At 71.3% G+C, this 43,052-nt stretch carries 39 protein-coding genes; 30 read left to right on the top strand and 9 right to left on the bottom strand.

The features are described from left to right. The first annotated feature begins 297 nt into the window (after positions 1 to 297). From BIV24_RS24195 to BIV24_RS24205, 3 genes are all read left to right on the top strand, one after another. Positions 298 to 594 carry a Rieske (2Fe-2S) protein gene (locus tag BIV24_RS24195; RefSeq protein WP_071368572.1) on the top strand — a complete coding sequence of 99 codons (297 nt, stop codon included), beginning with the start codon at positions 298 to 300 and terminating at the stop codon, positions 592 to 594. Between the two features lie 576 nt (positions 595 to 1,170). Further along, entirely contained in the window at positions 1,171 to 3,804 is a 2,634-nt protein-coding gene (gene clpB / locus BIV24_RS24200) for an ATP-dependent chaperone ClpB (protein WP_071368541.1), read from the top strand. Positions 3,805 to 4,063: 259 nt separating this feature from the next. Next, positions 4,064 to 4,594 carry a YbjN domain-containing protein gene (locus BIV24_RS24205; protein WP_071368542.1) on the top strand — a complete coding sequence of 177 codons (531 nt, stop codon included), beginning with the start codon at positions 4,064 to 4,066 and terminating at the stop codon, positions 4,592 to 4,594. 276 nt (positions 4,595 to 4,870) lie between these two features. Here BIV24_RS24205 and BIV24_RS24210 read toward each other — a convergent pair whose 3' ends face one another. Next, positions 4,871 to 6,070: a pyridoxal phosphate-dependent aminotransferase gene (locus BIV24_RS24210; protein WP_071368543.1), complete on the bottom strand. Its 1,200-nt coding sequence runs from the start codon at positions 6,068 to 6,070 to the stop codon at positions 4,871 to 4,873. A 1,073-nt stretch (positions 6,071 to 7,143) separates the two neighbouring features. Here BIV24_RS24210 and BIV24_RS24215 point away from each other — a divergent pair. From BIV24_RS24215 to BIV24_RS24305, 19 genes are all read left to right on the top strand, one after another. Then, positions 7,144 to 7,701 (top strand): DUF2617 family protein, encoded by a 558-nt coding sequence (locus tag BIV24_RS24215; protein ID WP_071368544.1) that lies wholly within the window; start codon positions 7,144 to 7,146, stop codon positions 7,699 to 7,701. A gap of 148 nt (positions 7,702 to 7,849) precedes the next feature. Next, positions 7,850 to 9,490, top strand: coding sequence for a polyamine aminopropyltransferase (locus BIV24_RS24220; protein WP_071368573.1), 1,641 nt, complete (start codon positions 7,850 to 7,852; stop codon positions 9,488 to 9,490). A gap of 150 nt (positions 9,491 to 9,640) precedes the next feature. Then, entirely contained in the window at positions 9,641 to 10,519 is an 879-nt protein-coding gene (locus BIV24_RS24225) for an SRPBCC family protein (RefSeq protein WP_079168492.1), read from the top strand. A 64-nt stretch (positions 10,520 to 10,583) separates the two neighbouring features. Continuing rightward, a complete protein-coding gene (locus BIV24_RS24230; protein WP_071368546.1) occupies positions 10,584 to 11,372 on the top strand; it encodes an aldose epimerase family protein in 789 nt (262 codons plus the stop codon). 46 nt (positions 11,373 to 11,418) lie between these two features. Further along, positions 11,419 to 11,967: an orotate phosphoribosyltransferase gene (gene pyrE, locus BIV24_RS24235; protein ID WP_071368547.1), complete on the top strand. Its 549-nt coding sequence runs from the start codon at positions 11,419 to 11,421 to the stop codon at positions 11,965 to 11,967. Positions 11,968 to 12,124: 157 nt separating this feature from the next. Continuing rightward, entirely contained in the window at positions 12,125 to 13,156 is a 1,032-nt protein-coding gene (gene fbaA, locus BIV24_RS24240; RefSeq protein WP_071368548.1) for a class II fructose-bisphosphate aldolase, read from the top strand. A gap of 105 nt (positions 13,157 to 13,261) precedes the next feature. Then, on the top strand, positions 13,262 to 14,764 hold the full coding sequence (locus BIV24_RS24245; protein WP_071368549.1) for an MFS transporter: 1,503 nt from the start codon (positions 13,262 to 13,264) through the stop codon (positions 14,762 to 14,764). A gap of 50 nt (positions 14,765 to 14,814) precedes the next feature. Continuing rightward, positions 14,815 to 15,228 carry a DUF3151 domain-containing protein gene (locus tag BIV24_RS24250; protein ID WP_071368550.1) on the top strand — a complete coding sequence of 138 codons (414 nt, stop codon included), beginning with the start codon at positions 14,815 to 14,817 and terminating at the stop codon, positions 15,226 to 15,228. 147 nt (positions 15,229 to 15,375) lie between these two features. Further along, positions 15,376 to 16,224, top strand: a complete 849-nt coding sequence (locus BIV24_RS24255; RefSeq protein ID WP_071368551.1) for a tryptophan 2,3-dioxygenase family protein — start codon at positions 15,376 to 15,378, stop codon at positions 16,222 to 16,224. Next, the gene (gene kynU / locus BIV24_RS24260) at positions 16,217 to 17,410 is read left to right on the top strand and encodes a kynureninase (protein ID WP_071368552.1); all 1,194 of its coding nucleotides are present in this window, start codon (positions 16,217 to 16,219) and stop codon (positions 17,408 to 17,410) included. The genes BIV24_RS24255 and kynU overlap by 8 nt, the downstream gene beginning before the upstream one ends. A 245-nt stretch (positions 17,411 to 17,655) precedes the next feature. Next, complete coding sequence (locus BIV24_RS24265) at positions 17,656 to 18,597, top strand: alpha/beta hydrolase family protein (RefSeq protein ID WP_071368553.1); 942 nt, start codon at positions 17,656 to 17,658, stop codon at positions 18,595 to 18,597. A 198-nt stretch (positions 18,598 to 18,795) separates the two neighbouring features. Then, complete coding sequence (locus BIV24_RS24270; RefSeq protein WP_079168493.1) at positions 18,796 to 19,890, top strand: alpha/beta hydrolase; 1,095 nt, start codon at positions 18,796 to 18,798, stop codon at positions 19,888 to 19,890. Positions 19,891 to 20,032: 142 nt separating this feature from the next. Further along, on the top strand, positions 20,033 to 21,166 hold the full coding sequence (locus BIV24_RS24275) for an acyltransferase family protein (protein ID WP_245766924.1): 1,134 nt from the start codon (positions 20,033 to 20,035) through the stop codon (positions 21,164 to 21,166). A gap of 39 nt (positions 21,167 to 21,205) precedes the next feature. Further along, positions 21,206 to 22,648 (top strand): sensor histidine kinase, encoded by a 1,443-nt coding sequence (locus BIV24_RS24280; protein WP_079168494.1) that lies wholly within the window; start codon positions 21,206 to 21,208, stop codon positions 22,646 to 22,648. Further along, complete coding sequence (locus BIV24_RS24285; RefSeq protein ID WP_071368555.1) at positions 22,645 to 23,319, top strand: response regulator; 675 nt, start codon at positions 22,645 to 22,647, stop codon at positions 23,317 to 23,319. Before BIV24_RS24280 ends, BIV24_RS24285 begins: the two co-directional genes overlap by 4 nt. 112 nt (positions 23,320 to 23,431) lie before the next feature. Then, the gene (locus BIV24_RS24290) at positions 23,432 to 24,772 is read left to right on the top strand and encodes a sensor histidine kinase (protein WP_245766920.1); all 1,341 of its coding nucleotides are present in this window, start codon (positions 23,432 to 23,434) and stop codon (positions 24,770 to 24,772) included. Further along, the gene (locus tag BIV24_RS24295; RefSeq protein ID WP_079168495.1) at positions 24,769 to 25,437 is read left to right on the top strand and encodes a response regulator; all 669 of its coding nucleotides are present in this window, start codon (positions 24,769 to 24,771) and stop codon (positions 25,435 to 25,437) included. The genes BIV24_RS24290 and BIV24_RS24295 overlap by 4 nt, the downstream gene beginning before the upstream one ends. Before the next feature lie 67 nt (positions 25,438 to 25,504). Next, complete coding sequence (locus BIV24_RS24300) at positions 25,505 to 26,725, top strand: cytochrome P450 (RefSeq protein ID WP_071368557.1); 1,221 nt, start codon at positions 25,505 to 25,507, stop codon at positions 26,723 to 26,725. Positions 26,726 to 26,812: 87 nt separating this feature from the next. Next, positions 26,813 to 27,409, top strand: coding sequence for a Uma2 family endonuclease (locus BIV24_RS24305; protein WP_071368577.1), 597 nt, complete (start codon positions 26,813 to 26,815; stop codon positions 27,407 to 27,409). Positions 27,410 to 27,420: 11 nt separating this feature from the next. Here the strand turns inward: BIV24_RS24305 and BIV24_RS24310 are convergent, their stop codons facing one another. Further along, positions 27,421 to 29,031, bottom strand: coding sequence for an ABC transporter permease (locus BIV24_RS24310; RefSeq protein WP_071368558.1), 1,611 nt, complete (start codon positions 29,029 to 29,031; stop codon positions 27,421 to 27,423). After that, entirely contained in the window at positions 29,028 to 29,945 is a 918-nt protein-coding gene (locus BIV24_RS24315) for an ABC transporter ATP-binding protein (protein WP_071368559.1), read from the bottom strand. Before BIV24_RS24315 ends, BIV24_RS24310 begins: the two co-directional genes overlap by 4 nt. A 105-nt stretch (positions 29,946 to 30,050) precedes the next feature. Between BIV24_RS24315 and BIV24_RS24320 the strand changes: the two genes are divergently transcribed. Further along, on the top strand, positions 30,051 to 30,548 hold the full coding sequence (locus tag BIV24_RS24320; protein ID WP_071368560.1) for a GbsR/MarR family transcriptional regulator: 498 nt from the start codon (positions 30,051 to 30,053) through the stop codon (positions 30,546 to 30,548). A 67-nt stretch (positions 30,549 to 30,615) separates the two neighbouring features. Here BIV24_RS24320 and BIV24_RS24325 read toward each other — a convergent pair whose 3' ends face one another. Next, positions 30,616 to 31,488: a diacylglycerol kinase catalytic domain-containing protein gene (locus BIV24_RS24325; protein ID WP_071368561.1), complete on the bottom strand. Its 873-nt coding sequence runs from the start codon at positions 31,486 to 31,488 to the stop codon at positions 30,616 to 30,618. Between the two features lie 195 nt (positions 31,489 to 31,683). Here BIV24_RS24325 and BIV24_RS24330 point away from each other — a divergent pair, with 195 nt between their 5' ends. Together BIV24_RS24330 and BIV24_RS24335 are read left to right on the top strand one after the other, a co-directional pair. Beyond that, on the top strand, positions 31,684 to 32,967 hold the full coding sequence (locus tag BIV24_RS24330) for an adenylosuccinate synthase (protein WP_071368562.1): 1,284 nt from the start codon (positions 31,684 to 31,686) through the stop codon (positions 32,965 to 32,967). A 213-nt stretch (positions 32,968 to 33,180) separates the two neighbouring features. Continuing rightward, the gene (locus tag BIV24_RS24335; protein WP_071368563.1) at positions 33,181 to 35,049 is read left to right on the top strand and encodes a hypothetical protein; all 1,869 of its coding nucleotides are present in this window, start codon (positions 33,181 to 33,183) and stop codon (positions 35,047 to 35,049) included. A gap of 142 nt (positions 35,050 to 35,191) precedes the next feature. Here the strand turns inward: BIV24_RS24335 and BIV24_RS24340 are convergent, their stop codons facing one another. Both BIV24_RS24340 and BIV24_RS24345 read right to left on the bottom strand, forming a co-directional pair. Beyond that, positions 35,192 to 35,464 (bottom strand): DUF397 domain-containing protein, encoded by a 273-nt coding sequence (locus BIV24_RS24340; RefSeq protein ID WP_071368564.1) that lies wholly within the window; start codon positions 35,462 to 35,464, stop codon positions 35,192 to 35,194. After that, complete coding sequence (locus tag BIV24_RS24345; protein ID WP_071368565.1) at positions 35,461 to 36,297, bottom strand: helix-turn-helix domain-containing protein; 837 nt, start codon at positions 36,295 to 36,297, stop codon at positions 35,461 to 35,463. The genes BIV24_RS24340 and BIV24_RS24345 overlap by 4 nt, the downstream gene beginning before the upstream one ends. 124 nt (positions 36,298 to 36,421) lie before the next feature. On the opposite strand from BIV24_RS24345, the gene BIV24_RS24350 reads away from it, so the two are divergent. The 4 genes from BIV24_RS24350 (at position 36,422) to BIV24_RS24365 (ending at position 38,556) form a co-directional block, all read left to right on the top strand. Further along, positions 36,422 to 36,817 carry a hypothetical protein gene (locus BIV24_RS24350; protein WP_245766921.1) on the top strand — a complete coding sequence of 132 codons (396 nt, stop codon included), beginning with the start codon at positions 36,422 to 36,424 and terminating at the stop codon, positions 36,815 to 36,817. A 147-nt stretch (positions 36,818 to 36,964) separates the two neighbouring features. Next, complete coding sequence (locus tag BIV24_RS24355) at positions 36,965 to 37,768, top strand: hypothetical protein (protein WP_071368567.1); 804 nt, start codon at positions 36,965 to 36,967, stop codon at positions 37,766 to 37,768. A 114-nt stretch (positions 37,769 to 37,882) separates the two neighbouring features. After that, the gene (locus BIV24_RS24360) at positions 37,883 to 38,146 is read left to right on the top strand and encodes a hypothetical protein (protein ID WP_245766922.1); all 264 of its coding nucleotides are present in this window, start codon (positions 37,883 to 37,885) and stop codon (positions 38,144 to 38,146) included. After that, a complete protein-coding gene (locus BIV24_RS24365; RefSeq protein WP_071368569.1) occupies positions 38,143 to 38,556 on the top strand; it encodes a PIN domain-containing protein in 414 nt (137 codons plus the stop codon). Before BIV24_RS24360 ends, BIV24_RS24365 begins: the two co-directional genes overlap by 4 nt. A gap of 62 nt (positions 38,557 to 38,618) precedes the next feature. Here the strand turns inward: BIV24_RS24365 and BIV24_RS24370 are convergent, their stop codons facing one another. From BIV24_RS24370 to BIV24_RS24380, 3 genes are all read right to left on the bottom strand, one after another. After that, entirely contained in the window at positions 38,619 to 39,269 is a 651-nt protein-coding gene (locus BIV24_RS24370; RefSeq protein WP_071368570.1) for a hypothetical protein, read from the bottom strand. Positions 39,270 to 39,425: 156 nt separating this feature from the next. Beyond that, on the bottom strand, positions 39,426 to 40,115 hold the full coding sequence (locus tag BIV24_RS24375) for a GntR family transcriptional regulator (RefSeq protein WP_071368578.1): 690 nt from the start codon (positions 40,113 to 40,115) through the stop codon (positions 39,426 to 39,428). 133 nt (positions 40,116 to 40,248) lie between these two features. Further along, the gene (locus BIV24_RS24380) at positions 40,249 to 41,604 is read right to left on the bottom strand and encodes an aspartate aminotransferase family protein (RefSeq protein ID WP_071368571.1); all 1,356 of its coding nucleotides are present in this window, start codon (positions 41,602 to 41,604) and stop codon (positions 40,249 to 40,251) included. A gap of 229 nt (positions 41,605 to 41,833) precedes the next feature. Between BIV24_RS24380 and BIV24_RS24385 the strand changes: the two genes are divergently transcribed. Further along, a partial coding sequence (locus BIV24_RS24385; RefSeq protein ID WP_245766923.1) for a serine/threonine-protein kinase occupies positions 41,834 to 43,052 on the top strand: 1,219 nt, incomplete at its 3' end.

Genomic DNA, 43,052 nt, shown 5'->3' on the forward strand with positions numbered 1-43,052 from the left:
CTGTTCTTCCGGTGGACACCAAGTGGCCTGTTTCTCCGGCGGACAGCAAGTGGGCGGTTCAGGCGGACACCAAGTGGCCTGTCTCTCCGGTGGACACCAAGTGGCCTGTTCTTCCGGCGGACACCAAGTGGCCTGTTTCTCCGGCGGACAGCAAGTGGGCGGTTCAGGCGGACACCAAGTGGCCTGTCTCTCCGGCGGACACCAAGTGGCCGACGGGGAACGCCTCCACGGCATCGGCAGACGAAGCCTGGAGCTGACGTGACCATTCCACCCGACGACCGCTCGTTCCGGCGCGAGATGGCCACTGCCTATCGCTCCGGCTGGCACTTCATCGACCTGGCCACCGCGGTACCCCACAGCGGTGACTCGTTGATGGTGACCGTGTTCGGGGAGCCCGTCGTGGTCACCCGTGACGAGGACGAGGACGTGCGGGCGTACCGGCTTCAGCGGCGGCCTCGGGGGGCGCCGCAGCCCGTACGGTGCGCCATACGGTACGGAATGATCTTTGTGAACCTGGACCAGCGCGACCACCGGCTGGCGCAACCGGACAGTCCGGAAGTGGGGACCGTTTCAGCTGCCCCCCGCAGTGCCTGACGCGATTCCCCCGTCGCAAAAGATCGCTCAGGTACTTCCCCCCGCAGCGGCGTCACCGTGACCTGAACACGGTGACGCCGCTGTCGTTTTGCCGGAGAGCTCCGGATATCGCCGGACGTGATGGTGGCTGGAATCAGTCGCTCTCCGTGCTCGGCCGAGGAGCTCGGTCACCGTCCGTGACCGGCCCGCCCCGACCCCCGCCTGCAGTGCCCGGCCTGGTGTCGTTCCGCCTCAGTGCCCCGGCCCGGGGCTGCGCGGACCCGTGTGCGTCCCCGGCATCGTCCGACGCCGTCACCGCATCCGGCGGATCGCGACCCGCGCCCGGCCAGGATGACGCGCGGGCCGCCGTCCGGATGGGAGGCCGTGCGCGCAGGTGCTGCTTCCTGCCGGATCCCGAGGTGCGAGGCGTCGGGTACGCCCGCGTCCATGGAGTACGTGGCCAGGGTGGGGAACCCGGCCGCCCTCCCTCCCGTTCGCTGCCTTGAGTGGAATAGACTCAACTTTGTGTACGTTGCTCTCGTCACAGTGTGGATGTAGACGGCTGAGTGCGGCCGAGACAAGGAGGAGAACGCGAACGTGGACGCCGAGCTGACCAACAGGAGCCGGGAAGCGATCAACGCGGCAAGCAATCGTGCCGTGTCCGAGGGCCACCCGGACCTCACCCCCGCCCACCTGCTCCTCGCGCTGCTCGAGGGGCAGGACAACGAGAACATCATCGACCTGCTGGCCGCCGTGGACGCTGACCAGGCCTCCGTGCGCGGCGGCACCGAACGCGTGCTGGCCGGTCTGCCGAGCGTGACCGGCTCGACCGTCGCGCCGCCCCAGCCCAACCGCGAGCTGCTCGCCGTGATCGCCGAAGCGAGCAAGCGCGCCAAGGAACTCGGCGACGACTACCTCTCCACCGAGCACCTGCTCATCGGCATCGCCGCGAAGGGCGGCGCCGCGGGCGACGTACTCTCCCAGCAGGGGGCCGACGCCAAGAAGCTGTCGGACGCATTTCAGAAGAACAGGGGAGGACGCCGGGTGACGACCCCGGATCCCGAGGGCCAGTACAAGGCGCTCGAGAAGTTCGGTACCGACTTCACCGCCGCCGCACGCGACGGCAAGCTCGACCCGGTCATCGGCCGGGACCACGAGATCCGCCGCGTCGTCCAGGTGCTGTCCCGCCGTACGAAGAACAACCCGGTCCTCATCGGTGAGCCCGGCGTCGGCAAGACCGCCGTCGTCGAGGGGCTCGCCCAGCGGATCGTGAAGGGCGACGTGCCCGAGTCCCTCAGGAACAAGCGGCTGGTCGCGCTCGACCTGGGCGCCATGGTCGCGGGCGCCAAGTATCGCGGTGAGTTCGAGGAGCGCCTGAAGACCGTCCTGGCTGAGATCAAGGACTCCGACGGCCAGATCATCACCTTCATCGACGAGCTGCACACCGTCGTGGGCGCCGGCGCCGGAGGCGACTCCGCCATGGACGCCGGCAACATGCTCAAGCCGATGCTGGCCCGCGGCGAGCTGCGCATGGTCGGTGCCACGACCCTCGACGAGTACCGCGAGCGGATCGAGAAGGACCCGGCCCTGGAGCGGCGCTTCCAGCAGGTGCTGGTCGCCGAGCCGACCGTCGAGGACACCATCGCGATCCTGCGCGGGCTCAAGGGCCGGTACGAGGCCCACCACAAGGTCCAGATCGCGGACAGCGCGTTGGTGGCCGCGGCCACCCTCTCAGACCGTTACATCACCTCCCGCTTCCTCCCCGACAAGGCCATCGACCTGGTCGACGAGGCGGCCTCGCGACTGCGGATGGAGATCGACTCGTCCCCGGTCGAGATCGACGAGCTCCAGCGCGCCGTCGACCGGCTGAAGATGGAGGAGCTGGCGCTCAGCAAGGAGACCGACCAGGCCTCCAAGGAGCGCCTGGAGAAGCTGCGCCGCGACCTCGCCGACAAGGAGGAGGAGCTGCGGGGTCTGACCGCCCGCTGGGAGAAGGAGAAGCAGTCCCTCAACCGCGTCGGTGAGCTGAAGGAGAGGCTCGACGACCTGCGCGGACAGGCCGAGCGTGCCCAGCGCGACGGGGACTTCGACACCGCGTCCAAGCTGCTGTACGGCGAGATCCCCTCCGTCGAGAAGGAGCTGGAGGCCGCCTCTCAGGCCGAGGAGGAGGCGTCCGAGGACACGATGGTCAAGGACGAGGTCGGCTCCGACGACATCGCGGACGTCGTCGGTTCCTGGACCGGCATCCCCGCCGGACGCCTCCTGGAGGGCGAGACGCAGAAGCTGCTGCGCATGGAGGAGGAGCTCGGCAAGCGGCTCATCGGCCAGGCCGAGGCCGTACGCGCGGTGTCGGACGCCGTGCGCCGCAGCCGCGCCGGGATCGCCGACCCGGACCGCCCGACCGGCTCGTTCCTCTTCCTCGGCCCCACCGGTGTCGGCAAGACCGAACTGGCCAAGGCGCTCGCCGACTTCCTCTTCGACGACGAGCGGGCGATGGTCCGCATCGACATGTCGGAGTACAGCGAGAAGCACAGCGTCGCCCGGCTGGTCGGCGCCCCGCCCGGATACGTCGGCTACGAGGAGGGCGGCCAGCTCACCGAGGCGGTGCGCCGGCGCCCCTACAGCGTGGTTCTGCTCGACGAGGTCGAGAAGGCGCATCCGGAGGTCTTCGACATCCTGCTCCAGGTGCTGGACGACGGCCGGCTGACGGACGGCCAGGGGCGGACGGTCGACTTCCGCAACACCATCCTGATCCTCACCTCGAACCTGGGCAGCCAGTTCCTGGTCGATCCGGTCACCAGCGCCGCGGAGAAGAAGGAGCAGGTGCTGGAGGTCGTACGGGCTTCCTTCAAGCCGGAGTTCCTCAACCGGCTCGACGACCTGGTGGTCTTCTCGGCACTGGAGAAGGACGAACTCCAGCGGATCGCCCGGCTCCAGATCGACCGGCTCGCACGGCGCCTGGCCGAGCGGCGACTGACCCTGGAGATCACGCCCGAGGCCCTGGCCTGGCTCGCGGACGAGGGCAACGACCCGGCATACGGCGCCCGCCCGCTGCGCCGTCTCGTCCAGACCGCCATCGGCGACCGCCTCGCCAAGGAGATCCTGGGCGGGGAGATCAAGGACGGCGACACGGTCCGGGTGGACGCTCCCCCGGTCTCGGCTTCGCTCGACCGGGGGCACGCCCATGGCGACGGTCTGATCGTGGGCCGGGCGACCGGCAAGACGCTGTAGGGAACACCGGTCACCGCTCCCGTACGGCCCCTTCCCCGGTCACCGGGGAAGGGGCCGGGGCTTTCCGGCCGGTTTTCGGCAGCGGGGCACCGGACACCGGCCCGAGTACGGTCCGAGTACGGACGCTGGGGTACCCGGAGCACGTCCGCCCAGGTGACCGGTTCGTGTCAGCCGAGGGCTGACACGAACCGGTCAGGGCTTGCCACCCCCCTCCCCGGATGAGGGAGGATGGCGGAATCCGTACGAAGGGAAGAACACGGTGAGCATCGACCCGTCCTCGATTCCGAATTTCGGGGGTCAGCCCGAACCGCAGCCGCAAGGACCGGCGGGCCCCGTGGTTCCGGATCAGGACCTCGTGAAGCAGCTCCTGGACCAGATGGAGCTCAAGCACCTCGTCGACGAAGAGGGTGACCTCGTCGCGCCGTGGGAGGAGTTCCGTACGTACTTCATGTTCCGCGGCGAGGGCGAGCAGCAGGTCTTCTCGGTGCGGACGTTCTACGACCGGCCGCACAAGATCGACGAGAAACCGCAGCTGCTGGAGTCCATCGACGACTGGAACCGGCGCACCCTGTGGCCCAAGGTCTACAGCCACACGCACGACGACGGCACCGTCCGCCTCATCGGCGAGGCGCAGATGCTGGTCGGCACCGGCGTCAGCCTGGAGCACTTCGTCTCGTCGACCGTCAGCTGGGTGCGGGCCGCCATCGAGTTCGACCGGTGGCTCGTCGAGCAGCTCGGCCTCGCGGAGGATGTCGACGACACGGACAAGCCCGAGGCCGACGGAGAGTAACGCCGGCCGGTGCCCCGGCGGGCGGCGTTCGCCGAACGGGCGACCGTTGCCTGCCGGGACACCAGAGGGGCGGACGGACCAGGACCACCAGATACGCCCCATAGATCAATGAGAGCCCGGTCAGGGAGCACGCCACCACGGCGGCGTGCCGCTGCCGGGCTCTCACACATAGCCGGCCCAGCCGAGCGCAGCGAGCGTGACGTTTGTCCACAGCCTGTGGGTGGCGTCGCGCCCTCGCCTGCGCCACACCTCGTGTGCGGCCGCGGTTCGCCTTCGTCAGCCCGCGGACGCCTTGAGCCGCCGGACGGCCTCCTCCAGGACCTCGGTGCGCTTGCAGAAGGCGAAGCGGACGAAGGGGGCGCCCGTCTCGCGGTGGTCGTAGAAGACCGCGTTCGGGATGGCGACGACGCCCGCGCGCTCCGGCAGGGCACGGCAGAAGGCGAAGCCGTCACTCTCGCCGAGGGGACGGATGTCGGTGGTGATGAAATACGTGCCCGCGGGCCGGAACACCTCGAAACCGGCCTCGGCGAGCCCCGACGCCAGCAGGTCCCGCTTGGCGCGCAGATCCGCCCGCAGCGCCTCGAAGTAGGTGTCCGGAAGCGCGAGCGCCTCGGCGACGGCGTACTGGAACGGCCCGGACGACACGTAGGTCAGGAACTGCTTGGCCGAGCGCACCGCGGCGACGAGCTCGGGCGCGGCCGTCACCCAGCCGACCTTCCATCCCGTGAACGAGAACGTCTTCCCGGCCGAGCCGATGGTGACCGTCCGCTCGCGCATCCCGGGGAAGGTCGCCAGCGGCAGGTGCTCGGCGTCGTCGAAGACCAGGTGCTCGTACACCTCGTCGGTGACGACGAGCAGATCGCGCTCGACGGCGAGGTCGGCGATCGCGCGCAGCTCATCCGGGGTGAGCACGGTTCCGGTCGGGTTGTGCGGGGTGTTGATCAGCAGCAGCCGGGTGCGGTCGGTGACGGCGTCCCGCAGCTCGTCGAGGTCCAGCCGGAAGCCGGCGTTCTCCCCGTGCTGCGGCCGCAGGGTGACCGGCACACGCCGGCCGCCGGCCATCGCGATGCAGGCGGCGTACGAGTCGTAGTACGGCTCCAGGGCGATCACCTCGTCGCCGGGTTCGACGAGAGCCAGCAGGGTCGCGGCGATCGCCTCGGTCGCGCCCGCGGTGACCAGCACCTCGGTGTCGGGGTCGTGGCGGAGCCCGTACCGCCGCTGCTGGTGCGCGGCGACGGCCGTGCGCAGCTCGGGGACGCCGGGGCCCGGCGGGTACTGGTTGCCGAGTCCGTCGCGGAGCGCCCGGACGGCGGCCTCGCGGATCTCTTCCGGGCCGTCGGTGTCGGGGAATCCCTGCCCGAGGTTGATGGACTTGGTGCTCAGGGCGAGGGCCGACATCTCGGCGAAGATCGTCGTCCCGAACTCGGCGAGCCGGCGGTTGAGGAGGGGGCGCGCGCTGGAGGTCATGACCGCCATCCTGCGCCCAAGCTCTGGACTTCCTCAACTCTGCTTTGGCGGTGGGGACACGGGGCATTCCCCGTGCACGCGAGAACAGCGGGAACGGCAAGAGCCAGCGACAGGCAAGAACAGCCAAGGACTGGAGAGCGGCCCGGTGGGCCGCTTCGGGGGAATGGAAAGGGGGGACGACGTCGTGATCATCGGTATCGGTCTGACGATCGTCGGCATCGTGGTGGTGGTGCTCCTGGTGGCCGCGGTCCGCAGGTCCAAGAAGGCGGCGAGGCGGCAGGTCGGCCTCAGGACGTCGGCGCGACGGCCCGCGCGGGGCGGGAGCAGCGTGCGCGGCGGCAGTAGTGGTGGCGGTGGCGCCAGCTGGTGGGCCGGGTCCGACAGCGGTTCGTCATCGGGCGATTCGTCATCGGGCGATTCGTCATCGGGCGGGCATCACCCGGGCGGGCACTCGGGTGGCCACCACTCCTGCGGCGGAGGCCACTCGTGCGGTGGGGGGCACTCGTGCGGTGGCGGGTCGTCCTGTGGTGGAGGGTCGTCCTGCGGCGGAGGCAGCTGACACGAGGAGCCCGTGCTCCACGGGGACACGAGCCCCGGGTGATGCCCGACGTCTGACACCGAGTGCCCGCCGGAGAGAGATTCCGGCGGGCACTCGGCGTATGAGCCGACCTCGGTACGCCGGTCATCGGCCCGACGAGTCCTTCGTTCGGCGGAGCGCCAGGGCGCTCGCCGACGGCGCTGTGCGCCGGTCGTGCGCCCGAAATACCGCCGGCGAGGGGCGTGCGACGCCCATGCTCAATGCGCCTAGCGCACACCGCAGTTGAACAATTGCGCTGTAGAGCCCTCGGTGGGATGGAAACCCTACGAACTTGGGTAAAAACGCTGTGGCGGCACCGCAGTTCGTGATTCCCTCTCACTCACCAACGCAGCCCCCGGTCACCCCGCGGCCACCAGCGCCGCTGCATCCTTCCGGACCGGGCCCACCCGGACGTCCTGCCTGGCCGGCCGAGTCGGCCGACCCCCGGTGACCGGCCGGGGTGCGCCGAACCCCCTCCCCCTGTGTGCGCTAGCGGAGCCGATCCATGCTCACGACCCTGAACACCTCCTATACCGATACGCGCGCGGCCGACCTCGCCTGGACCCTGGGCCGCGAGCCGCTGCCCGCGCTCGCCACGCTTGACCTCGAACTCGCCGGAGCACGCCTTCAGTTGAGACTCCTCGGCGCTTCCCACCAGGTACTCCTGGAGGAGGCGCGGGGCACCTGCTCGGAGACGGTGGCATGCCTTCCCGGCTCCAGCGCCCCACTGCCGCCGGGCGCCGCCGAGCAGATCGGCGACTGGGAGTACGAGTTCGCGGCCCGGGTCGAAGATCTGTCCCCCGGCTCCTTTGCGGACCGCGCCCAGGAGCTGCTGGCCCTGGTCTCCGACCACCCCAACGGGCTGGCCGGTGTCTTCCCCGGAAGCCCGCACGCGTTCACGGCGATGCTGGCCCAGCGCCGCGAGGGCCAGGTCCACTGGCGCACATGGCACGCATACCCGCAGGACGGCCAGTTGGTGGCGACGCGGACACGGGTGGGCCTGAAGATGCCGACGGAAGGGTCGGGCCGCGCCGCTTCGCACCCGGGCCCGTCGGGCGCTTGAAGGCGAACCCGGCCGTCCCGGCCCTCCACGAACCCGCCGGGGGCGGCACCCCGCGGGGCGCTCGCACCACCCCCGGGCGCCGCACAACCCGGCATTCCACGCGCGTGGGTGACAAAGCGCCGCGCGCGTCCGACAGAGCGTGCCGACCGTGATCGAACCGCACGCGCCCGCACCCCCCGGCGCCCCAGCCCCCTGGGAGGAGCACGGCCAGAGCCAGGCGCGGCTGCCCGTACGCCCCGGTACCGGACGGTTCCTCGTCCTCGCCGGCGTGTTCGTCTGCGCGGCCTGCGGACTTGTGTACGAACTCGAACTCGTCGCGCTGGCCTCGTACTTGATGGGCGACTCGGTCACCCAGGCCTCCATCGTGCTTTCGGTGATGGTCTTCGCGATGGGGATCGGCTCCCTCGCCGCCAAGCGGCTTTGCTGTCGCGCCGCGGCCGGCTTCGGCGCGGTCGAGGCGGCGCTCGCGCTCGTCGGCGGCTGCAGCGCGATGGCCCTGTACGCGGTCTTCGCCTGGACCGGTGACTGGGGCGGCATCTGGTCGGGCGGCCCGCGCTGCCTGCTGGTCGCCTCCTCGCTCGCCATCGGGCTGCTCATCGGCGCAGAGGTGCCGCTGCTGATGGAGCTGATCCAGCGCATCCGCCGCCAGGACGCGGGCGGTGCGGTCGCGGACCTGTTCGCGGCGGACTACGTGGGCGCGCTGGTCGGCGGCCTTGCCTTCCCCTTTCTTCTGCTCCCGCAGTTCGGCCAGTTGACGGGCGCCCTGCTTACCGGCGCGGTCAACGCGGTCGCGGGCGGCGCCCTCGCCCTCGGCCTGTTCCGGCGGGACCTCTCCCGCCGCGGCCGGCGGCTGCTGCTGGTCGCCAATCTCGTCGTGCTGGCCGTGCTCGCCACGGCGGCCGCCCTGGTGGACGACTTCGAGCGGGCGGCCCGCCAGGCGCTGTACGGCGGGCATGTACGGGTCGCGCTGCACACCGGAGTCCAGGACGTGGTCCTCACCGGTGGCACCGAAGGCCGGCCCCTCGGCCTCTACCTCGACGGCCGGCTGCGGGCGAGCAGCCGCGACGAGCGCCTCTACCACGAGGCGCTCGTGCTCCCCGCGCTGAGCGGCGGCCCGCACGCGCGCGTGCTCGTCCTCGGCGGCGGCGACGGCCTCGCGGCCCGCGAGGCGCTGCGGTATCCAGGGGTGCGGCGGATCGACGTGATCGAAACGGACCCGGCGGTGGTCCGGCTGGCCCGGAACGACCGGGCCCTGTCCGCACTCAACGGCCATGCCTTCGCGGACCCCCGCGTCCAGGTGCGGACGGCGGACGCGTTCGGCTGGCTCAGACAGACGCGGCGGACGTACGACGTGGTGATCGCGGACCTTCCGGAGCCCGGCACCACCTCGAGCACCAAGCTGTACACGCAGGAGTTCTACGGCCTGGCCCGGCGGGTCCTCACGGCGGGCGGCCGGCTGATGGTGCACGCGGGCCCGGTGGCCTCACGTCCGCGCGTCTACTGGACGGTCGAGACGACGATCCGGGCGGCGGGTCTGCACACGGTCCCGTACCGCGTCGACGGGCGTACCCCGGACCCCGGCCGCAGGGATGCCGCGTCCCGGGCTTCATGCGACTGGGGTTTCGTCCTGGCCGCCCGGACCCGGCCGGCCCTGACCCTGGATCCGGGCGGGCCACGACCGCGCACGCTGACCCGGGCAGCGTTACGGGAGGACGCCCGGGCGGTGGAGCGGACCCGGATACGAGGGCTGCCGGTGTCGACGCTGGTGCATCCGCGGAACGGGGGCTGAGGACCGTGAGTGCGGTGTGTGTGTCGGGTCCGGGGCCCCGGGTCTGGTGCCCGGGGTCCGGGCGTCCCTGTGGGCGGAGGCGGGGGCGGCGGTGCGAATCCCGTGATGTGCGGGGTGCGGGCCGGGCCGTGCTGGGTAGGCTCGGCTGACATGGAGCATGTGGTGTTCGTTCCGGTTCCTGTCGAGCGGCTCAGCGAGGCGCTGGCCGATCCCGCCCGGGTGGCCCGCGCGATCCCCGGGTTCCAGCAGGACGCGGGCGCGGAGCCCGGCGCCGGCCGCCTGAAGGTACGCGTCGGGGGCCACACGATCACCTATCGGGGCACCCTGCGGATCACGGGCCCGGACAACGGCTCGTACGCGGTGGGGGGCGAGGGCACGGAGGCACGCGGTACGGGCACGGTGAAGGTGACCCTGTCCCTGCGCCTGCACCCGGCCCCGGACGGGACGACGGTCGCCTTCACGGGAACGGCGACGGGCGACGGGCGGATCGCAGACCTGCCCGGCGACGCGGTGGCCTCGGCGGGGACGCGGCTGCTCGGGCGGTTCGCCGGGAACCTGGGGGAGCAGGCGACGGCTGAGGAAGCACCCGGGAGGGCTGCCGAGACGCGGGACGAGTCCGAGGCAGACGCGCCCCGAGGACCCGGGGAGTCGCCGCAGCAGGCGCGACCGGAACCCGGCGCGTCGCCGGCAGAACCGCCGGCCCCCTCGGTCTTCGACACAGAGGTCCCCCGGTCCTCCCTCGACCCCTTCGCCGACGGGGACGACCAGGACGAGCCCGAGGCCGGCCGCACGCCCGACGGTTTCGGTGACGAGGGCGAACCCCCGGCCGAGGCGGCGCACGCCCGGCGCACGATGATCGGCCGCAGCGCCGAGGAGGTCGACCACGCGCCCCCGCGCGGCCGCTACGCCCCCGTCCCCGCCCCGGAGACCGTCACGGCCGCCGTGACCCTCCGCTGGGCGGCCCCGGCGGCGGCCCTCATCGTGGCGTCGGCGATCGTGGCGGGCCGACTGCTGCGCCGTCGCCGCTGACCCGCACCACACGGCGTACCGCGCCGCCGCATGCCCTTCCGGTTGCCCAAGTAGGGTCGGCCTTGTGAGTAACGACGAGATCACGTTGTCCGCGGGAGACGCGGAAGTCGTGCTGGCGCCGGGCAACGGCGGGCGCGTGAGCAGTCTGAGCGTCGGCGGAGCGGAGCTGCTGCGGCAGGGCGAGCGGTTCGGATGCTTCCCGATGGTCCCCTGGTGCGGGCGCATCCGGGACGGCCGGTTCCGCGACGGCGGCACGGTCCGCCAGATGCCCCTCAACTCCCCGCCGCACGCCATCCACGGCACCGCCCGGGACGGCGCCTGGCGGGTGGCCCGCGCCGACCGGACCGATGCCGCCCTCACCTACGACCTGGTCGCCCCCTGGCCCCACACCGGCCGCGTCACCCAACTCGCCGCCCTCTCCGAGGACTCCCTCACGCTCACCATGTCCGTGGAGACCTACGAATCCTCGTTCCCGGCCCAGATCGGCTGGCACCCCTGGTTCAACCGCAGCCTCGGCGGCCAGGACGTACGCGTCGACTTCGACCCGGCCTGGCAGGAGGAGCGCGGCGAGGACCACCTGCCCACCGGTAACCGCATCGCTGCGAAGCCCGGCCCCTGGGACGACTGCTTCGGCATGCCCGGCGGCGTCGACGTCACCCTCACCTGGCCCGGGCAACTGGAGCTGAAGGTCACCAGCCGCACGGAGTGGGTGGTGGTGTACGACGAGCAGCCGGAGGCGGTGTGCGTGGAGCCGCAGACCGGCCCGCCGAACGGCCTCAACACCCTTCCGTACCTGGTCACGCCCATCGACCCGCTGGAGGCCACGACCACCTGGACCTGGCGCCGCCTGTGAGGTGCGGGGAACCACGGGGCCCGGCGGCGCCCGTAAGCTGACTCGTATGAGTGACGTACGTGGCGCGCTGCTGCAGCAGATCAAGGACAAGGCCGTGGTGCACGGCAAGGTGACCCTGTCGTCGGGCAAGGAAGCCGACTACTACATCGACCTTCGGCGCATCACCCTCGACGGTGTGGCCGCCCCCTTGGTCGGTCAGGTCATGCTCGACCTGACCGCCGACCTCGACTACGAGGCGGTGGGCGGCCTGACCCTGGGCGCCGACCCGGTGGCCACCGCGATGCTGCACGCCTCCGCGGCCCGCGGGAAGGTGCTCGACGCCTTCGTCGTCCGCAAGGCCGGCAAGGCTCACGGCCTGCAGCGCCGTATCGAGGGCGCCGAGGTCAAGGGCCGCCGGGTGCTGGCCGTCGAGGACACCTCCACCACCGGCGGCTCGGTGCTGACCGCCGTCGAGGCGCTGCGGGAGGCCGGCGCCGAGGTCGTCGCGGTGGCCACGATCGTCGACCGCGCCACGGGGGCGGCCGAGGCCATCGCCGAGAAGGCCGGGGTGCCGTACGTGTACGCCTATTCGAAGGACGACCTGGGCCTGGACTGAGCGCTGATCCGAGGGGATGACGGGGGTTGTCCACAGGCCGGACGCGGCGAGCGGAGCATTCGGCCAGGTCTGGAAAGATGGGGATGACGATGACGTCGCACCCTAGGTCAGGGCCGTAAGCAGAGCAGTACGAACCCGCACATACAAGGAGCGGACCATGCCCATCGCAACCCCCGAGATCTACAACGAGATGCTCGACCGGGCGAAGGCAGGCAAGTTCGCCTACCCGGCCATCAACGTGACCTCGTCCCAGACCCTGCACGCCGCCCTGCGCGGCTTCGCGGAGGCCGAAAGCGACGGCATCGTCCAGATCTCCACGGGTGGCGCCGAGTTCCTGGGCGGTCAGTACAGCAAGGACATGGTCACCGGCGCCGTGGCCCTGGCCGAGTTCGCGCACATCGTCGCCGAGAAGTACTCGGTCAACATCGCCCTGCACACGGACCACTGCCCGAAGGACAAGCTCGACGGGTACGTACGCCCGCTGCTCGCGATCTCCAAGGAGCGCGTGGCCCGCGGCGAGAACCCGCTGTTCCAGTCCCACATGTGGGACGGCTCGGCGGAGACACTCTCCGACAACCTGAACATCGCCCAGGAGCTGCTGGAGAGCGCCCGCGCCGCGAAGATCATCCTGGAGGTCGAGATCACCCCGACCGGCGGCGAGGAGGACGGCGTCTCCCACGAGATCAACGACTCCCTCTACACCACGGTCGACGACGCGGTCCGCACGGCCGAGGCGCTGGGCCTGGGCGACAAGGGCCGCTACCTGCTGGCCGCCTCGTTCGGCAACGTGCACGGCGTGTACAAGCCGGGCAACGTGGTCCTGCGCCCCGAGCTGCTGAAGGAGCTCAACGAGGGCGTCGCCGCCAAGTACGGCAAGCCGGCCGGCAGCAAGCCGTTCGACTTCGTCTTCCACGGCGGCTCCGGCTCCAGCGAGCAGGAGATCCTGACGGCGCTGGAGAACGGCGTGGTCAAGATGAACATCGACACCGACACCCAGTACGCCTTCACGCGTCCGGTCGCCGACCACATGCTCAAGAACTACGACGGTGTCCTGAAGGTCGACGGCGAGGTCGGCTCCAAGAAGACGTACGACCCGCGCACCTGGGGCAAGCTGGCCGAGGCGTCGATGGCGAAGCGTGTCGTCGAGGCCTGCGGCAACCTCCGCTCGACGGGCATGAGGATCAAGTAACCGGCGTTCCCCCTCCGGTAGACGTCCCGACGAGCCCGGCGCCACCGTTGCGCCGGGCTCGTCGCACACCTGGCCCGAAGACGGCCGGCGCGGGATGATCGCACCATGGCTGTCGTCGCGCGGCCGGCCCCCGCCGTCAGGTTCGGCTCTCCCCAGGGGAAGTGGATCCTGCTGACGACCGTGCTCGGCTCCAGCATGGTTCTGGTGGACTCCACCGTCGTCAACGTCGCCCTGCCCCACATCGGCCGCGACCTCGACGCGAGCCTCGCCGCCCTGCAGTGGACCGTCAACGCCTACCTGGTCACGCTCGCCGGGCTGCTCCTGCTCGGCGGTGTTCTCGGCGACCACTTCGGCCGCCGCAGGATCTTCGTCCTCGGAGTCGTCTGGTTCGCGACCGCCTCGCTCCTGTGCGGCTTCGCCCCCAGTACCGGCGTCCTCATCGCCGCCCGCGCCCTGCAGGGCATCGGCGGCGCCCTGCTCACCCCCGGCTCGCTCGCGCTCATCCAGGCGTCGTTCCACCCCGACGACCGCGCACGGGCGGTCGGCCTCTGGTCCGGCTTCGGCGGCATCGGCGCGGCCGTCGGCCCGTTCCTCGGCGGCTGGCTGGTGGACGGCCCCGGCTGGCGCTGGGTGTTCCTGCTCAACGTCCCGCTGGCGCTGGTGTGCGCCCCCATCGCGCTGCGGCACGTCCCCGAGTCCGCGGGCGGCCGCGCGCGCGGCCGGTTCGACGTCCTCGGCGCCGCCCTGGGCGCCCTGTCCCTCGCCCTGGTGACCTACGCGCTCATCGAGGCCCGTGGCGGCTCCCCGGCCGTGGTCGTCACGGCGGTCGCGGGCGTGGCCGCGGGCGTCGCCTTCGTGTACGTCGAGAAGCACCGCAGCAACCCGATGATGCCGCCGGCCGTCTTCGCGTCCCGCCAGTTCACCGCGGTCAACCTGGTGACCCTCTGCGTCTACGCGGCGTTCGGCGGCTTCTTCTTCCTCACCGCGCTCCAGCTCCAGGTGGTGGCGGGCTACTCCGCGCTCAAAGCCGGTACGGCACTGCTGCCCACAACCGCCCTCATGCTCCTGTTCTCGGCCCGCTCGGGCGCCCTCGCCGAGCGCATCGGCCCGCGCATCCCGCTCACCGTCGGCCCCCTGCTGTGCGCGGCGGGACTGCTGCTGATGCTGCGCGTCGGCAAGGGCGCCTCGTACGCCGTCGACGTCCTTCCCGCCCTGCTGGTCATGGGCGCGGGCATGGTCACCCTGGTCGCGCCCCTGACCGCCACCGTGCTCGCCTCCGTGGACACCGCTCAGGCCGGCCTGGCCAGCGGCATCAACAACGCGGCGGCCCGCGCGGCCGGCCTGGTCGCGGTGGCCGCGCTGCCGCTGCTCGCCGGGATGGGACCGGAGGCGTACCGCTCGGCGGACGCCTTCGACGCCGCGTTCCGGCGTGCGATGCCGATGGGCGCGGGTGTCCTGGTGGCCGGGGCGGTGCTCGCCTTCGCGACCGTACGCCGTCCGGTCCCGGACGGCCGCCGTCCCGAATGCCGCACCCACGGCTGTGTGACGGCTCCGCCGCTGGAGCCGCGCCGGGGACCGGGGACGCCCGACGCGGGGCAGGCCGAGTGAGATGCCGCATCGTCGGTCTCGGCCCTGGGGCGGTGCTTCACACTGGAACCATGACTCTCCACGAGAACCTCCTCGGGGGCCCGCCCCCGACCCACCTCCCCGACGACCCGGAGCCGCGCGAGCTTCTCGCGACCGGTGCGGCGCCCACCGACGTCGCCGGCCGCTACCCCGCCTCCTTGCTCGCCTGGGCCCAGCTGGCCGACGAGGCCTTCGAGCGCGGCGCGGTCGTCGAGTCGTACGCGTACGCCCGTACGGGCTACCACCGCGGCCTGGACGCACTGCGGCGCAGCGGCTGGAAGGGCCACGGGCCCGTCCCCTGGGAGCACGAGCCCAACCGCGGCTTCCTGCGCGCCCTGCACGCCCTCGCCCGCGCCGCGCAGGGGATCGGCGAGCAGGAGGAGTACGAGCGCTGCACGCAGTTCCTCAAGGACTCCTCGCCGACGGCCGCCCAGACGCTCGGTTAGTCCCCAAGAGTGCTCCAGGCCCGCCCCCGGCCGGGCGGGCCTTGCGGTGCCCGGACGTCTTGCGCAGGATGCGGGTGGGGACCGGGGCCCCCGTGCCGGCATCGGCAGGGGCGGACCGCTACCCGGAGCACACCACAGGAGACAGCGATGTCCCACCAGGCTCATCAGTCCCACGAGACTCAGGAGCCCGAGACCCCGCATCTCGACTTCCAGGGCACGACGCCGTACGAGGACTACGTCAAGGCGGACGTGCTCACCCACCTCCAGCACACCCTCTCCGACGATCCGGGGGAGATGGTCTTCCTGGTCACCACCCAGGTGATGGAGCTGTGGTTCACCGTCATCGTCCATGAGTGGGAGACCGCCGCCTGCGCCCTGCGCGAGGACCGGGTACCGGCGGCGATCGACGCGCTGAAGAGATCCGTACGGGAGCTGGAGGCGCTGAACGCGTCCTGGCGGCCCCTGGCGCAGCTGACGCCCGCCCAGTTCAACTCCTACCGCTCCGCCCTCGGCGAGGGATCCGGCTTCCAGTCGGCGATGTACCGCCGCATGGAGTTCCTGCTGGGCGAGAAGTCGGTGTCCATGCTCGTCCCGCACCGGGGCGCACCGCGCGTCCACGCCGAGCTGGAGAAGGCGCTGCACGAGCCGTGCCTGTACGACGAGGTGCTGCGGCTGCTCGCGCGCCGCGGCCACGCGATCCCGGACGCCGTGCTCACGCGCGACGTCTCGCGGCGCTACGAGCCGTCGGAGCAGGTCGAGGCGGTGTGGGCCGACCTCTACCGCGGCGATCAGGCGGACGAACTCGCGCGGCTCGGCGAGGCGTTGACCGATGTCGCCGAGCTGGTGTGGCGCTGGCGCAACGACCATCTGACGGCCACCCGGCGTGCGATGGGCGCCAAGCCGGGCACGGGCGGCTCCGCCGGGGTGGCCTGGCTGGAGAAGAGGGCGCAGAAGAACGTGTTCCCCGAGCTGTGGACGGCGCGGTCCTATGTCTGAACTGATGACGAAGGCACGGCAGTTGGACGCTGCCGACGAACTGGCCGGACTGCGGGCGAAGTTCGTGCTCGACGAGGCGGTCTACCTGGACGGTAACTCGCTGGGCGCGCTGCCCGCAGCCGTGCCGGGCCGCATGGAGGACGTCGTGCGCAGGCAGTGGGGAGCGCTGCGGATCCGCTCCTGGGAGGAGAGCGGCTGGTGGACGGCGCCGGAGCGGATCGGCGACCGGATCGCCCCACTGGTCGGGGCGGCACCCGGGCAGATCGTGGTCGGCGACTCGACCAGCGTCAACGTCTTCAAGGCGCTGGTGGCGGCCGTGCGCATGGCCGCCGGTGACGGGGACGGCCGGGACGAGATCCTGATCGACGCGACGACGTTCCCGACGGACGGGTACATCGCCGGCTCCGCGGCCCGGATGACGGGATGCACCCTGCGCCCGGTGACCCCGGCGCAGGTGCCCGAAGCGCTGACCGGCCGGACGGCGGCGGTGCTGCTGAACCACGTCGACTACCGCACGGGCCGGCTGCACGACCTGCCGTCCCTGACGGCCGCCGTGCACGAGGCGGGCGCGTACGCCGTCTGGGACCTGTGCCACAGCGCGGGCGCGCTGCCGGTGGGCCTGGACGAGCACGGGGTCGATCTGGCGGTCGGCTGCACCTACAAGTACCTGAACGGGGGGCCGGGCTCACCGGCGTACCTGTATGTGCGCCGGGAACTGCAGGACCGCTTCGACTCCCCGCTGCCGGGCTGGAACTCGCACGCGGAACCCTTCGGTATGCGCCCGGACTACGCACCGGCGGCGGGCGCGCCGCGCGGCCGGGTCGGTACCCCGGACATCCTGTCCATGCTCGCCCTGGAGGCGGCGCTGGAGGTCTGGGACGGCGTCCCGATCGACGCCGTGCGCGCCAAGTCCCTCGCGCTCACGGACTTCTTCCTGGAGTGCGTGGCGGCGTACGTCCCCGAGGGTGCGGTCGAGTCGCTGACGCCTGCCGCGCACGCGGAGCGGGGCAGCCAGGTGGCAGTGCGCTGCCCGGACGCGGGCGATGTGATGAAGCGGCTGATCGAGAACGGCGTGGTCGGCGACTTCCGGCCGCCGGATGTGCTGCGGTTCGGCTTCACACCGCTGTACGTGGGCTTCGCGGACGTGGAGCGGGCGGCCCGGATCCTCGCGGGGATCCTGGACTGAGGGGCCGCTCCACGAGGGTGCGGTGACGCACCGGGGATTCCCGGGCAGGGGCGGGCACGGCGACGACACCGTGCCCGCCACCGGCTTCCAGAAGGCCGCCCGCCACCGCAGGACCGCCGGACCTTCACCGTGCGTGACAACCCCGTGAGGGCGCACGTCAACCGCCTGATACCGTCCCCGCCAACGGCCGATCGTCTTTCGGCCACCACGTACCGAATTCCGTTTTGCCGCTGAGAGGTTGGAGCATGTCGGAGGCCGCCGCGCGCCGCGATTCCGCAGAACCGGACGACGCGTCCGCCGACGCCGCCGCGCGTGACGCCGCGGAAGAGGCGTCCGCCTTCTCGCACCCGCCGGTGGACCCCGACAGCACCGCCTCGTACGGCGATCACCCGGACCAGGTGATCGACTTCTATGTCCCGCGGGAGACGCAGCAGACCGGAGCGATGGCGGGGCCGGGAGGCCTCGCCCCTCTCGTCGTCGTCCTGCACGGCGGTGCCTGGCGGGCGCCGTACGACCGCCGCCACATGACTCCCTTCGCGGACTTCCTGGCCCGCCGCGGCTTCGCCGTGGCCAACGTCGAGTACCGCCGGGGCGCCGTGGACCAGGCTGAGGGCGCGACGCCGGTCGCGGGCCGCTGGCCGGACACGTTCGACGACGTCGCGGCCGCGTTCGACGCGCTTCCGGCGCTTGTGCGCGACGCGCTGCCGCAGGCCGATCCGCGCCGCATGGTGATCACCGGTCACTCGGCGGGCGGCCACCTCGCGCTGTGGGCCGCGGCCCGCCACGTCCTTCCGCAGGGCGCCCCGTGGCGCACGGACCGCCCGGCCCCGCTGCGCGGCGTCGTGGCGCTCGCTCCGATCGCGGATTTCCACATCGCCGAGAAGCTGGCGGTGTGTGCGGGCGCCGCGGGCCAACTCCTTGGCGGGCAGGCCCTGTTCGCCGAGCGCCGGCCGTATGCGGACCCGGCTCTGCTGCTTCCCACCGGTATCGCCACGACGCTCGTCCAGGGGCGTACGGACATCGTGGTCCCGCAGGCGGTCGCCGAGTCGTACGCGGACGCGGCGGCGAAGGCGGGCGAGGTCGTCGGGCTCACCCTGCTGGAGGATGTCGGCCACTTCCCGCTGATCGACCCGGCGGCGGACGCATGCGCGGTGGTGGCGGAGGAGATCGCGCAGTTGGCGTGGTAGCAGCCGCCGAAGCGTCACATCACCTTCGACCAGGGCGAATGCGGGCTGCCGTCGGGCCGGTCGGAGGGCCCCGGTCATACCCGTAATACCTGAGAGCTACCCCTGAGGTGAGTTCCCCGGCGTGATGCCGACGACGCATCACGCTCCGTAACTTCCTTTCCGTGAAGGGCCGATGAGCCGACGGAAGGGAAGGACGACATGGGGTTCCGGGGGAGCGGACCGGCCGTGGCCGCGGCCGGGAACGGGGCGGCGACGAACGGCCACGGAGATCAGGGGGCCTGCGGGGAGCCGGGGCCCGCTCACCGGGAAGAGACAGCCGGTCCCGTGGGCGGCGCCGGGCGCGGTCGCCGCCGGCGCCTTGGCCGCCTCCGGCGCGCTCTGCTCGCCGCGCTGGTCGTGAGCGTCGTCGTCGCTCCCCTCTCCGCCGCTACGCGCCCCCCGATCCCGGCCCCGCCCCCGGCGACGCTCGCCCCGCTGTCGGCGGCCACACTCCCCGGGACGTACGCGGCGAACCGCGCCAACGCCGCCGAGGCATCGCGGATGGCCGCGGCCCACGGCGATCACGGCCGCGCCACGGCGGACCACGCCATGGCCTCCCCGTCCCGGAACCTCCTGGCCTTCGACGGCCGGGGCACGGGCCAGGCGATCGAGGTTTTCGGCGACCTGGCCGCGGCCGAGCACATAGCGGTCCTGGTCCCGGGGACCGACACGACGCTGGAGACGTTCGGGCGCTTGCACGCGGGCGCGCTCGCCCTGCACCAGCGGACGGGCCCGCGCACCGCCGTCATCGCCTGGCTCGGCTACGACACGCCCCGCATGCTCAGCACCGCCGTGCTCACGACGAGCCGGGCCGAGCAGGGCGCCCCGCGACTGGAGCGGTTCCTGCGTGAACTACGCCGCATGGTCGGCCCGTTGCCCCGTGTCTCCCTTCTGTGCCACTCCTACGGCACGGTCGTCTGCGCCCGCACGGCCGCCGCCGCGGAGGTCCAGGACATCGTCCTGGTCGGCAGTCCCGGTACCGGCGTGGACTCCGCCGCCGCCCTGCACACCCGTGCCCGCGTCTGGGCGGCCCGCGGTGCAGACGACTGGATCGCCGATGTGCCCCACACCCGGGTGGGCCTGTTCGGCACGACCGTCGGCTTCGGCACGGACCCGGTGTCCCCGGAGTACGGCGCCCATGTCTTCGCCGCGGGCGACGGCGGCCACAGCGACTACTTCAAGCCGGGCTCGACCAGCCTGGCCAACCTGACTCGGATCGTTCTCGGCGAGAGCCCGGAGGTGACCCATGCGTGACCGGATCCGGCGCCACCCGGCCCTCAGCGGGATGAGCGCATATGTGCACGCCCCCACAGCCGTCGACCGCATCAGGCCGCCACGGGTACCGGCCGCATCCGGCCGCACCGGGCTCGGCTCCCTGCGCACCGCGGCCCGTCGCATGGACGCCGCCACCCCCGTGGAGCGGGACCGCGCGATCGACGCCCTGCGGGCCTTCGCGATCCTCGGCGTCGTCCTGGGCCACTGGCTGGTGACCGCCCTGGTCCCGGACGGCGGCGCCCTGCACACCGCGAGCCCGCTGCACTTCATGCCCTGGCTGGCCCCGATCTCCTGGGCGTTCCAGACGCTCGCCGTGTTCTTCCTGGTCGGCGGACATGTGGCGACGAAGGGATACGCAGCGGCACGCGCGCGGGGCGTCACATACGGGCAGTGGCTGCGCACCCGTCTGACCCGTCTGTTCCGGCCCGTCGCGGCGGTCCTGACGCTGTGGACGGTCGCGACGGGCTGCCTGCTCGTGTCCGGCGCGGACGCCGACACCGTCCACACCCTGGTGAAGCTCGCCCTGTCACCGATGTGGTTCCTCCTGGTCTTCGCCGCGCTGACAGCCGCGACACCGCTGCTGACCCGCCTCAACCCCCTGTGGCCGCTGGCCGTCGTTCTCCATGTGGACATCGTCCGCTTCGGGCTCGGCGGCCCGTCCTGGCTCGGCTGGGTGAACCTGGCCGCGGGCTGGCTCGTGCCGTACACGCTGGGCGCGAGCTGGGCGCGCGGCGAGCTGAACGGCCGCCGCGCGGGCTGGGTGCTGCTGGCGGGCGGCGCGGCGGCCACCGCGGCGCTGGTGGTGTGGGCCGGTTACCCGGCGTCGATGGTCGGAGTCCCGGGCGCCGCGGTCTCCAACCTCAACCCGCCGACCCTGGCCGCGGTCACCTTCGGCCTGGCCCAGTGCGGACTGGCACTGCTGCTGCGGGAACCGCTGCGCCGCGCGATGCGCCGCCCTCTGGCCTGGGCGGCGGTGGCACTGGTGAACCTCTCCGCGATGACGATCTTCCTCTGGCATCAGACGGCCCTGATGGCGACCACCGCAACAGGTCTGCTCGCGGGCCGGCTTCCAGGCCTGCACACCACCCCGGACGGCCTGGGCTGGGTGGCCGCCCGTCTGGCCTGGCTGCCGGTGTTCGCCCTGGCCCTCGCCGTCTGCTGGTCCGCCTTCCGCATCCATGAACAGGGGCCGCGCCGGGCCAGGGGCCGCCGCGGTTCCCGGGTGGTGGCCGTCCACAGGTCCGGCCGCCCATAGTCAGGGTGATCGACAGTGCCTAGGGTTGGCCGGGTGGGGGTGGACGAGGCGCGGCACACAGAACCGGCGGAACCGGGGGGCGGTGCGCCCCGGCCCGAGGGCGGCTCGAACAAAGGGTGGGCCCTGCGCGGCCTGGGCCTGCTGCGCGTCCTGCGGGACGACCTGTGGACGTTCGTCGCCGCCCCGCTTCCGCCGCTGTCGCGCCCGCGCCGGTTCCGCTGGGCGCCGCACGTCCTGTACTGCATGATCGCGCTCATATTGATGGGCGCGGTGCCGGGGGAACTGGACGACGACTATGGCCTGACCGGCGGATTCGGTATGGCGTTCGGTCTCGCGCAGGGCGGGGCCGTCGTGCTCGCCCTGTGGCGTCCGCTGCCCGCCTGGTGGCTGTCGCTGGCGGCGATGTTCGTGACCACCCAGACCGCTCCGAGGACCCCGCTCGTCCTGCCAGGTCAGTTTCCGGCCCCCCGACCACCGCATCCGACCCCCATGCCGCCATGGCCCTGGACCGCGCCGGGCATCATCACGTGCGCCCTCGTGCTGTTTCTGCTCGCCCTGCGGGCTCGCACCCGTGTCTGTGCCGAGGTCCTCGCGCTGACCGCCCTGGTGACCGTCCTGAGCGCCCCCGCCCCAGTGAGGTACGAACGGACCGCGCCGGCGGCGCTGGTCATCTTCACCATCGTTCTCCTCGTCGGCAGCGCACTGCGCGGCCGGCGCGAGGCCCGCACACAACTCGTCGAACTGAGCACCGTCACCGCCGAGGAGCGCGCCCGCCGCACCCTCCTGGAGGAGCGCAGCCGCATCGCCCGCGAACTGCACGACGTCGTCGCGCACCACATGTCGGTCATCTCCATCCAGGCCCAGGTCGCCCCGCACCTGGTGGAGAACCCTCCCGACGAACTGAGGGAGAACCTGGACGGCATCCGCAAGAACGCGCTGGAGGCCCTCACCGAACTGCGCCGCGTCCTCGGCGTCCTGCGTTCGGAGAATCCCGGGGACCCGTACGGCATCGGCAGCGGCACCGGCGCCGCTCCCGACTCCCCTCAGCCCACCCTCGACCGGCTCGACGCCCTGGTGGAGAACACCCGCGCGGCCGGCCTGGAGGTCCTGACGGAGATCACCGGCGAGGTGCGCCCGCTGCCGTCCGGCGTGGAGTTGTCGGCGTACCGGATCATCCAGGAGGCCCTCAGCAACGCGCTGCGGCACGCCCCCGGCTCCACCGTCCGCGTCGAACTCGGCTACTTCCCACGGGGCCTGCAGGCGCGGGTCGTCAACTCACGCCCCACACGCCCGGCTGCACCCTCCCCGGGCGCGGGTCACGGCCTGCTCGGAATGCGGGAGCGCGCCACGATGCTCGGCGGCACCCTCGTCACGTCCAAGACGGCGAGCGGCGGTTTCGCCGTGGCGTGCTTCCTTCCCAGCCCGGCAGAACTCCCACCCCACGACGAGCCCACCGGCCCGACAGGAGAGAAGAACCGATGACGAGTGGCACGATCCGCGTACTGATAGCCGACGACCAGATGATGGTCCGGCAGGGCTTCACGGTGCTGCTCAACGTCCAGCCCGACATCGAGGTCGTCGGCCAGGCCGTCGACGGCAGGGACGCGATCGCCCGGGTCGCCGAACTCGCCCCGGACGTCGTCCTGATGGACATCCGCATGCCCGAGCTCAGCGGCATCGAGGCGACCCGTCGGATCACCGAGGAGAGCCCGCATCCCAGGGTCCTGGTGCTCACCACCTTCGACCTCGACGAGTACGTCTACGACGCCCTGCGCGCCGGCGCCTCCGGCTTCCTGCTGAAGGACGCCTCCGCCGAGCAACTCGCCGAGGCCGTACGGGTGGTGGCGGCGGGCGACGCACTTCTCGCTCCCGGGATCACCCGGCGTCTGATCGCCGAGTTCTCCCGCCTCGACAGCACGCCACGGGCCCCGCTCAAGGCGCGCGTCGGGGATCTCACCGAGCGGGAGACGGAGGTACTCGCCCTCATCGCCCAGGGCCTGTCGAACGCGGAGATAGCCGAACGGCTTGTCGTGGCCGAGCAGACGGTGAAGACGCATGTGGGCCGCATCCTGGTGAAGCTGGGCCTGCGCGACCGCACCCAGGCGGCGGTGTTCGCCTATGAGTCGGGGCTGGTGCGGCCGTCGGGATACTGAATCCGGCCGTCGGACGGCCGGGCCCCTCCTCCCCGTAGTACTTGAGACGGACCGCCGGGGACCCTCCTCACTGGGGACGACGGCGCCCCTCACCGCGCCTACCTTGGTGAACGTGACCGAGACGACCCAGACGCAGACGACGCCACCGGGAGGCGGGGCCAAGCCGCACGCCCCGGAGTACCGGCTGGCCATGGACGCCCTGCGCGGGCTGCGGCAGGACCTGTTCCATGACGCCTTCGCCTATCGGCCGCTGCCCCGCATGAGCGTCGACGGCCCCGTGACCAGGCGGCTGACCGGCCGTATGCGGGAGTACGCGGCTTGGACCCCGCACGTCGTGGTGTCGGCGGCAGGCCTGATCGCGATGCTGGTGGCCTGGGGAAACGGCGACAGAGGCGCGATGGCCGGGCTGTACAGCGTGCTGGCCCTGGTCCCGGTGCTGCTGACGCTGGCTCGCCCGGTCGGGGCCTTCTGGCTGGCCCTCGCAGCGACCGCGGTCTCGGCGGTCGGAGGCGCGCAATCGGACGCCTGGCCATGGAGGCCCGGCAGTGTCATCTCCTATATGGCTGTGCTGATCGTCGTCGCGATACGTACCCGGCCGCGTACGGCGGCGTGGATGTGGATGATCACCCTGGCCTACGGCTTCTTCGAAGAGAGTTTCTTCGGCCATGCCCATGTCGGCACCGACACCCCGCCCATGCTGATCTTCTCCGCCCTCATCCTCCTGGCCATCACCGTCTGGCACATCCGTCGCGCCGCCGCGAAGGAGGTGACCGCCCACCAGACGGAGACGGCGAACGAGCGCTCCCGCCGCACCCTGCTGGAGGAACGCACCACGATCGCCCGCGAGTTGCACGACGTGGTCGCCCATCACATGTCCGTGGTCGCCATCCAGGCGGAGGCCGCGCCCTACCGAGTGGAGAACCCGCCGCCGGAACTGGAGAAGGCCTTCGTCACGATCCGGGAGAACGCCGTGGCCGCCCTGACCGAACTGCGCCGCGTCCTGGGTGTCGTACGGGCGGAGGACTACGAGGCCCCGGACGCCCCCCAGCCCACCCTGGCCGACTTGGACGCCCTGCTGGCCAATGTGCGGGACGCGGGCCTGACCGTCGAGAAGGTGACGACGGGCGCGGTGCGTGAACTCCCGCAGGGCGTGGAGCTGTCGGCGTACCGCATCGTCCAGGAGGCCCTCAGCAACGCGCTGCGGCACGCGCTCGGCGCCACGGCCCGCGTGGAGATCGGCTATGTGCTCGGCGGGCTGGGCCTGCGTATAGTCAACGGCCCGCCGCCACAGGTCATGCTGGAGAAGTCCACGCACGGGGCGGGGCACGGCATCACCGGCATGGGGGAGCGGGTCTCGATGCTGGGCGGCCAGATGACGGCGGCCGCAACGGACGACGGAGGGTATGAGGTGACGGTGTTCCTGCCGGCGGCTCCCGCGGAGGACCCCGCGTGACGAGTGGCACCGTCCGCGTACTGATCGCCGACGACCAGATGATGGTCCGGGAGGGCTTTTCGGTCCTGCTCGGGGCGATGCCGGACATCGAGGTCGTCGGGGAGGCGGTCAACGGGCGGGAGGCCGTCGAGCGGGTCCGTGAACTGGCCCCGGACGTCGTGCTGATGGACATCCGCATGCCCGAGATGAACGGCATCGAGGCGACCCGGGAGATCGTCGCCGCGGACGGGTCGGCGAAGGTGCTCGTGCTGACGACGTTCGACCTCGACGAGTACGTGTACCAGGCGCTGCGGGCGGGCGCCTCCGGCTTCCTCCTCAAGGACGCCTCAGCCCGCCAACTCGCCGAAGGAATACGGGTGGTGGCGTCCGGCGAGGCCCTGCTGGCCCCCTCGGTGACCAAGCGGCTGATCGCGGAGTTCTCGAAGCTGCCCGCGCGGCCGGGCCCCAACGCGCAGGCGGCGTACGGAGATCTGACCGAGCGGGAGACAGAGGTCCTGGTCCTCATAGCGAAGGGACTGTCCAACGCGGAGATCGCCGAGCGGCTGGTGGTCGCCGAGTCCACGATCAAGACGCATGTGGGCCGCATCCTGGTGAAGCTGGGCCTGCGCGACCGCACCCAGGCCGCGGTGTTCGCCTACGAGGCCAGACTGGTGACACCGGGCTGACCCTGCCGAGGCATCGGCGGCGAGGCACATCTGGTCAAAGCGGGGTGGACCGGGCTAGCGTCCGGACATGGCAGCCCCCTCCGATCCCGCCTTCGACCCGTGGGACCCGGCGTTCGTCGCCGACCCGTACCCCGCCTATGCCGAACTGCGTGCGCGCGGCCGTGTGCACTACTACGAGCCCAGCGGCCAGTGGCTGGTCCCGCACCACGCGGACGTGTCGGCGCTGCTGCGTGACAGGCGCCTCGGCCGGACCTATCGGCACCGGTTCACGCACGAGGACTTCGGACGGACGGCGCCGCCGCCCGAGCAGGAGCCGTTCCACACGCTGAACGACCACGGCATGCTGGACCTGGAACCGCCGGACCACACCCGCATCCGGCGCCTGGTGTCGAAGGCGTTCACACCGCGGATCGTGGAGCAGCTCAAGCCGTATGTGCACGGGCTGGCCGGCGACCTGGTCTCCCGCCTGGTGGCGGCGGGCGGCGGCGATCTGCTCACCGATGTCGCCGAGCCGCTGCCGGTCGCGGTGATCGCCGAGATGCTGGGCATCCCCGAGGCCGACCGCGCACAGCTGCGGCCCTGGTCGGCGGACATCTGCGGGATGTACGAGCTGAACCCGCCGCAGGAGACGGCACGCAGGGCGGTGCGGGCGTCGGTCGAGTTCTCGGACTACCTCCGGGAGCTGATCGCGGCGCGCCGCAGGGAGCCGGATGACGACCTGATCTCGGGGCTGATCGCGGCCCACGACCAGGGCGACCGCCTCACCGAGCAGGAGATGATCTCGACCTGCGTGCTGCTGCTGAACGCCGGGCACGAGGCCACGGTGAACGCGACGGTGAACGGCTGGTGGGCGCTCTTCCGCCACCCGGACCAGTTGGCGGCGCTGCGCGCGGACCACTCGCTCGTCCCGTCCGCCGTGGAGGAGCTGATGCGCTACGACACCCCGCTCCAGCTCTTCGAACGCTGGGTCCTTGACGAGATCGAGATCGACGGCACGGTGATCCCGCGGGGCGCGGAGATCGCGATGCTGTTCGGCTCGGCGAACCACGACCCGGCCGTCTTCCACGTCCCGGAGGAACTGGACCTGACCCGCGGCGACAATCCGCACATCTCCTTCAGCGCGGGCATCCATTACTGCATCGGCGCGCCCCTGGCCCGCATCGAACTGGCGGCGTCCATGACGGCCTTGCTGGAGAAGGCCCCGACCCTGCGCCTGGCGGCGGAGCCGGAGCGGAAGCCGAACTTCGTGATCAGGGGGCTGAAGGGGCTGAGTGTGGAGATCGGCTGATCACCCGTTCGGATGAGCGCGCCGGGATCCGGGCCGATGGTCGCCGGCGGCTCGGCAAGCTGGTGCGTGCCTGCGAAGGGAGGCAGCATGTCGGTTATGGCAGAGCACGCGTCGTCTCAGATGTCAGTGGACGTGTTCGAGCAGATCGCCGAATTCGCCGCCCGTGTGGACGAGACAGTCAGTTTGGAGTTCATCGGCGGACGGATCGGGGTCAAGAAGGTGACGAACGGCAACCATGGCGAGATCGCGATGTGGTTGGCCTTCCGGTGCAAGCAAGCACGGCCCGAACTCACCCTCAACACGACGGCCCAAGGACTGAAGGTGGAGGCGTACCGCAAGGGCCGTGCCCGGCCTGACGCCTTGCTTGCACCGATCGGTTACTTCAGTGGGCAGGGCGACTGGGCCGACCCCGACGGTGTCCTGATGGCGGTCGAGATCACCTCGTACGACTCGGACACCCACAACCGCGACCGCGTGGAGAAGCCCAAGGCGTATGCCGAGGCGGGCATCCCCGTCTACTTGCTGGTCGACCGGGACGACCTCTCGATCCTCGTGCACACGGACCCTGACCTTGAGCACGGATACCGACACATCAGTGTGGTCAGGCTCGGTGGCAAGGTCGTCCTCCCCGACCCCGTCGGTATCGAACTCGACACCGAGGAACTCAAGCAGTACGTCGACTGACGAGCCGGTCATCAGCTGCTCATGTCCCGCCTCCGCAACCCCACCAGCCCGCCGGCCACCAGCGCTACGGCGATCCCGGTCAGCGTCAGCACCGGCCCCCACGCCATCCCCCCACCCGGCAGCTTCGGCAGATGCCCGAAGGGCGACAGGTCCAGCACGATCCGCGGCATGTTCAGCGCGGGCCCCACCCAGCCGATCAGCAGCGCCGCCCCCGCCACGCCCCACGCCGCCACCGCACCCCGCGGCAGCACTCCGTAGAGCAGGACCGCGATCCCACCGATCACCCACACCGCGGGCAACTGCACCAGGCAGGCGCCCAGGATCGGGCCGGCCTTCCTGCCGTAGCCCGCCGCGAAACCCAGGCCCGCCAGCAGCATGATCAGCGCGGCGCCGCCGAACGCGATCACCAGATGACCGGCGGCCCAGCGCAGCCGGCCCACCGCGTTCGCCAGCACCGGCTCCGCGCGTCCCGATGTCTCCTCACCGTTCAGGCGCAGTACGGCCGCCACGATGTACAGGGCCGCGACCAGGCCCATGATCCCCACCATCGCGGCGAGGAACGCGTCCGTGAGCGCGGACTGGCCGCCCATGCGCTGGAAGATCTCGCGGGTCTTGTCGTTGTCGCCGACGAGGTCGGTCGCTCCGTCCGTCATCCCGCCGTAGACGGCCCCGGCGACGAAGAAGCCGATGCTCCAGCCCAGCACACTGCCGCGCTGCAGCCGCCAGGCCAGGGCGCCCACCGAGCCCAGACGGCCGATGGCCGGGCCCGACCGGGTGGGCAGAAAGCTCATACCGAGGTCACGGCGGCCGGCCAGGACGTACGCCACCGTGCCCTGGACCAGTGCCGCCGCCGCGAACAGCAGCAGCACCCACCAGCGCTCACCGGCGTACGACCGCACGTTCTCCAGCCAGCCGAGCGGGGAGAGCCAGGTCAGGGCGGACGAGCCGTCGTCGGCCGCCGCGTCGCCCGCCGCACGCAGCACGAACGCGGCGCCCAGCAGCGCGCCCGTCAGCCCGCGCGCCAGCCGTGCGCTCTCGGTCAGTTGGACGACGATCGCCGTCATCGTGGCGAACACCATGCCCACCCCGGCGATACCCAGCCCCAGCGCCAGTGCCCCGGTCCGGCCCTGGCTGGCCAAGCCCCCGGTGATCAGTAGCGCCAGTACGCCGTTCGCGACCGCCGCGGCCAGCAGCGCCGCCGTCAGCGGGGCGCGTCGCCCCACCATCGCCGACGAGATCAGTTCCTGCCGTCCGCTCTCCTCCTCGTCCCGGGTGTGCCGTACGACGACGAGCAGGCTCATGACCGCGGCGAGCAGTCCGGCGTACACACCGGCGCGCCAGGCGGTGAGCGCGCCGAGCGACTCGCCGAAGATCGGTCCGACCATGGCGCGCAGCGAGGCGTTGGTGGCCATCTGGCCGGCCAGGTCGGCGCGTTCGGCCGCAGTGCCGTACAGGCCCTTGAGGGTGCCCGGCATCGACAGGACCATCAGCGCGTTCACCGCGACCCAGACCGGGATCAGCACCCGGTCCCGGCGCAGGGCGAACCTCAACAGGGTGCCGGTGCCGGCCAGGTGACCGGCTCCTTCGGCCCGTACCGCGAGGGCCGGCGTCGCGGCGCTCATCGGGCCGCCACCTCCTCCTGGAGGTCGTCCCGGTCGTCCTGGTAGTGCCGCAGGAACAGTTCCTCCAGCGTGGGCGGTGTCGACGTCAGCGACCGTACGCCCGACGCGCTCAGCGACCGGAGTACCCCGTCCAGCTTGTCCGTGTCGACCTGCAGCCGGACGCGGCGACCCTGGACGTCGAGGTCGTGGACGCCGGGCAGGTGCGCAAGCCCGTTGGGTGGCCCGGCGAGTTCGGCGGTGACGCTCGTCCGGGTCAGATGGCGCAGGTCGGCGAGCGAGCCGCTCTCGACCGTACGCCCCTTGCGGATGATGCTCACCCGGTCGCAGAGTTCCTCGACCTCGCTCAGGATGTGGCTCGACAGCAGGATCGTCCGGCCGCGGTCGCGCTCCTCCTCGACGCACCGCTGGAAGACCTCCTCCATCAGCGGGTCGAGGCCCGACGTCGGCTCGTCCAGGATCAGCAGGTCGACGTCCGAGGCGAAGGCCGCGACGAGGGCGACCTTCTGCCGGTTGCCCTTGGAGTACGTCCGCCCCTTCTTCGTCGGGTCCAGTTCGAACCGCTCGACCAGCTCCGCCCGGCGTCGCCGGTCGAGGCCTCCGCGCAGCCGGCCGAACAGGTCGATGACCTCGCCTCCGGAGAGGTTGCGCCACAGGGTGACGTCCCCGGGGACGTAGGCGACCCGGCGATGGAGTTCCACCGCGTCCGCCCACGGGTCCCGGCCGAGTACCTGGGCGGCGCCGGAGTCGGCGCGCAGCAGGCCCAGCAGGACCCTGATGGTGGTGGACTTCCCGGCGCCGTTCGGTCCGAGGAAGCCGTGCACCTCGCCGGTCTCGACGTGCAGGTCGAGACCGTCCAGCGCGTGGGTCGTCCCGAACGCCTTGTGCAGTCCGGAGACGGTGATGGCCTTCGTCATGGTTCAGAACGTACGCGTCTTTCAGAAACTTGTGAAGTTAAGGAAGCGTGTGAATTGTCGGGATACACTCGGGAGTGGCGGCCGAGCAGGGGAGATGATCGAGAGATGGCGGAACCGAGTGCGGCGGGGCGGGACCCGGGGGCGGTTTCTGCGTTCGTGGAGAGCTTCGCGGCGCAGCTCGTCGAGGCCGGGATGCCACGGATGCCGGCCCGGGTCTTCGTGGCGCTGCTCGCGTCGGACGCCGGCGCGATGACCTCCGCCGAACTCGGGGAACAGCTCCAGGTCAGTCCGGCCGCGGTCTCCGGTGCCGTGCGCTATCTGGCGCAGCAGCACATGGTCTCGCGCGAGCGTGAACCCGGCTCGCGGCGCGAGCGCTACCGGGTACACAGCAACCAGTGGTACGAGGCGCTCACCAACCGCGACGCGGTGATCAAGCGCTGGGAACGCGCGCTGCGGGAGGGTGTCGACGGCCTCGGAGCCGAGACCCCGGCGGGTCGGCGCCTGGCGGAGACGCTCGCCTTCTTCGAGTTCATCGACGGCGAGCTCATGGAGGTCATGGAGCGCTGGCGGGCGCACCGCGACAAGACCTTCGGCCAGGGCTGAGACGCGATTCAGGGGTCCACGGGCCGTGGAAGCACGGCCGACAGGCGAGCGGTGACGGAGGTGGCGGCTACCGCTCCTCCGGCACCGTCCGCCCGGTGGCGGCGGGCAGCGTAAGCCCCCACGCCCCCTCACTCACCACCCAGGTCCGCGTCCGCACCGGCCCTTTGACCACCGCGTCCGCCCGGTAGCGGAAATCCGCCCCCGACACCGTCACCCTGCGCCCGGCCGCCCGCAGCGGTGCCGCCTCGGCCCCCACCGAAACAGGCCGCACCTCGACCTCGGCCAGCCCGGGATCTCCCGGTGTCACGGACACCCCCTCCACCGGCTGGTCCAGGTCGACCAGCGTCACCCCGTCGACCTCGACCCGCAGCCGGGACGGCCCGTGCGGCGTCGTGATCCGGGGCGGGCGCGCCGCCAGCGTCCGCACGAGGGACTTGCGCATGCGCAGCCACGGCCGTACCGGTGTGGCATCCCGGGTGGCCGACGGAGCTCCGTGCCCGGACGGAAGGGCCGGCAGGGACGGGATCCGCAGATCGCCGAGGACCACCCCGTCGCTGTCGTCCACCAGCAGGTCCAGCCGCCGCTCCACCCCGTCCAGCACGGCCCGCGCCGCCGCCACCGCCCCTGTCGGTACCCCCAGGGATCGCGCCAGTGACAGCGCGGCCCCGACCGGCACCAGCGACAGGCCCGTCGTGCCCAGCTCCCGCCGCCGGTGCAGCAGTGTCACCGCGCGGAGCAGCGCACGGTCGTCGCCCACGACCACCGGCCGCCGCGACCCCCTGCGACCCAGCGCCCGGGCGAACTCCTCCGGGCCTTCCGGGAGGCATACCTTCGTCGCCGCACCCGCGCTGAGCACGTCTTTCGCGATTCGTACCGACTCACCGTCACCGTGACGGGCGACCGGGTCGATGACCACAAGGAGCTGGTCGGAAGTCGCCACCTCGGTCCTGCCTCGCTTCCTCGGGTAACATCTTGGTGCAAGAGCCCCTTGCGCTATTGCGCCAGGGGCTTCGTCTATTCCGGGGCATCCGGTCAGACGGTTGCGGCCAACGATGGTCGCGGTGCACGCGGCGGTGGACCCTCCGCGTACGCCCCCTGACCCTGGACATGCCCCGCCCGGAAGGGGTGTACGCGCGTGCCCGCACTTGTGCTGCTCGGTGCTCAGTGGGGTGACGAAGGTAAGGGAAAGGCCACCGACTTGCTCGGCGGCTCGGTGGACTATGTAGTGCGCTACCAGGGCGGCAACAACGCCGGCCACACGGTGGTCGTAGGTGACCAGAAGTATGCGCTCCACCTTCTCCCTTCCGGAATTCTGTCGCCCGGATGTACGCCCGTCATCGGCAACGGTGTCGTCGTCGACCCGTCGGTCCTGCTCTCCGAGCTGAGCGGTCTGAACGAGCGCGGCGTCGACACGTCCAAGCTCCTGATCAGCGGAAACGCGCACATCATCACGCCGTACAACGTCACCGTCGACAAGGTGACGGAACGCTTCCTCGGAAAGCGCAAGATCGGCACGACCGGCCGGGGCATCGGCCCGACCTACGCCGACAAGATCAACCGCGTCGGTATCCGTGTGCAGGACCTCTACGACGAGTCCATCCTCACCCAGAAGGTGGAAGCGGCCCTCGACGTCAAGAACCAGCTGCTCACGAAGCTGTACAACCGGCGTGTGATCGCCGTCGACCAGGTGGTCGAGGAGCTGCTGGGCTACGCCGAGAAGATCAAGCCGTACGTCGCCGACACCGTCCTGGTCCTCAACCAGGCGCTCGACGACGACAAGGTGGTCCTCTTCGAGGGCGGGCAGGGCACGCTGCTGGACATCGACCACGGCACGTATCCCTTCGTGACGTCGTCGAACCCGACGGCGGGCGGTGCCTGCACGGGCTCCGGTGTCGGCCCGACGAAGATCAGCCGCGTCATCGGCATCCTGAAGGCGTACACGACCCGGGTCGGCTCGGGCCCGTTCCCGACCGAGCTGTTCGACGAGGACGGCGAGGCCCTGCGCCGCATCGGCGGCGAGCGCGGTGTCACCACCGGCCGTGACCGCCGCTGCGGCTGGTTCGACGCGGTGATCGCCCGGTACGCGACCCGTGTGAACGGCCTGACCGACTTCTTCCTCACCAAGCTCGACGTCCTCACCGGCTGGGAGCAGATCCCGGTCTGCGTCGCCTACGAGATCGACGGCGAGCGTGTCGAGGAACTCCCGTACTCCCAGACGGACTTCCACCATGCGAAGCCGGTCTACGAGTACCTTCCGGGTTGGCAGGAGGACATCACGAAGGCCAAGACCTTCGCCGACCTGCCGAAGAACGCCCAGGCGTACGTCAAGGCCCTGGAGGAGATGTCCGGCGCCCCGATCTCCGCGATCGGCGTGGGCCCGGGCCGCGACGAGACGATCGAGATCAACTCGTTCATCTGACAGGTGCCCTCTCCGGAGATCTGACGGGGCGGCCGGTGCGGTTCACCGCACCGGCCGCCCTCTGCGGGCAGGACTCCGCCTTCTCGGCGTGGGTCCTGCCCGTACGTGGGTCGTGCGGTGCGGATGACGGCCCTCCATCGGTCTGGACGCGGCCTTGACTGTCGGTGGTGATCGATATCGTCGGCGCACCTGATCAGCTGAGGAGCGCGGACCATGAGATCTCCCGCCGAGCTGGACCGCGTCCAGTGGCATGCCCTGACCCACGCCTACGGTTCCGCCGAGGATGTGCCCGAGCTGATCAAAGCGCTCTACGAGGACGACGGGGAGGCGGCCGACGAGGCGATCTACGAGCTTTACGGAAACATCTACCACCAGGGCACGGTCTACTCGGCGTCGGCGCCTGCCGTCCCGTTCCTCGCGCACGCCGTACGGCACGCCCCGGCCAAGCGCGCCGAGTTGTTGATGCTGCTCGCTGTCCTTGCCGACCACGACCCGGCGGACACCGACCTGCCGCACTGGCCGAGCAGTACGGTCGCCGCGGTGTGCGTCGAGCTCTGCCAGGTGCTCCCGGAGCTGCTGTTCTGTCTCGAGGACACCGATCGAGGGGTGCGCCGGGCAGCGCTACGGGCGGTCGCGGCAGTGGCCGAGCTGCTTCCAGCGGAACAGTTGGCCTCCGCCGTGGAGCAGCTCGACGAGGTGTACGCCACCGATCCCGTCCCGGCGGTGCGGGCGGACGCGGTGATCGCCCTTGCCCGGTTCGGACGGGAGACAGCGGCACTCCACAGCCCGCTGCCCGAGGTCAGACTGGCGGCGGCCGTGCTTGCCCTCGCACGATCCGGTCCGCCGTACCCGGCCGATCTGGTGGATGTGATCGCCGAGGACGGTGCCGAACCCGATCCAGGGGACGACGACTTCCCTTGGTCGGACACCACTACCCAGGAGGAGCGACTCGGACGCCTGCTCACCGGGGATCCGGACGCCGGCCTCACTGTGGCCGCCCGCTGGATCACCGCCGGAGACATCGGCTCGCGCGGTTCCTGGCTGGCCCAGGAGATCGCCGAGACCTGGCGAGATCGGGAGCCGGCGGTGCTGGAACTGCTGCTGGCAGGCCTGCCTCAGCAGAGGAGCGCCCAAGCCCTTGCCTCCCGCCTGCGCGCCATCGGCCACTGGACAGAGCACCTGCCCGAGCCGACCGCCGATCTCCGCGACACACTGCACCGGTACGCGGCAGATGCCGACGGAGAGGCCGCGGAGCCGGCGCTCCTCGCCCTGGTGCACTCCCGTGACCCCCGAGGTCTGGAACTGGTACTGCGTCGCCCGAGCGCCCAACTGCTCGCAGCGGCAGCACGGCACTTCCCCGAGGCGGCCGAACAGCTGATACCCGTGATCCGCCGTGAGCTGGCAGCGGGCGCCACCGGCAATGAGGGCATCGCCCTGGTCGGGGCTCTCGCGCCGTTCGGCGCCGCCGCCCGCCAGGCTCTGCCGGAACTCGTCGCGTGTCTACGGACCCGCCGTGCGGCCATCGTTGCCGCCCGTCGGCTCGGAGCCAACGGCATCGCGACACGGGAGATCACCGACCTGCTGCGCGAGGCCGCACACAGCACCGACCTCTCGCTGCGCGCCGCAGCGGCCATGGCCCACTACCAGCTGACCGACGATGCCGATCTGGCCCTTCGCACGTTCGAAGGGATGCTTTCCGGCACGGGCCAGAATCACTGGTATCTGAGCGTTCTGGAGCCGCTGGGCAGCGCCGCCGCTCCGCTGCTGCCCCTCATCGAGCCCCGCCTGGGGGCAGGGCACGAGTGGACCCGGATGGCGGCCGCCGAGGCTCTCCACTGGATCACCGGCTCCTCGGAACGCGCCGTCCCCGTCCTCGCCGAGCTGGTCGGCCCCACTCCGGTCGGACTCCGCGCCCTCAAAGCCCTCGCTGCCACTGGCCAGGTCCCGGAGGAGCTCCGCCCCACCCTTCGCTCCTTCGCCTTCTCCCCGCTCCGCCTGATCAATGACTCGCCGCTTTCGGGACAGAGCCATCAGGACGAAGAACTCCGCACCCTGGCCCGAACATTGCTCGCTGCCGACTAGCCGGCTGTCGAGGCGGAGAGGTCAGCCGCCAGTGCCCGTTTCGGGCTGCGTCGGCGCGATGTGCCGGGGGACCTGTTCGTGCCGATCAGTGCGCGGCGGAGGGGAGGTGGGGCGCGGAAGAGTGTGACAGTTTCCCGGAAAGTCACGTCATTTGGGCATAGGGAGTGGTCCGCGCCGCGAGGAAGGCGGTCCAGGCCCCGGCGGAGACGGTGAGGGTAGGGCCGGTGGGGTTCTTGGAGTCGCGGACGAGGACGGCGCCCACGTTTCCGCGGGTGGCTTCGTGGGCGACTTCGACGCAGTTTCCGCCGCCGTTGTCGCTGTACGAGGACTTACGCCACGCGTAGGCCACTTCGAGGCACTCGCCTCCGCTGTCACTGCTGTAGCTGGATTTGAACCATCGCAGGGTGCCAGTCACTGGAATTCTCCTGCCAACCGCTCGATGAGGCCCAGCGATTCCCGTGGGCCCAGGGCCTGTGAGCGGATCTTCGCATACCGGTGCGCATATGTCGTCACCTTTGCGGGGTCGCTCACGAGGAGGCTCTCGTCCTGGGGTTCCAGGTAGGCGAGGTGGTCGTGGTTGGGGGTCTCCACCAGCGTCATGTCGCCGCGACAGCCGGAGTGTTCACCGGCAAGTCCGCAGTCCAGTGGAAGGACTTGGAGGGTGACGTTGCGCCGCCGTGCGCACGTGGCGAGATGCAGCAGCTGCTCGCGCATGACCTCCTGGTCGCCGATGACGCGCCGCAGCGCGGACTCCTCGACGATCAGCTCGATCAGTGCCGTCGGGGCGCGGTCGAAGAGCGCCTTCCGCGCCAGCCGCGCCTCGACGAGCTCCTCCACCCGCTCGTCTTTCAGGGGTGGGTAGCCGCCGCCGATCAGCGCCCGGGCGTACGCCTCTGTCTGGAACAGTCCATGGATCACGAAAGTCACGTATGTGGAGAGGGTCAACGCCCGCTGTTCCAGCAGCGCGTAGTCCTTGAATTGCGGCGGATACTTCTCCAGCCGCATGAACTCCCGCGCCTTCTCGAATACCCCCAACCCCGTTCCGATCGCCTCCTCCAACTTGACCAGCATCTGGTCACTCGCAGGCTGCGCACACGTCTCCATCGCGCTGACCGCCGAGCCGGTGTAGCCGATCTGCCTTCCCAACGCCTCCTGGGACAGCTGCTGTTGCTCGCGCAATGCCTTCGCCAAGGCGGCAACAAGATGCGCTGTCCCGCCCGCCTCCGCCTTGTTCGCCGCCCGCGCCATTGCGGTCACCCCCGAACTCAACCGAAATCAACCGGTCACATGTGACCCGTGCCGGTTTTCGACTGTGGTCGTCGGTCGACACAGAGTTATGGCGAAGGTAGCCCGGCCTGCCGAAACTGACTTCGTGAATACGCAAAGTGACCTCGATTGGATTCCGTCGCGAGGCATTCAACTCCGCAAGGCGGGCGTCCTGTTCGATGCGATCCGCGTGGACGGCGACCGGGGCCGCGCCCTCGCCGACCGTCTCGCCTGCCTGACCGGCGGAGCCCCGGGCCCGGTCGTTGAGGAGGCCAACGGGCTGCGTGCCGTGTACTTCTTCGTCCCGGTCGGCAGTACGTCCCACCGCCCCTGGCCCGACGGGGTCACCCGCCTCACCGCCGGTCCGCACAGCATCTCGTACATCCCGGTCCCCGCACTCAGCGGCCTGACCTGGCCTTTGAGTTGGCGCTACCGGCCGAGGCCGTCCGGCGACCTCGTCCACACACTGCTCCTCCGCACCGCACTTCACTCCGGCGAGTGAAATATGTGAACTACCCACCAGGAAAAGATGGTTCCGGCTTGCATTCGCCACTTTGCGTGCGCTTAGAGTCGCGCCAACAGGCAACAAGAGATTGCCCCCGCGGTGCGCCAACACCCGGGGGCTCGACACCCGGAGCCAACTCTCCAGATGCGTATCCATCGTACGACGCCCACGCGCGAGTTTTCCGTTTTCTCCAACGCCCTGCTGCGCGACCGCAGCATCTCCTGGTGCGCGGTAGGTGTACTGACGTACCTGCTGAGCCTGCCGAACGACGCCCGCGTCACCATCCGCACGCTCGCGGACCAGCGCAAGGAGGGGCGGGCGCGCATCGCCGCCGCCCTGCATGAGCTGGAAGACTCCCGGTATCTGCGGCGAGTGGTGCACAAGAACCGGGAGACGGGCCAACTCTTCACCGTCTACGAGGTGTTCGACACCCCGTACGAAGACGAGCCACCGTCGGGTGAAGCCGAAGAAATCCAGAACCGGGCCTCCGGCGAGTCGGCCGACGCGGCGTCGGACGTTCCCCCTTCGGGGGAAATGACCAGGGAACAAGAACCTCCCTCCCCGCCGTCGACCCCGCTCGCCGCGCCGAGCGAGCGCACCGCGCTCGCGGCCAGGCTGCTCGGATCGCTCGGCCGCACACACCCCCGGCTCGCGCTCGGCACGGACGAGGCGCTGCGACTCGCGCCACTCGTGGAGGAGTGGTGGGACGCGGGGGCGAGCAGCGCCCAGGTGCGAGCGGCCCTGACGGAGGGGCTGCCGCCCCGCGTGTACTCGCCGGGCGCCCTCGCGGAGAACCGGCTGCGCCGCAAGTGCCCGACGGCGCCGACGCCGGTCACGGCCGTCGAGGTCGAGGCGCGCACGCCCGGCGCGACCGCCTACCGGGAGGCCGCGCGGCGGGGCGGCGCGCTGGCCTGGGCCCTGCTGCGAGGGCAGCCCGCACCCGCGTAACCGCGCACAGACTCCCGGCCCGCCTTTGCGTGTCGGGTCCATCACCAGAAAGGGAATGCGATGACCGCATTGCTCGAACGGACCGAGACGGTATACCGGCGGTATACTGCTGTCATGGCTGACACCACCGTCAAGGTCGACCCCGCTGTCCGTGACCGCCTCATGGTGCTCGCCCGGGAGCGCGGGATGACCATGCGAGATCTGATCGCCGAGCTGGCCGGGGCCACGCCCACCAGGGAGGAACTGCTGAAGCGGTACGAGGAGACCAAGGCGTACTGCGAGACGCACTTCGGTGTGACGCTCACGGACGAGGACCACGACAGGGTGGAGAGGGTCTGGCAGGACCTTGAGGCCGGCCGGCCCGTGGACAGCCTGTGAGCGCGCCGAGGACCGGGTCGACGGGTGTCGTCTTCGACGAGTCGGCCCTGCTGGCGCTGGGCTCGGGGAACTCGCTCGCCTCGCAGTTCGTCTCGAACACCGAACACGGGCCCACCCGGCACGTGTATGTACCGGCGCTCTGCCTTGCCGCCGCCGACGGGATGCGCAAAGGGCTCGCCGAGCACATCGGGGCGCTGCCCGCCGTCGAGATCGTCGAGCTGGACCTCGCGGCTGCCTCCACGGTGGGCGCGCTGCTGCGCGACGGAGTGGAGTGGCGGCTCGGCCACGCGGTCCACCTCTCCCGCCCGACACCGGACTGGCCGGACGGCCGCCACGTCCTGACCGTCGACCCTGGTCTGTACGCGGACATGCCGCTCGTGCGGACCATCAGGCTGCCGCGTCAGCGGTGACCACCGGTCGGGGTGGGGAGGTCGGCGCTGCCCCACGGCGGCCAGCGCGAGTCGGCCGCGCCTCAGCTGAAGACGATCATCGACCCCTGTGCCAGGCTCCGCGTCGCCGCCGCGTGCAGGCCCAGCCACACATGCCGTTCGCGGGCGAAGGGGCCCGAGTCGTAAGGGGCGTGGAGCGCCGGCTCCTCCAACGTCGTGGGAGCGGAAGGGGGTTCGGGGGCGGCAGGCGGGTTCGCCGGGTCGATGCCGATCGACGGGGCCACGAACTCCAGCTCCCGCAGCAGCGCGTGGCTGGAACCCAACGGGCCACCGAACGCCAGGAGTTCGTCGCTGGACAGCGGCTGCGGAAAGTCCACCGGGACGTACGAGCCCGCGTGGTCGTAGTGCCACACCAGATGCGACTGCTGGGCCGTCGACTCGAACATCTCCAGCAACTGCTCGTAGGCACCGCCCAGGTCGTCGACCGGGGACACCTCGAGGCCGGACACCTGGAGCAGATAGGCGCGGCGCAGGAAGTGCAGCGCGTCGTAGTCGAAGCCCGCGACCGGCGCCACTTCGCCGGTCAGTCCCGGCATGTACGGATACACCGGCACCGTCGGCAGCCCGGCCTCGCCCAGCGCCTTGTCGTAGAGGGCGAGTTCGTCGGCGAACGGGTTGTCGGGTGTGTGGCACAACACGTCGACGAGCGGGACCAGCCACAGGTCACAGGCCAACAGTAAGCTCCTCGGGTCATCGGTGTGGTGCAGGCAGCGTAGTCGGCGCGAGCGGGACGCCTCGGCCGTGCAGGTCCCATACCCACGCCCCGTCGACCCACCACCCGTGCCGCCCCACCAACGCGTCCACGGTCTCACGCAGTCGGGTCCGGTCGTTCACCCCTTGGCCAGCCGCTCGAGAAGGCCGAGGGAGTGCACGTTGTAGTCGGCGACCACGGCGTGCGCCGCGGCGGGGTCGCAGCGGGCGAGCGCGTCGACGAGTTCGGTGTGTCCGGACCACAGGTGGTTCTTGAGATCGGTGCCCCTGCGCAGGTGCTGGACCGCGCAGACCCAGGACCGCACGCGCAGCCGGTGCAGGAAGTCGGCGAGGTAGGGGTTGCCGAACAGGGCGCTCAGCTCGCGCCAGAAGCGCAGGTCGTAGCCGATGAGGATGTTCAGGTCGCCGGCGGTGGCGGCACGCTGGGCCTCCTCGCCGCGGCGGCGTATCGCCGCGAGCGCGACGGTGTGGCGGGGGTCGTCCCCGGTGGTCTTCTTCTCGCCGTTGATGAGGCGGTGGAAGATCCCGTCGGTGACGAGATTGCGGGCCTCGATCATGCCGCGGTAGTCGTCGAGGGAGTAGTCGTGGACCTCGAAGCCGCGGTGCTGGACGGCGTCCAGGAGGCCCTGGGCGGACAGGTCGACCAGGGCCTCGCGGACGGGGGTCGCGGAGACGCCGTACTGATCGGCGATCTCCTTCACCGTGAAGGCCTGCCCCGGCTGCAACCGGCCGGCCAGCACCTCGTCGCGCAACGCGTCCGCGATCTGCTGCCGCAGGGTGCTTCGGGTAACGGCGCCATTGCCCGACATGGTGGTCTGGGTCCCCCATCCGCGTACGAGTACGTGTTCTTCTTTGAGCACGTCACCTTACGCGGTGGGGGTTCCGGGAACACGGCACCCGTGGTGGCCGGGTGCCGCTCAGGGCGGGACGGGTGCCCGCCTTCTACGCCGTGTACTCGTCCGCCACGGACAGCGCCGTGTCCAGGGCGGCGAGGCCTTCCTTGGCCTCCGCCTCGGTGATGGTGCAGGGCGGGACGACGTGCGTGCGGTTCATGTTGACGAAGGGCCACAGGCCGTTCGCCTTCGCGGCGGCGGCGAAGGCGGCCATCGGCGCGTTCGCCTCACCGGCCGCGTTGTACGGCACGAGCGGTTCCCGGGTCTCACGGTTCTTCACCAGTTCCAGAGCCCAGAACATGCCGACGCCGCGCACGTCGCCCACCGACGGGTGCCGTGCGGCCAGCTCCCGCAGGCCCGGCTCGATGACCTGCGCGCCGACGACCGAGGCGTTCGCGACGACGCCCTCCTCGGCCATCACATTGATCGTGGCGACGGCCGCGGCGCAGGCCAGCGGGTGCCCGGAGTAGGTCAGACCGCCCGGGTAGGGCCGCTTGCCGAAGGTCTCCGCGATCTTCCCGGAGATGGCGACACCACCGAGCGGCACATAGCCGGAGTTCACGCCCTTGGCGAAGGTCATCAGGTCGGGGGTCACCTCGAAGAGGTCCGCGGCGAACCACTCGCCGGTACGCCCGAACCCGGCCATCACCTCGTCGAGGACGAAAACAATCCCGTACTTGTCGCACAGCTCGCGCACCCCCGCGAGGTAGCCGTGCGGCGGGACCATGATTCCGGCGGTCCCGGGGATGGTCTCCAGGACGATCGCGGCGATGGTGCCCGGCCCCTCGAAGGCGATGGTCGTCTCCAGGTGCTCCAGCGCCCGCTCGCACTCCTGCTGCTCGGTCTCCGCGTAGAAGCGCGAGCGGTACAGGTACGGCGCCCAGAAGTGCACCACGCCCGCCGTGCCGGTGTCGGACGGCCAGCGGCGCGGGTCGCCGGTGACGTTCACGGCCTGCTGGGTACCGCCGTGGTACGAGCGGTACGCGGACAGCACCTTGGGCCGGCCGGTGTGGATCCGCGCCATTCGCAGGGCGTGCTCGATCGCGTCGGCGCCGCCGTTGGTGAAGAAGATCTTGTCGAGGTCGCCGGGGGTGTGCTCGGCGATCAGCCGGGCGGCCTCCGACCGGGCCTCCACGGCGAAGGCGGGAGCGAACGTGGCCAGGGTGGCGGCCTGCTCCTGGATCGCGGCGACGACCTTCGGGTGCTGGTAGCCGATGTTGGTGTAGACGAGCCCACTGGCGAAGTCGAGGTAGCGGTTGCCGTCGTAGTCCCAGAAGTACGACCCTTCCGCACCGGCGACGGCGAGCGGGTCGATGAGCTCCTGCGCTGACCAGGAGTGGAAGACATGCGCACGGTCCGCGGCCTTGACGGCGGCGCCGGCCTGGGAGTCGGTCTGATGGGTCATGCGCCCGAGCGTAGGGAGGTGGGCCGCGGGCGGGACATGGGCGTCCTGTCTGCGGTCGGTGGCTTTCCGCGACAGGTTGTCGCGTGCCGACGGGCTCCGAGACGAGGACGGGCCCGGAGACGAGAACGAGGGGCCCGTCACGGAACCATGGACACCGCCCTGGCCGACTCCCCTTGCGACAGCACTATCCTCTGGCTGTCGCCCACACAGGGGGGAAGGTGACGCGGCGATGGAAAAGCTGGGGGCGGGGGATCCGCAGCGGATCGGGGCTTACCGGCTGCTCGCACGGCTCGGGGCCGGCGGTATGGGGAACGTGTACCTGGCCCGCTCCGACCGGGGCCGTACCGTCGCCGTGAAGCTCGTCCGGCGGGAGCTGGCCGAGCGGGAGGAGTTCCGGGCCCGTTTCCGGCAGGAGGTGCGGGCCGCGCGGCAGGTCGGCGGCCACTGGACCGCGCCCGTTCTCGACGCCGACACCGAGGCTGTCGTTCCCTGGGTCGCCACGGGGTATGTGGCCGGCCCCACCCTGCAGACCGTCGTCTCGCACGGCCACGGCGCCCTGCCGGAGCGGTCCGTCCGCGTCCTGGCCGCCGGACTCGCCCATGCCCTGCAGGACATCCATGCCGCCGGGCTCATCCACCGCGACCTCAAACCCTCCAACGTCCTGGTGACCATCGACGGGCCGCGGGTCATCGATTTCGGTATCGCCCGCGCCCTGGAGACCATCGGCGGCGACGGGCTCACCCGTACCGGCGCGCTCGTCGGGTCGCCCGGGTTCATGGCGCCCGAGCAGGTGCGCGGCGACCGGATCACGCCCGCGTGCGACGTCTTCTGCCTGGGCTCCGTCCTCGCGTACGCCGCCACGGGCGCCCTTCCCTTCGGTGCCGCGGGCAGCGGGGCGCACGCCCTGATGTTCCGCATCGTTCAGGAGGACCCCGACCTGAACGGGATGCCCGAGGAACTCGCCGACCTCGTACGGGACTGCCTGCGCAAGGACCCGGCCGCACGGCCCACACTGGCGCAGATCCTTCAGCGGACCGGCGCCGAGGACACCGTCGCGGACGGGCGCAGCCGGGACCCCTGGCTGCCCGGCACCCTGGTCGCCCAGCTCGGACGCCAGGCCGTGCGACTGCTGGACACGGAGGATCCGGAGGAGGGCGCGGCGACGGGGAACCCGGCCCGTCCGCAGACACCGGCCCAGGCCGTCGAGGACGCGGCGGGCGCGGGCGGCGGTGTGTCCGGTGCCGGGGGGCACGGGGCCGGCCCCGGCGGTGGTGCCCCGGCCTTCCCCGTGGACCTCGCCAAGCAGCCCGGGACGGCCGCGCCGGCCGGGGCCCCCGAGGCCTCCCCCGAGCATGCGCCGGCGTCCGACACCCCGGACGGCGCCGCCCCGCCCCCGCCCGGGCAGCCCGCCCCCGACCGGAAACCCACCCAGGTCGTCGGCCCGGGCC

It is taken from the genome of Streptomyces colonosanans (assembly GCF_001866645.1).
In the GTDB taxonomy this organism is placed as follows: Bacteria; Actinomycetota; Actinomycetes; order Streptomycetales; family Streptomycetaceae; genus Streptomyces; species Streptomyces colonosanans.

Coding starts and splice junctions, on each gene's coding strand:
- BIV24_RS24225 (WP_079168492.1), top strand. CDS start 9,641: ATGGAGCATGTGGTGTTCGTTCCGGTTCCTGTCGAGCGGCTCAGCGAG.
- BIV24_RS24320 (WP_071368560.1), top strand. CDS start 30,051: ATGGCGGAACCGAGTGCGGCGGGGCGGGACCCGGGGGCGGTTTCTGCG.
- BIV24_RS24300 (WP_071368557.1), top strand. CDS start 25,505: ATGGCAGCCCCCTCCGATCCCGCCTTCGACCCGTGGGACCCGGCGTTC.
- BIV24_RS24265 (WP_071368553.1), top strand. CDS start 17,656: ATGTCGGAGGCCGCCGCGCGCCGCGATTCCGCAGAACCGGACGACGCG.
- BIV24_RS24345 (WP_071368565.1), bottom strand. CDS start 36,297: ATGGCGCGGGCGGCGAACAAGGCGGAGGCGGGCGGGACAGCGCATCTT.
- BIV24_RS24355 (WP_071368567.1), top strand. CDS start 36,965: ATGCGTATCCATCGTACGACGCCCACGCGCGAGTTTTCCGTTTTCTCC.
- BIV24_RS24310 (WP_071368558.1), bottom strand. CDS start 29,031: ATGAGCGCCGCGACGCCGGCCCTCGCGGTACGGGCCGAAGGAGCCGGT.
- BIV24_RS24215 (WP_071368544.1), top strand. CDS start 7,144: ATGCTCACGACCCTGAACACCTCCTATACCGATACGCGCGCGGCCGAC.
- BIV24_RS24275 (WP_245766924.1), top strand. CDS start 20,033: ATGGACGCCGCCACCCCCGTGGAGCGGGACCGCGCGATCGACGCCCTG.
- pyrE (WP_071368547.1), top strand. CDS start 11,419: ATGAGTGACGTACGTGGCGCGCTGCTGCAGCAGATCAAGGACAAGGCC.
- BIV24_RS24285 (WP_071368555.1), top strand. CDS start 22,645: ATGACGAGTGGCACGATCCGCGTACTGATAGCCGACGACCAGATGATG.
- BIV24_RS24255 (WP_071368551.1), top strand. CDS start 15,376: ATGTCCCACCAGGCTCATCAGTCCCACGAGACTCAGGAGCCCGAGACC.
- kynU (WP_071368552.1), top strand. CDS start 16,217: ATGTCTGAACTGATGACGAAGGCACGGCAGTTGGACGCTGCCGACGAA.
- BIV24_RS24375 (WP_071368578.1), bottom strand. CDS start 40,115: ATGTCGGGCAATGGCGCCGTTACCCGAAGCACCCTGCGGCAGCAGATC.
- BIV24_RS24270 (WP_079168493.1), top strand. CDS start 18,796: ATGGGGTTCCGGGGGAGCGGACCGGCCGTGGCCGCGGCCGGGAACGGG.
- BIV24_RS24305 (WP_071368577.1), top strand. CDS start 26,813: ATGTCGGTTATGGCAGAGCACGCGTCGTCTCAGATGTCAGTGGACGTG.
- BIV24_RS24195 (WP_071368572.1), top strand. CDS start 298: ATGGCCACTGCCTATCGCTCCGGCTGGCACTTCATCGACCTGGCCACC.
- BIV24_RS24380 (WP_071368571.1), bottom strand. CDS start 41,604: ATGACCCATCAGACCGACTCCCAGGCCGGCGCCGCCGTCAAGGCCGCG.
- BIV24_RS24360 (WP_245766922.1), top strand. CDS start 37,883: ATGGCTGACACCACCGTCAAGGTCGACCCCGCTGTCCGTGACCGCCTC.
- fbaA (WP_071368548.1), top strand. CDS start 12,125: ATGCCCATCGCAACCCCCGAGATCTACAACGAGATGCTCGACCGGGCG.
- BIV24_RS24250 (WP_071368550.1), top strand. CDS start 14,815: ATGACTCTCCACGAGAACCTCCTCGGGGGCCCGCCCCCGACCCACCTC.
- BIV24_RS24245 (WP_071368549.1), top strand. CDS start 13,262: ATGGCTGTCGTCGCGCGGCCGGCCCCCGCCGTCAGGTTCGGCTCTCCC.
- BIV24_RS24210 (WP_071368543.1), bottom strand. CDS start 6,070: ATGGCGGTCATGACCTCCAGCGCGCGCCCCCTCCTCAACCGCCGGCTC.
- BIV24_RS24315 (WP_071368559.1), bottom strand. CDS start 29,945: ATGACGAAGGCCATCACCGTCTCCGGACTGCACAAGGCGTTCGGGACG.
- BIV24_RS24335 (WP_071368563.1), top strand. CDS start 33,181: ATGAGATCTCCCGCCGAGCTGGACCGCGTCCAGTGGCATGCCCTGACC.